A 55,987-nucleotide genomic window follows, 5' to 3' on the forward strand; every position below is an offset into this window, starting at 1 on the left:
GAGGAAAACCTCATTGTGTGGCTACGCCGCAACTCTGCAGGTCACAGAATTCCTGTATGGACGGAATGCCCTGGCTGACCTGCCTGTATCCGTTCAGGCCGTCAGGGCCGCGATTCGTTCGGACGCTTCTTTGACCTTCGCTTCGTTGCGGTAGGGGGCGAATGCTTTACGGACCTCCTGGAGGCGTTCCACGCCGCGCTGGGAGTGGATGCCTTCCTCGATGAGGTGGGCTGCTTTGTGGGTGGCGTCCAGTGCGCCGTCGAGGTCGCCGTTGCGCTGGTGGGCGAGGGCGAGGGTGCCGTAGCGGACCGCGCGGTCGCGGGGGGCTGCCTGGTTCACCGAGCGTTCCAGGGCCTCGGTGGCCTTTGCCGCCTGTCCCGTCGCCAGGAGGAAGCGACCTTCGGTGGAGCGGAGCTGGGCTTCGCCGAACCACTCAAGGTAGGGGGGTGTGTCGGAGTGGTCGCCGCGGTCGAGGGCGTCGAAGGCTCGGTTGAGGGCTGCTGCTGCCCGCTTCTTGTCGCCGGCCTTGGTGTAGACGGTGGTCTGGTGTGCGGCGAGGGAAGCCCGCATCGTGGCCGGGACACGGTCACGTACGGCGTCGGCGGCTTCCATCAGGCCGACGGCGGCACGTTGCTCGCGCTGGTTGGCGGCCTGGGTGGCCATGAAGCACAGGGTGTGGGCGCCGAGGGTGTCGTCGCCCGCCGTCTTGGCGGCCCGGAGGGCGGCGGTGTAGTGCTGCTGGGCGGCTGTGTGCAGGCTGGCGTCGTAGCTCATCCAGCCCAGCAGGCAGCACACTTCCGCGGCCAGGGTGTAGAGCCGCTGGGCGGTCTCCTCGCTGTACCGGCCGTTTTTGAGCATGCGGCTGATCAGGCTCAGGTCGGTGCGGGCGGAGTCCAGGTAGTCGCCACCTCCGGTCTCCTGTTCCATGGCGCGCAGTGACTCGACCCGGTCGCTCATCCGGTCCACCGTGGCGGGCGTGACCTTTTCTCCGGTCGCGGCCGCGGCGATGGCAGGGTCGGCCGCTGCCCACTGCGTACCAATGCCGACGAGTGCCGCACCGCCGATACCGAGAAAGCCTCTCCGGTCCATGGGTCCACTCCCCGCAAGTGAGGTCAGGGCTTCCAGCGTAGCTGTCTGGGTCCACGGTGCGGCAAAAGTCAGGGAGTCCCAGGCGGGGAGCCAGCGGGGCCAGGGGGCTGCTTTCCGGACCGACTCGGGGATCTGCAGCAGGTGGGCGATGACTTCCTGGGTGGGGTCGTCCGGCACGTGGTCGCCCCGTTCCCACTTGAAGACGGTCGAGCGTGTGGTCCCCAGGTTGTGGCCCAGGAGCCGGCCGTGGAGGCGGACCGTCTCGGCGAATCTCGCCTTACCCATCCCGAGCGCGGCTCGCGCGTAGGACAGTGGGTGCTGGAGCACTTCTTCCGGCTGACCGGTCATCAGGACCCCCGTCGCGGCCTGTGTACGTCATCGCCTGTGTGCATGCTCAACGTAGCGCGGCCGATACGCCCTGCGCATGAAGTCGGCGCGGCATTGAAACCCCCGTGAAACCTTCCAGAGCCGGCGGGCGCCGGTGGATGGTCGTAGCCCGGCCCGGTTCTTCGGGCGTCGAGGCGAGGGGGAAGCGGAGTGTGGTCTGCCGTGCCGAAACGAGTGGCCGAGTCCAGGCACTACGGCTTCCTGGTGACGCCCACTGACGAAGCCGTGTCGGCGGCGCGGCGTCGGGTTGTGGACACGGTCCGCAGGTGGGGACTGGACGTCCCCGAGGACCGGATGGATGACCTGCGGTTGCTGACCAGCGAGGTGATCACCAACGCCGTGGTGCACACCGGCTCCACCTGTGCTGTCCGTGTCCGCTGGACCGGCGTCCGAGTGCGAGTTGAGGTGACCGACGCCGCCCCGAACCCCCCGCGGGTGGAAAACGAAGTGCTGGACGCGGAGTCGGGACGGGGACTGCTGCTCGTCTCCGCACTGTCCGCAGCATGGGGAACCAGACCGGACCGCGCCGGAAAGGTGGTCTGGTTCGAGATAACCGCTGATGATGCCGGGCTCCGAACAGGGCCGTTGACCAACCGGGCCCGACCGACTGCGGCGGCCTGCCGCTTCAACGGTCCGCTCCTTCGGGCAACCGCGTAGCCAAGCGCAACTCCTCGCCTTACCCCCCATCAGCACCGGTGCGAGCGGACTCGCGTGCGCCAAGCAGGGATATCTCACCAGAAAGGCCTATCTGTGAAGGCTCTGTCATCTGTTGGTCGACGAGTCGGCGCCCACGTCCGGCCGCCCGGGGACCTCAACACCTGCCTGGGATGGCTGTGGGCACTGGGTTCCGGTGCCACGGCTCTGATGCTGGTCCAGGTCGCCGAGCACGACCTGGACCGGCACACGGCCGAGCTGCCCCGCGCCGCGCACACCACACCCGACGCATTCGCCTCGCAGAGCTGACCCGTCTCACCCGCCGATACCGATTCCGCTTCGCCGGTCTTCTTCCGGCCGAGGAGGAGCGGCCTCTGACGCCCCGCCCTTGCCAGTGCGTATGCCGTACCCCCTACGGCGGCCCGAGCCTGGCAGGGGCGGGGTTCCACAACCACTCCCATGATGCGAAGGAGCATCACATGTTCCAGCACCGCGCCTTACGAGGTCTCAGCAGTGCTGTTCCCGTCCGGGTGTCAATGGACCGCACCCTGCGTGTGAAGGTCATCGACTCGTGCGGCATGACGTGTACGTTCTGCCACAACGAGGGCACCCCGGTCAGCGTGGACAACCGCGCACACCGCCCCGGCAGCTTCGCCACCACCGGCCGCTCCGGGCGCGTCTCGATCTATCTCGCCACGAACGGCGCCCGCTTCGTCAGCGCCCCGGTCTTCCCCGACGACTCCTTCCGCACCGCCCTCACCCAGCTCCGCGACGTCCTGGACCTGAACGAGATCCACCTCACCGGTGGAGAGCCGACCCTCCACCCCCGGCTGCCGCAGCTCGTCGCCCTGGCACGGGATACGGGTTACGCGGTCAGCGTCACCTCGAACGGGGAGAACGGCGCGAAGGTCCTGCCCGGGTGTGCGCAGGCGGGACTCGACCACGTCAACTTCTCGATCTTCGGCACCACCCCGGAGGAACTCGCGCAGGTACAGAACGCACGCCTCCGGACACGGCCTCTTGCGGCACGCAAGATCGAGGCGCTGGAGGAGTCGATCCGCCTGACGATGGAACTGGGAGTGGGAGCGCGGGCGAACATCGTCGTCCCCGACCGCGGCCACGTCCACCGGGTTCACCGGCTGCTGGAGAAGTACTCTCCGCAGTTGTCCGTCCGGATCCTGACCTCCCTGGCCGACGGGGACGCCTCCTTGGACGCCATCGACCTCCTTCTGGACGAGCTCGGCGCCCAGCCGCAGGAGGTGAAGCTGATCGCCGGTACGTCCGGCTTCCGCATCTCCTACCGGCTCCCCGGCGGCCGTCCGCTCGTGGTCAAGCACATCCGGTCGCTACGGCTGCCCCGCACGTGCGCCGGCTGCCGGTTCAACAACAGCGTCGACTGTCAGGAGGGCTACTACGGGGTGCGGCTCTACCGCGATCCGAAGGGCACCTTTCACGTCGGTGTGTGCATTCAGCGCATGGACCTGTGCCTGCCCGTGGAAGAGTTCGTGGGCAGCGACGTGTGCGCCGAGGTCAGAAAGCTGCGCGAGCAGGACCTCCACGACCTGACCGCATAGGCCCCACCCACCGAGGAAGAACAGGAAGCGATGGCACAGCACGAGTATGAGGCGAAGTTCCTGGCGATCGACGTGGACGCCGTACGCGACCACCTCCGGTCGGCCGGAGCCGAGCGGGTCTTCGACAAGACCCTGTTCACCCGCCTGATCTTCGAGAACGACGCCGTCCAGGGCGAGCAGTGGCTGCGACTGCGGGACGAGGGCGGCAGGACCACGCTCACCCTGAAGCAGGTCACCGACGCCACCCACATCAACGGCACCACCGAGATCGAGGTCGAGGTCAGCGACCTGGAGAAGACCGCCGAACTCCTCACCGCCCTCGGCCTGCGCCAGGTGCGCTACCAGCAGAACTACCGCGAGGAGTGGCGGCTCGGCGACGTCACCTACGACCTCGACACCTGGCCGGACCTGCCCACCTTCCTGGAGGTCGAGAGCACCTCCGAGGACGCCGTCCGCAAGGCGGTCGCCGAACTCGGCCTGGACTACGGCCAGGCCCGCTTCGGCAGCATCGATCTGATCTACAAGAGCGAACTGGGCCGCGACATCCTCGCCGAACCCACCCTGCTGTTCACGCAGCCAGCCTCCTGAGGGACTGACGCCCGGTGCCCGTCTGCCGAACATCGGCAGACGGGCACCGGGCGTCAACGGCACCTTCTGCGCTGCCCAGCAAGGCCGGGGCCGGCCGCCCTCGCCCTGTTCCTTCAGGGAACGGACCGGGCGTTCCCCGAGGGAACACGTTCACTGTTCCCTCGGGGAACATGCCCGACCGCGGTGATCACGACGATTTTCACGTCACCGGCGCCTTCGCGGGGACTCTGGCTGGGAGCGACCGGGTACGGCTGCAGCGGCCCCTGGCTGCGCGGTGTCTGCGGGGGTGGGGCGGACGGACTCTTCCCTTGCCATGCCGGTGAGGTGGCGCAGGCGCCAGGTGAGGGTGTTGCTGAGGGAGTGGGCGGTGTGCAGTTCCCGGTGGGCGGTGGCTTCGGTCAGCAGGGCTCGTGGGTTGTGTCCGGCCTGGTGGGCGTCGTCGAGGGTGGCGGCCAGGGCGGGCCAGCCGGGCTCGGCCTGGACCCGTGTGGCCAGGTCCGGCAGCACCTCGTGCAGGAGGTCGACTTGCCGCTGCCGAGCCCGCGGGGACAGACGGTGGCCTCGCCGGCAGAGGACGGCCATGGGCTCACCTGCGGCGGCTTCGTAAGCGGCGCGCAGGTGTTCGGCGGCTTGCCGGGCGGCTGCGGCCTGCTGGCTGTGGTGCTTCCTCGCGTGCCAGTTCGCCGCGGCGATGGCGAGGAAGGAGGCCATGTCGATGAGCATGGCGGTGGTGGCGCCGTCTTCGCCTCGGCCCAGAGCGGGTCCGCTGTGGACGAGGTCGCGGGCGGCCTGGCGCAGGGCGCGGTCATGCCCCCGTACAGTCTTCACGTGGGAGCGGCTGGCTCGCTCGAACACGAAGGCTGCCTTGCGCAGCTCGGCGCGGGTATGGGCGGCGGAGGTCTTGGCCAGCGCGTCCAGCACCTCACCCGCCGCGGCGATCTGCGCCGCTGCCGCACCGTCGCCACCGTGATCGATGATCAGCAGCGCCTGCCAGGTGGCGGCGGTGGCCCGGCGCCGCGCGAACGCGGGACCTGTCACATCCGGCAGGGCCGGCTGCTCCGGCCGGAAGCCGTCCGCCGAAGCGGCCTCCGCGGGAAGCGTCCAGCGTTCGCGGATGCGGGGCAGGGACAGATCGGGTGCGAGCGTGGAGCCCGCGTAGAACACCGGCTCCTTCTCACCGTTGCGGTCATCGGGCAGCGCGACGGTGTAGCCGAGCAGGTCACCGGAGGGCGCGACGCGCTTGCGGATCAGCAGACCGGCGGCGGCCAGCCGGTCGAAGAACTCCTCCTCGCTGCCGGCGCCGGCCACCGCGCGCCGTACGGTCTCCCGCAGCTCCTCCCGCGCCGGGCGCTCCCTGCCCGCGCGTTCGGCCTTGTACCGCTCCGCGCTGGTGGCCCGCTTAGCAGCCGTGCCGTCCCCGGGCGCGACCTGGTGCAGGCCGAGTTCCTTTTCGATCAGGCGGCACTCGGCTTGGGCGCGTTTGCCGGAGCGGTGGTGGTCGGGGCGGCGGCCGTCCTCGCGGACGAGGGTGGCGATGATGTGGATGTGGTCGTCGGCGTGGCGGACGGCGGCCCAGCGGCAGCCGGCCCCGTCGCCGGGGTCGATGCCGGTGGCAGCGACCATGCGGCGGGCGATCGCAGCCCACTGCTCGTCGGACAGGATCGGGTCGTCGGGCGCGGCGCGCACCGAGCAGTGCCACACATGCTTGGCCGGGCGCCGGCCAGCGTCGAGCAGCGATAGGGGCTGGTCGAGGAGGTGCTGGAGGTCCCTCTTCGTCACCGAGGGGTCGCGGCCGGGGTCGGGGGCCATGCCGTCGAAGGAAGCGACCAGGTGCGGGTCGGTGTGCTCCTCGTGGGTGCCCTTGGCGTACAGGTAGTGCAGCAGCCCGAGGGTGTTGCTGCCCTGCCGGTGGACCCGGGGGATCAAGCCGCCTCGCCCTCCGACCCGCCGGCGACCCTGTCGGCTGCCCGCTGGACGGCCTGCGCGGCACGCTGCAGGTCGGCGAGGGCGGCGGCCACATCGGGCGCGGCGGCACCGGAGTTGAGGGCGCGGGCGATCTGGTTGACGTTGCTGCCCGCCCAGCCGAGCTGACGACGCACACCGAACAGGGCCGTCAGGATGTCCCGCTCGGTGGCGATGGCCGCGGCGGTGCGGGACTGGTCGCGGGCGGCGGCCAGCGCGGAGTGGGCCAGGAACCCGGCCACGCTCATGCCGACGTGGTCGGCGCCGGCCTGGATGACGGCGATTTCCTGGTCGTTGAGGCGGACGCTGTGCGCGGGGCGCTGCTTCATGTCCCGCGGACGCGACCTCCCCTTCCTTGCCCTGCCCTTGCGGCCGGCCTTGCTTGGCTGCGGTCCGCCCTCGGCCGCAGCCCTCCCGCCCGGCGCCCCTGGTGCCGGACGGGCCCACCGGCGAGCCCCTGAACCCGAACACCGACTACCACCGGTGGAAGGAGTTGCTGAAGGCCGCAGGCGTCCGGGATGCCCGCCTTCACGACGCCCGCCACACCGCGGCGACCGTCCTGCTCATCCTCGGCGTCTCCGACGCGGTCGTCGACGCCGTCATGGGCTGGGAGCCAGGCAAGTCCGCCCGGATGCGCCGCCGCTACCAGCACCTGACCAGCCGCGTCCTCAAGGACACCGCCGCCAAGGTCGGCAGCCTCCTCTGGGGCACGGACCAGATCGCGGGAGATGCTGCGCCGGGTGCCGGCCGGAGCCCGGTACCCGCCGAGCTGGCGGTGCACGTCGCTCGCCTCGGGGAGCGGCGTGTCCCCTTCCTCCACCGCGAGCACGCCGACGAGGTGGTGAAACGGTGGAGTGATGACTGGTCCGACCACGCCGCCGAGGTCGAGCAGTGGGACCGCTGGCGCTGGGAGCATCAGGGCCCCGGCGGCGCGAGCACCATCCGCGAGCGGGTGCCCGAGCGGGCCGTGGTCTTCCACGCCAGGGCCCTGTTCCTCCCCGGCGGAGAACGTGCGGCGACCGGATCCCCGGAGCAGTGGTCGCTACCGGCCTGGGAGTTCGAGACCGACCGCTACACCGACCGCGCCTCGGCCTGGCGCACGGTCCGGCGTCCCGGCGCGGGCCAGGAGGTCGAGGCCCAGGTGCGAGGCACGGACAAGGCAGCCGTCGAGGCGGCCTTCGCCGAGGCTTGCGCACAGGCTGTGGACCGCGCCCGGAACCCGGGAAAGTACGGCGACACCGACGAGTGGTAGCGCCCGGCGCCCTACTGGTGAGGGCATGAGCGCAGGGGGCGGGGTGGGGAGGCAGTCCCCGCCTCACCGGGGCGCCTCGCTGCATGAACCGCTTGTCCTCATGATCTGGGGGTCGGCGGCAGAGCCGCCGACCCCCAGATCATGCCAATGGAAGCTCAGGCCGCCGTAGCGGGGGAGGCCGTCTTCTTCTCGGTGCTGGTCGGGCTGAGCAGTTGTAGCACTTCGCTGTAGACGCCCTCCGGGTCGTCAGTCTCCAGGATCAGCACGGCCAACACGTCGAGGGCACAGCGGACCTTCCCGTCAGAGCCCTTCTTCGCCTGCTCGATCTTTTCGAGGTGGCGGGCGACCTCTGGTCGGGCGGAGGCGAACGCGGCGGGCAGCCTGGTAAGAGCGTCGGACAGGTCCCAGCCCTCCGGGATGAAGTACACCGCCTGCATCGGGTCCTGGCTGCGCACCTCTACAACGGGCTCGGCGACTCGCGGTCCACTGGTGATCTCCACGTTCAGGAGCAACTTCGAGGCAGCGCGGTACAAGGCTGTGAGGTCCGGGTCGTGGCCTTCGAGGATCACCTCGGAGATGGTGATGCCTTCGGAGGACAAACGGACACGGCCGAGCATGACCACCGTGTCGAGGGAGGCCCGCTCGGGGTCGTAGGTGGTGGTGAAACGGTCGCCGTCGCGACGCAGCATGATGGCATTCGCCTGCTGGGCGTCACCTCGGCGCAGGTGGAGCGACACGGGCAGGAGGCGCTCAGGGGTCAGGATCTTCATGCCGGAACCTCCGCCCTCTGCCAGGTCCGCCCAAGGGCGTCGCTGTGGTCGCCACCGTGGCCGTGCTGCCGGGTACAGGGCAGGCGATCGAGCCTGGTGTCGTCGGTGTCCGGTCGGCCGTCTGTACGGTCGCCGGTCAGCGGATCGCGACCGGGGCGTCGCTCCAGACACTCGGACCCGATAAGGCTGGCGAGGACCGTGCGTAGCGGGCTGGACTCGACGTGGCTGCGTCGGCCGGCGATCTCCGCCGTGTGCTTGGCGATGAGTTCCGGAAGCTCTCTGAGCACGACCTGCGGGGCGTCAGCCTGTCGGCAGGCGGTGACCAGGTCCCCGGCCACCTTCGCGATGACCTGTTTCCCGATCGGGGTGACCTGTCCGTTCTCAACGACGAGGGTGTCCGGCGGGAGCGCGTCGATGTCAATGTCGTTGGTGGGCATGATCGTTCTCCTCCCTATCGCTGTGAAGCCAGACAGGGCCTACCCATGGGCTGACCAGGTGCCTGTGCTCCATTCGAGGGGTATCCGGCCGAGCCCCGTTACGGGGTGGTCAGGTTCCGCGCTTCTGGTGGCAGACCCAGCAGTGCGAGCAGCCGGAGCAAGGCCCGTGATCGATGGGGCCGCCGGATTAGGGGAGGACGGAGGCCCGGAGCGCGGCACGGGGACGCGTCGCTCGGCAGGCGCGGCGGGCGCTGTCCGCCCACGTCCGTGCCGATCCGATCACCGCGAATGAGACCAGAACTGAGACCAGGGAACGACGAAGGCCCCGACCGTGACCGGTCGGGGCCTTGCGTCTGCCCTGGTGGGCGGCTGCGGAGGATACGAGATTCGAACTCGTGAGGGGTTGCCCCCAACACGCTTTCCAAGCGTGCGCCCTAGGCCTCTAGGCGAATCCTCCGCCGGAGACATTACATGACGCGGGGCAGTGGTTGCGAACCCGACCCCCGGGGCTGTCCCCGTCCCCCGTCCCGGGTCCGAGCACCCTCCGGTATCCGGTAGGCTTGGCGCAGCCCCTCACGTGGCGCCATCTCGCTGAACTCCCCCAGGGCCGGAAGGCAGCAAGGGTAGGTGAGCTCTGGCGGGTGCGTGGGGGGCGCCTGACTTTCCTCCCGCCGACAAGCGCGCCCCCCGCTCCCCACAGGGGCACGGTTGTCGGCGGCGGCCTATATCGTCGGAGGCGTGTCGTCCCTCGCGCTGTACCGCCGCTACCGCCCCGAGGCCTTCTCCGAGGTCATCGGGCAGGAGCATGTCACCGACCCCCTCCAGCAGGCCCTCCGCAACAACCGGGTCAACCACGCGTACCTCTTCAGCGGGCCGCGCGGCTGCGGCAAGACGACCAGCGCCCGTATCCTCGCCCGCTGCCTGAACTGCGAGGAGGGTCCGACGCCGAACCCGTGCGGTGAGTGCCGGTCCTGCCGGGACCTGGCGCGCAACGGGCCCGGCTCGATCGACGTCATCGAGATCGACGCCGCGTCGCACGGAGGTGTGGACGACGCCCGCGACCTGCGCGAGAAGGCGTTCTTCGGTCCCGCCTCCAGCCGGTACAAGATCTACATCATCGACGAGGCGCACATGGTCACCCCGCAGGGCTTCAACGCCCTGCTGAAGGTGGTCGAGGAGCCCCCGGAGCACCTGAAGTTCATCTTCGCGACGACCGAGCCCGAGAAGGTCATCGGCACGATCCGGTCGCGCACCCACCACTACCCCTTCCGCCTGGTGCCGCCGGGCACCCTGCGCGACTACCTCGCCGAGGTGTGCGAGCGCGAGGCCATCCCCGTCGAGGACGGGGTGCTGCCCCTGGTGGTGCGCGCCGGGGCCGGGTCCGTGCGTGACTCGATGTCGGTGATGGACCAGCTGCTGGCGGGCGCCGGCCCGGACGGCGTGACGTACGCCATGGCCACGGCGCTGCTGGGCTACACCGACGGCGTGCTGCTGGACTCCGTGGTGGACGCCTTCGCGGCGGGTGACGGCGCGGCGGCCTTCGAGGTGGTCGACCGGGTGATCGAGGACGGGCACGATCCACGGCGCTTCGTCGCCGACCTGCTGGAGCGGCTGCGCGATCTGGTGATCCTGTCCGCCGTGCCGGACGCCGGGGAGAAGGGCCTGATCGACGCCCCCGCCGACGTGGTGGAGAAGATGACGGCGCAGGCGTCGGTCTTCGGCCCGGCCGAGCTGAGCCGGGCGGCGGACATCGTCAACGAGGGCCTGACGGCCATGCGCGGCGCGACCTCGCCGCGGCTGCAGCTGGAGTTGATCTGCGCCCGGGTCCTGCTGCCCGCGGCGTACGGCGACGAGCGCTCCCTCCAGGCCCGCCTGGACCGTCTGGAGCGGGGCGCGAGTCCCGCGGGCGGCCTGGCGGCGGGTGCGGGTCCGGTGGGTGCGGGTTTGGCGGGGGGAGCCCCTGCGGGGGCGCCTCCGGCGCCCCCCGCGCCGGGCGGCGGTCCGGCGGCGGCCCGTACGGCCCTGGCCGGGCAGCAGGGCGCGCCCGCACCGCAGGCCCCGCCGCCCGAACAGCCCATGCCACCTGCCCGGCCCGCACAGCCCTCCGCGCCCGCGGGGCAGCCGGAGGGCGGGCCCGCACCGGACGCCGGCAGGCGGCCCGGCGCCTGGCCGGGGGCGGCACCGGGCGGTGGCGGTCAGGCGGAGCCGCAGGCCCGCCCCGGGGCGTGGCCCGGTCAGCAGCCGGCGCAGCAGCCCGACCGGCCGCAGGACGACGGCAGGCGCCCCGGCGCCTGGCCCACTCCGGCGTCCGCCCCCGCACAGGCCCAGGCCCCGGCAGCCCCCGCGCCGCAGCCGCAGGCTCCGGCCCCCCCGGCCCAGGCCCCCGCGCCGCCCCGGGGCGGTACCGACGCCGGGCAGGGAGCCGCGCAGGTGCGGCAGATGTGGCCCGACGTCCTGGAGGCCGTCAAGGGCCGCCGCCGGTTCACCTGGATCCTGCTCAGCCAGAACGCGCACGTCGCCGGGTTCGACGGGACGACGCTCCGGCTCGGCTTCTCCAACCAGGGGGCTCGCGACAGCTTCGCCAACGGAGGCAGTGAGGAGGTGCTGAGCGCCGCGCTGGCCGACAGGTTCGGTGTGCAGTGGCGGATCGAGTCCGTCGTCGATCCCTCCGGCGGCTCCGCGCCGCCGCAGGGGCAGGCCCCGTACTCCCCCGGGGGCGCGGGGGGCTTCCGTCCGGCCGCCGCCGCGGCGCCCTCCGCACCGGCCGCGCAGCCTCCGTCCTCCGCGCCGTCCGGGCAGCAGCCGGCGCCGGCCCGGCCGCAGCCCCAGCAGTCGCAGCCCTCCCGGCCGCAGGCGCCCCAGGCGCCCGCGCCGCGCGGCGACGCCGAGCCGCCGCCCCCGCCACCCGTGGCGCCGGAGGACGACATGCCGGCCGAGGACGACCCGGATCTGGACGAGACCGCCCTGTCCGGCCACGACCTGATCGTGCGCGAGCTGGGCGCGACGGTGCTGGAGGAGCTCTACCACGAGTGACGCCCCGTGCGTCCGTGCGCCCGTGCGCCCGCGTATCCGCCGGGGACGGAAACGACCCGGGCCCGACGAGGCCAAGAGGCAGGGGAAACGCGTACGCTCAGGGGTATACGGAGTACAAGGCGGGCGCGTACGCGGCGAGCACGTGTACGCACACGCGCACACGTCGTCGAGCGAGCCAGGAGCGAATCCCGTGATCCCCGGTGGTGGCCAGCCCAACATGCAGCAGTTGCTCCAGCAGGCCCAGAAGATGCAGCAGGACCTCGCCGCTGCCCAGCAGGAGCTGGCCGACACCGATGTCGAGGGATCGGCGGGAGGCGGCCTGGTGAAGGCCACGGTCTCCGGTTCCGGTGAGCTCAAGGGCCTGGTGATCGACCCCAAGGCGGTGGACCCGGAGGACACCGAGACCCTCGCCGACCTGGTCCTGGCGGCCGTCCGCGACGCGAACGCCGCCGCGCAGGAGCTCCAGCAGCAGAAGCTCGGCCCCCTCGCCCAGGGGCTGGGCGGCATGCCGGGCCTGCCTTTCTGAGGAAGGCCCGGCACGGACCGCGCGCCGGGTGCATGGTGCACCGAAAAGCGGAAATGAGCGTACGGTCGGCGCGGGGACCGTACGGGAGTGACAAGGGCAGAGCGGGAAGAGTGGAGTAGGCGGCCGTGTACGAAGGCGTGGTTCAGGACCTCATCGACGAGTTGGGCAGGCTGCCCGGCGTCGGTCCCAAGAGCGCGCAGCGGATCGCCTTCCACATCCTGCAGGCCGAACCGGCGGACGTCCGCCGCCTCGCCCACGCGCTGACCGAGGTGAAGGAGAAAGTCCGGTTCTGCGAGGTCTGCGGCAACGTCGCGGAGGCCGAGCGGTGCAGGGTCTGCCAGGACCCGCGCCGCGATCCGTCGGTCATCTGCGTCGTGGAGGAGCCCAAGGACGTCGTGGCCATCGAGCGGACGCGCGAGTTCCGGGGGCGCTACCACGTCCTCGGCGGCGCGATCAGCCCGATCGAGGGCGTGGGCCCGGACGATCTGCGGATCAGGGAACTGCTGGCCAGGCTCGCCGACGGCACCGTCACCGAGCTGATCCTGGCCACCGACCCGAACCTCGAAGGGGAGGCCACGGCCACCTACCTCGCGCGCATGGTGTCCTCCATGGGCCTGCGCGTGACCAGGCTGGCCAGCGGTCTCCCCGTCGGAGGAGACCTGGAGTACGCCGACGAGGTCACGCTGGGACGTGCCTTCGAGGGGAGAAGACTGCTCGATGTCTGAAGCCATGCCCGAGAACCACGGCCGGGACCGCAACCAGGACCTCGGCCGGGACCGCGACCAGGACCGCAGCCCGGACGACTTCGCGGTGCAGATCGCGGACCAGGTCGAGAGTTTCCTCGTGGCGGTCACCGAGGTGGCCAAGGGGGACGAGCCGGACAGCGCCGTCCCGTACCTGCTGCTGGAGGTGTCCCAGCTGCTGCTCGCGGGCGGGCGCCTCGGCGCCCACGAGGACATCGTCCCGGAGGAGCGGTACGAGCCGGACACCGGCCCGGAGCCGGACGTCGACGAGCTGCGCATGCGGCTCGCCCGGCTGCTGGACCCGGTGGACGTCTACTCGGAGGTCTTCGACCCGTACGCGCGCAGCGCCCCGGTCGCCTGCCGCATCTCCGACGACATCGCGGATGTGGTCACCGACCTGCGCCACGGCATGGCCCACTACCGGGCCGGGCGGATCAGCGAGGCGCTGTGGTGGTGGCAGTTCTCCTACCTGTCCAACTGGGGCCCCACCGCCTCCGCCTCCCTGCGCGCCCTCCAGTCGCTGGTGGCCCACGTCCGCCTCGACACCCCCCTCGACGAGCTGGAGGGCCTGGACACGGACACCGACGCCGACGACCTCCAGCTGGAGCGTGAGGCCGGCGCGGTGATGGCGGCGGAGATCGCCGCCCCGCTGGGCATCAAGCCAGGGCGCGACTGACACGGTGATCCGGGCCTGACGAACCTCGTACGGAGACCGGCCCCGGGCCGGGCGCGGGATGCGCCCGGCCCGGGGCCGGTCCCGTCGGCCGTCGGCCGGGGTGTCCCTCGGCGGTCACCGTGGCGGCCGTGGCGGCGGCCGTGGTGGTTCCGCGCGAGGGAGCACCCCGGGGCCGGAGGCGGGGCCGGGACGGGGAAGCCGGCCGGCAGCGGTCAGGACAGGCTCTTGTAGCCGCCCCAGCCGGTGCCGATCTCGGTGCGCTTGGTGAAGGTGCCGTCGCCCTTGCCGTGGTTGCGGTAGAGCACGCCGTCGGTGTCCCGCACGACGATGTCGGCGTGACCGTCGCCGGTGATGTCGCCGACGCCGGCCACCGTGTCGTAGGACAGTCCCCACTTCGCGGAGACCAGGACGCGGCTCTCCAGCAGGCCGGTGCCGGTGCCGTCGTAGCGGAAGAGGGCGCCGTCCTTGCGGTGGGCCAGCAGATCGCCGTGGCCGTCGCCGTTCAGGTCGCCGACGCCGACGATCTTGGTGTACGTCCACCCCGAGCGGATCTTCTTCCCCGCCGCCAGCGTCCCGCCGGCCTCGGCGGCGAACAGGTGGATGTCGCCGGTGGAGGTCCGGCGCGCCAGCAGGTCGGCGCGCCCGTCGCCGGTCAGGTCGCCGGGCGAGGTCAGCATGTCGTAGGCGTCCCAGCCGGTGCCCAGGCCGGTGTAGGGGGTGTCGAACCCGACCGCCTCCCCGCACTCGGGCCGGTAGCCGCGCAGCTCACCGTCCGGCATCCGCAGCAGCAGGTCGTTGCAGCGGTCGCCGTCGAGGTCGCCGAAGGAGACCGGGGTGATCCGGTTCGACCAGCCGTAGAAGCTGGTCTTGCCGGAGAAGCCGCCCGATCCGTCGCCGTGCTGGAAGGTCAGCCAGCCGCCCGTGCTGACGGTCACCAGGTCGCCCACCCCGTCCGGCTGCCTGGGCCCGGCGTGGTCGTGGCGCGCCTTGCCGGCGCCGCGCAGCACGGTCGTGCCGCCGTAGGTCAGGGCGGGGCCGTGGCCGTCGGCCGGGGTGACCGCCAGTGTCCAGTCGTACCGGCCGTCGGGCAGGAACACGTCCCGGGAAAAGCCTGGGTGGAGGCCGCGCCAGCCCACCTCCAGCCGACCGCCGGCCGCGCCGCCGGTGGAGGTGTCCACCGTCCGGCCGGTCACGGCGTCCCGCACGGTCAGCGTCCAGCGGTCGGCCGGCTTGGACAGCAGCACCGAGGTCAGTGGGCTGGGCGCGGCCTCGGCGGTGGCCGCCCACACCTCGGGGGACTTCTCCGGTGCGCCGACGGCGGTCAGCGCGCTGGTGGGCGCGCCGGAGGGCACCAGGTGGACGCGCCCCTGGTCGTCCACCCAGGCGGCGTGGCCGCCGAACTCGTCCACCGTCCAGCGCACCCGGCGCTGCGAGTGCCCGGTGTCGGGCAGGTGGCCGATGACCCGGCCGGCGGCCGCCCCACCGGTCATGGTGGTCAGCGTCAGGTCGCCGGAGGTGCGGTCGTGGGTGACCAGGTAGCCGTTGCCCAGCAGCGCCTCACCGTCCGGTACGGCCACCGTCGTCCCCGCCTCGCGGTCGTGGACCGCCGACGGCGCGTCACCGGAGCAGTCGACGTACAGCCACCGGCCCACGACCTGAAGCTCCTCCGGCGCGCAGTCGGCGCCGGTGTCCACCGTCGCGGCCGTCTTCTTCGCGACCAGGTCGTAGCCGGTGACGGTGCCCGGATCGGAGCCCGGGGTCCACAGCACATCGCCCCACACCGCCGCCGGGCCCGGGTCGCGGGCGAGCACGGGATTGTCGAAGTGTCCGATGCGGTACACGGCCTGCCGTCCGGGCGCGGTGTGGAGCAGGTAGTCGCCGGACGCGTCCGTGATCTCGCCGCCCGCCTCGGCGGGGAAGGAGAAGTCGTCGTACGTCCCCCGGCTGTCGATCCTGATCGTGTCCTGTCCGTCGGCCCCCCGGTCCAGCCAGGCGATCCGTCCGTCCGCGAGACCGTGGACCCGCGCGCAGCCGGGGTCCTCCGCCGGGCAGGGCTCGTACTGGACGGGGCTGTTGTTGAACAGGGTGCGCTCGCCGAATTCGGGGGTGCCGGTCGTGGCGACGTCCCGCAGCCAGGACTCCCTGCGGCCCCGGCTGTCGTCGGTGACGACCAGCCGTCCGTGGGCCAGTGAGATTCCCCGGATCGTCACGTCCGGGCGCGGCAGCGGTTTGAACACGGTGACGGCCGGCCTGCCGTCCTCGCCCTCGGTCACACGGTGGATGCCCCAGTCGTCCTCGCCGGTGCGGCCGACGACCACGGCGGAGTGGGAGGGGGCCTTGGTGATCTTCGGATAGGCCTTGGTGAACAGTGTGACCGCCTCGCCGCCGGTCGCCGGTACGGCTCTGACGGGCTCCGTCGCGTGGGACCTGCGGTAGACCAGCCAGTCCCCGACCGCGGCCAAGTGGTGCGCCGGGCTGACGGCGCCGCTCTCCAGCTCGACCTCGACCGGGGTCGCGGAGAGGTCGTCGCGCGGTACGGCCAGGAGGGTGTCGTCGAGGGTGCTGTACAGCACCAGGTGCTCGGTCGTCAGGACGGCGTGGCCGTAGCCGATCGCGGTCGGTACGGTCCAGCCCTCGGCCCTTCCGGTCGCACGGTCGACCAGGGCGGTCCGATACTGTCCGTCCACATAGATGAGGAAGGCCATGTGCGTCTCGTCGGCCGCTGTGGGCATGCCGATCTGGGAGCCCGGCGGCAGCCCGCCGACGACCACGGTCTCCACACTGCCGTCGGCTGCCGGGGTCAGCAGGCTCGCCTCCCTGGTCTGCGCCCCGTTCTCGTCGGTGACGGTGCGGTGGACGGCGACCGTGGAACCGAAGACGCCGTAATCCCCGTATCCCTCGGGGATCTCCAGGGTGCGCGACGTCCCCTGGGCGGCGTCCCACAGGGTGATCACTCTCCCTTCCCGCTGGGCGAGTACGTCACTGCCGGTCGACCCGGGCGAGGTGAGACCGTGCCGTTCGGAGACAGGGACGGTCTCGCCGTCGGAGTAGCGCGTCCACCGCAGACCGGAGCGGCCCTCCATGGTGTGGAAGAAGCCCTCGGCCCCGGCGCCGTCCGTGCCCCACCGGGTCTCCGCCCTGTAGGGGACCACGGAGACGTCGGTGGTGCGCTCGGTGGCCGGGACCACCGTCTCCTGCGGGGTGTCCGCCGCCGCCGGGGCAGGGGCGAGGGCGAGCAGACCGGTCGCCAGCGAGAGCGCGGTGGCAGTCGCCAGGGCGAGACGGACGTGCTGGTGCATGCGGGAACTCTCCTGCTGCCTGCGGGGACGTGGTGAGGCCCCGGCCGATGTGGGGTGCTTTCCGCCCAACAACCCTGTTCTGAGAGGAATTTGGCGCAGGGATTCCGGACGTGTGGCCATTGGGAGACCAGCGAAGGGGCCCGAGGGTTGTACGGGAGCGCCACCGGGCGGGCGGCGACGGCGATGCGCCGTCGCCGCCCGCCGTCGCATCGGCCTCCCGCCTGCCGGACGGGCGTCAGCGCATCCACGCCCGCCAGGGGCGGTGGATGACCTCGCGGTAGGTGTGGTGGGAGGGGTTGCGGCCCGCGTGGACGAGCGCCCAGCGCTGGGCGTCCTGGAAATCGACGCCCGCCCCCGACCGCCGCCCGCACACCGCGCACTCCATCGCGTACGTGACGGGCTCCGCGTCGGGCTCGCGGTCGGGCTCCAGCGTCCAGCTCGCGAAACGGATCACACCGCGCGTGCTCACGGCAGCCTCCTGGTGCGGTCGCGGTTGATCTCGGTGACCCGGGCGCGCAGTTCCTCGCACGTCCCGGCCGGCCGCAGCGCGTCGGCCGGGCAGTCCCACTCCAGCCCCCCGCCGGGCGGCCGGAGCTGCACCAGCCCGCCCACCGTCCCCATCACCTGCCCCACCCGGTCGCTGCGGCTGTCCACGGCGTACGAACCGACCACGGGGTTCACTCCTCCTCACCCTCCGTGACGGGCCGCGCGAGCGCGGCGGCCAGCCGCCGCGCCGTGGCGGGGGTGCAGCGGCCCAGTTCCACCAGCGGCGGATCGGTCGTCTCGCCCGCGTACGAGACGAGGTCCACGCGCAGCGAGGGGAGCGTGACACCCGCGCCGAGCAGCGCCTTCCGCAGCTCGTCCACCGCCTCCTCCGCGACGCCGAGCCGTTCACGATCGGGCTGTCGTCCTGTCACGACCACGCCTGGCCTCCTGTGCATGCCGAGAGTTTCCGAATGGATACCCACAGTGGCGGCCGAAAGCTAAGCTCGCCAGAGTTAGACCGATGCGGTGAACCTTGTTGGGGGAGTGACGCCATGGCCGGCGGTGGCAGCGGACCGGGCCGTCCCGGGCGGCCGAGGATCGGCTGGGAGTTCTTCGGATCCGAACTGAGACGCCGCCGCGAGGCGGCGGGCTTCACCCAACAGGAGCTGGGTGAGCGGGTGTTCTGCTCGGGCTCGTACATCGGGCAGTTCGAGTCGGCGGTCCGCAGGCCGCAGTCGGAGCTGGCCCGCCGCTTCGACGAGGAACTGGACATGGACGGCTGCTTCGCCCGGATGTGCGAGGAGCTGGTCAACAGCTCGCCGTTCGCCGACTACTTCGCGGAGGCGGCGGAGTTCCAGACCCTCGCCACCACGATCTGCACCTACTCACCGACGCTGGTGCCGGGACTGCTCCAGACCGAGGGGTACGCACGCGCGGTCTTCCGGGCGGCTCAGCCGTTCCGCCCGGCCGAGCGGAACGAGGAAGGCGTCAGAAACAGGATGGCGCGGGCGCGGCTCCTGGAGGAGCCAACAGCCCCCGAGTTGTGGGCGATTCTGGACGAGAGCATCCTTCGGCGCCCCATCGGCAGCGACGCCGACATGGCAGGGCAACTGCGGCACATCGCCGAACTGGCGGAGGGCGACCGGGTACTCGTGCAGGTGCTGCCGTTCAGCGCGCGGGCGCACGCGCTGCTGGAGGGGAACCTGACCGTGATGACGTTCGTGGACGCGCCGCCCGTGGCGTACGTTGAAGGCCCTTTCAGCGGGGAGTTGTTGGACGATCCGGCGGTGGTGGGCAAGTGTGAGGCCGCCTTCGACCACGCGAGGGCGTCCGCGCTGTCGCCCGACGTCTCCCTGGCCATGATCGAGTCGGCGGCGAAGGAGTACGAGTGTGGGTGTGAAGCGTGATCTGACCGGCGCGCACTGGCGCAAGTCGAGTTACAGCGGAGGCAACAACGGCGACTGCATCGAGGTCGCCGACAACCTCCCCGGACTGATACCCGTGCGCGACTCCAAGCGGCCGTCCGGGCCGGTGGTCGTGTTCGGCGTCGAGGGCTGGGGGCCGTTCGTGGCGGCCGTCAGGGGCGGCCGGCTCTGAGGCGGGCCGGTCCGGGACCAGCCCGGGACCGGGCCGGAAAAAATTCCTGGGAAAAGTCTGGCGAGCTGTCGATCCGGTCGTCCCCCGATCGACGCATGGGTGAGAGGCGGGGAGAGAGCCCGCCTCCACCACCCGGAACGAACCAACCGAGGAGCCACCATGCCCCGCTTCATCTCGCTGATCCAGGTCGACGAGCAGAGCATCGCCACCCAGGCCCCCGACCCCGACTTCGAGAAGCGCATGGGCGCGCTGTTCGAGGAGATCACCAAGGCCGGGGTCATGCTGGACACGGCCGGGCTCGCCCCGACCTCCCAGGCCACCCGGCTCCACTGGTCGGGCGGGAGGATCAGCCAGACCGACGGCCCGTTCACCGAGAGCAAGGAGGTCGTCGGCGGCTACGCGCTTCTCCAGGTCAAGGACCGGGCCGAGGCCCTGGAGTGGGCCAGGCGGTTCCTGGAGGTCCACCCGGAGCACTGGAGCGTCACCGCCGAGGTCCGCGAGATCCAGGAGGGTCCGTCCGACCCGTCCGAACTTCCTTGCCCCTGAGGCCGCGCGGCTGCTCTGATGGGTGGCCGTGACGGGAACGGACGCGGTCGGCACGGCTGGTACGGGCAGTACGACGGCCGAGACGGTCGAGACGGTGTTCAGGATCGAGTCCGCGCGGATCGTCGCCGCCGTGGCCCGCGTCGTGCGGGACGTCGGGCTGGCGGAGGAGATCGCGCAGGATGCCCTGGTGGCGGCGTTGGAGCAGTGGCCGGAGTCAGGCGTACCGGAGCGGCCGGGCGCCTGGCTCACGGCCGTCGCCAAGCGGCGCGCGATCGACCTCGTGCGCCGCGGGGAGACGTACGCGCGCAAGCTGGCCGAGGTCGGGCGGACGCTGGAGGACACCCCGCCGCCGCCCGAGCCCGCCGATCCGGAGGACATCGACGACGACCTGCTGAGGCTGGTCTTCACCGCCTGCCACCCCGTCCTCTCCGCGGAGGCCCGGACCGCCCTCACCCTGCGGCTGCTGGGCGGGCTGACGACGCAGGAGATCGCCCGCGCCTTCCTGACCTCCGAGGCGACGGTCGCCCAGCGGATCGTGCGGGCCAAGCGGAAGCTGGCGGCGGCCGGGGTGCCCTTCGAGGTGCCGTACGGCGAGGACCGGGCCGGGCGACTGTCGTCCGTGCTGGAGGTCGTCTACCTGGTCTTCAACGAGGGATACTCGGCGACGGCCGGCGACGACCTGTGCCGCCCGGCGCTGTGCGAGGACGCCCTGCGCCTGGCGCGCGTGCTGGAGGGGCTGATGCCGGGCGAGCCCGAGGTGCACGGGCTGGCGGCGCTGCTGGAACTCCAGGCGTCCCGCATCCCGGCGCGCACCGGCCACGGCGGCGAGCCGGTGCTGCTCGCCGACCAGAACCGCGCCAGGTGGAACCGCATGCTGATCCTGCGCGGCCTGGAGGCCCTGCGGCGCGCGGGGGAGGGCCCGTACGGCCCGTACTGCCTCCAGGCCGCGATCGCCGCCTGCCACGCGCGGGCGGTGCGGTACGAGGACACCGACTGGGCGGTGATCGCCGCGCTGTACGGGCGGCTGGCGGCGCTGACGCCCTCGCCCGTGGTGGAGCTGAACCGGGCGGTGGCCGTCTCCATGGCCGAGGGACCCGGGGCCGGGCTGGAGCTGGTGGACGCCCTCACCGACGAGCCCGCACTGCGCGGCTACCACCTGCTGCCCAGCGTCCGGGGCGATCTGCTGGAGCGCCTGGGGCGCGGGGAGGAGGCGCGCGCGGAGTTCGAACGCGCCGCGACCCTGACGCACAACGAGCGCGAGCGCGAACTGCTGCTGGGACGCGCCCGGCGCTCGTGATCCGAGACCCGTGACCCGAGCCCCGGGAACCGTCCGGTACGGGGTGCCGCGCCCGGTGGGATGCTCTTCGTGAACGCGCTCCGGGCGGGGCGCTCGGGGAGGGAAACGGTGTCGGTGTTCTTCTGGGCGGCCACAGCGGTGATGGCCGTGGCACTGGGTGCGGCGGGCGTACTGGCCCTGGTCACGGGACGCGTTTCGTTCCCCTGGCTGCGCCGGAGCGTGAGGCGGCCGGGCATGTGGGGCGCCGGGGCGCTGCTGATGGCGGTGTCGCTCGGGGTGGGCCGGTGGGTGCCCTCCGGAATCCACCTTCCGCTGATGCTGGGCGGACTGGCGCTGGTCCTGCTGGCACAGACGGGGAGAGCGCGCGGCGCGTCCCCGGAGTGAGGGCCGCTGCGGAGCCCGGGTCTCGGGTTCCGGGATTCGAGCGCTGCTTGTGAGGAATGGGCGGGTCGGTACAACCCGCCCACCCTCCCCTGCGGCGCGCGTACAACGCGCGTACAGCAACCGTGCCTGCGGGGATGACCTGAGGTGACCGGGTCGCGACGATGCGTCGTGCCGGTGTAGCGTGCCGATCTAAGAACTCGACCCCCGACCGGTGTTGGCGCACCGACGGGGGTCTGACCACCCAGATCGAAGAGGCGATCCTGTGGCTGCACAAGACCTTAGCGCCGGCGTGCCCGCGCACAAGCACCCCATGGCGTCACCGGGCTACGGAAAGCGAACCGCGCCGGGCCAACGACCGCGTACGGCGGCCGACTTCGCGCACCTGCCCCGGCGCGAGGCGTCCGTCGCCGCCTACCTCGACCGGCTGCCCGACGGCGCCGACATCTCCGTGAAGACCCTGGCCAGGGTGCTGCCGGACTACGGCCAGTGCGCGCTGGGCACGGTGCTGCGGCGGCTGTCGGAGGCCGGGCACCTGCGGCGCGGGCGCGAGCACGTCACCGGCGGCGGCAGCCCGCGCTGGGTGACGCGCACCTACTTCTCGCGGACGGCGCGCGGCGACGCCTGGTGGGCGGCGTTCCTGGCGGGGGAGCACCCGGGGGACGAGCCCGCACCCGCCGCCGAGCCCGCCACCGCACCCGCACCCGCACCCGAGCCCGTACGGCCGCCGTGCTCGCGGGCGTACGGCGTGCTGGCCGGGCTCGGCCGCGCCGAGCCGCGCATGACGCTCTCGGCCGCCGACTGCGCGGCCCTGGAGGAGCTGGCCGGGCAGTGGCTGGAGCGCGGGGCCGACGAGCGGCAGCTCACCGGCGCGCTGGCCGCCGGGCTGCCGCCGGAGGTCCACCACCCGGCCGCCCTCGCCCGCAGGCGCCTGATGGACAAGCTCCCGCCCGAGCCGGAGCCCGCACCCGGGCCGGTGTCCGCGCCCGGCCCCGCCTCCGGCCCGCCGGGACCGGCCGTGCTGCGGATGGCGGAGTGCACGGTCTGCGGCGTCCCGGGCCGCCCCGAGGCCCTTCCCGGCGGCCTGTGCCGCGACTGCCGCGGCCTGCCCCCGGCCGCCCCGGCCGGTCCCGAGCCCGACGAGATCAGAGCGCGCGTCGACCGCCTGCGCGCCGCCGCCCGCACATCCGAACGGAGCTGTACATGACTGCTCAGGTCGAGACGGCCGTCGCCGGGGCACCATGGAGTCGAGGAGGCGACGCCATGACCCCTAGGACCGCTGACCGGCCGCAGATGCTCGCCGAGGAGTTCGAGCAGATCGCCCGCACGGCGCCGGAGACCGTGCGGCTGGAGTTCATCAACGGAAAGCTAGAGGTCAAGCCGGTGCCGGATGGAGATCACGGGGCGATCGTCATGTGGCTTCTCAAACAGTGCATGCGGCAGCGCCCTGAGTTGGCCTTGTACCCGGAACAGGGAATCAAGGTTGAGAAGTACCGGGGCGGCCGTGCCCGCCCCGACGGTGCTCTCGTACCTGAGGACCATTTCGCGGGCCAGGGTGAATGGGCCCAGCCCGACGGCGTGTTGATGACCGTCGAGGTCACGTCGTACGACCCGGACACAGGTCGGCGTGACCGGGTGGAGAAGCGCGATGCCTACGCGGCGGCGGGCATCCCCGTCTACCTCCTCGTCGACCGCGACGACCACAGCGTCACCGTGCACTCCGAGCCCGAGGGCGGCACGTACCGGAGTCGGACGACGCGGCCGTATGGAGCCGTGGTGGAGATCCCCGACCCGGTCGGGATCACGCTGCGGACGGAGAGGCTCAAGGACTACGTCTGACGTGCCCGCCGGGGACCGCCCGGGGCCTACGGATGGAAGACCGCGCGTACGCAGCCGTCCCTCTTGTGCTTGAACATGTCGTAGCCCTTGGCCGCCCGGTCCAGGGACATGGTGTGGGTGGCCAGGTGGGCGGTGCTGATCTCGCCGGCGGCGATGCGCTCCAGCAGCATCGGGATGTAGCGCTGGCCGTGCATCTGCGCGCCGCGCAGGGTCAGCCCCTTGTTGACGACCATGCCGAGCGGGAACTTGTCGACCGCTCCGGCGAAGACGCCCAGCACGAAGACGGTGCCGCCCTTGCGGCAGGCGTGGATGGCCTGGCGCACGGCGGTGGGGCGGTCGGTCTGGAGACGGAGCTGGTGCTTGGCCTGGTCGTACAGGTAGCCCGGCCCGTTGCTGTGGGCCTCCATGCCGACGGCCTCGATGCACACGTCGGGGCCCCGGCCTCCGGTGCGCGTCCGCAGTTCGGCGGCGACGTCGGTGGAGGTGTAGTCGATGGTCTCGGCGCCGGTGTACGTCTCGGCCATCGCCAGCCGCTCGGTGTGGCGGTCGATGCAGATGACGCGTTCGGCGCCCTTGATGACGGAGGCCCGCGCCGCCATCTGGCCGACCGCGCCGCAGCCCCACACCGCCACCACGTCGCCGGGCCGCACCCCGCCGAGGTCGGCGCCCATCCAGCCGGTGGGCACGGCGTCGGAGGCGAACAGCGCGCTGAGGTCGTCGACGCCCTCGGGGACGGGGAAGGCGCCGTAGTCGGCGAAGGGGACGCGCACGTACTCGGCGTGGCTGCCGCGGATGCCGCCCATGGCGTGCGAGTAGCCGAAGATCCCGGCGGTCTCGTAGCCGAAGAGGGCCTGGCCGATGCCGGGGTTGGTGTTGGTGTTGTCGCACAGCGACCACATGTCGTTGCGGCAGTACCAGCAGCGGCCGCAGCCGATGAAGGAGCACACCACGACCCGGTCGCCGACCCTGTGCCGGCGCACCCCGGAGCCGGTCTCGACCACCTCGCCGACGAACTCGTGACCGATCACGTCGCCGGGCCGCATGGCGGGGATGTAGCCGCCGATGATGTGCAGGTCCGAGCCGCAGGTGGTGCTCAGCAGCAGCCGCACGAGGACGTCCTGGTCGTTGCGGATCTCCGGCTCGGGGACCTGCTCGACCGACAGCTTGTTGACGCCTTCCCAGCACAGAGCCCTCACAGCACTCCCTCCCCGCCCGCTCGCTTCGACGCCAGTCCGACGGCCCTGCCCCCGGCCGTGTCGCCGCGTCCGGTCGGCGGCGCGTCCGGCAGCATCACCTCGCCGGCCTCCAGCAGGGACTTGGCCTCGCGCAGCGCGCGCCGCACCTCCTGGCGGGGGTCCTTGCCCGCGAGCCGGGACGGCGGTGAGGCGGAGGCGGGCGGCGCGGGTTCGCGCAGCCGGGCGGCCAGCTCGGTGCCGCGGTCGCCGGGAGCGGGCCGCACAGTGATCTCCAGCGCGTCGCCGAACTCGTCCAGCGGGTGTGGCGGGCCGCCGTGGGGCATCACGTCGGTCGGTGCGCGGTCGATGGTCACGACCAGCCAGCGGCGGCCGTTCTCCCGTGCCCTGCGCCGTGCGGTCGCGGCCCCGTGCAGGGCCGCCGCGCCGGCCCCGGCGCCCGCGAGGACCAGCGCCGTGCGTGCCAGGTGGTTCATGGCCTTCCGCCTCCCGCTCCGTCTGCCGTCGTCGCCGTCCGTGCCGTCGTTGCAGGGCTGTCCGGGGTACCCCGGGACGGCGGCGGCCATGCGCGGGACGGGAGAGGGACGGGAGAGGGCGGCCGGGCGGGCCGGTGTTCACCTGTACGGGCGATGGAACGGGGAAGTCGCTGGGTAGGCTGACGAGGTCGGCGAGGATACGGCTCATGGGAGCAGTGATGAGTGTCGAGCCCGAGTACGCGTGGCCGCGACCGCCGGCGGGCGGGTACACCGCCGAGGACCTGGACCGGATTCCCGATCTGCCCCCGCACACGGAGCTGATCGACGGGAGCCTCGTCTTCGTGAGTCCGCAGACCAAGTTCCACATGCGCGCGATGCGCCTGCTGGAGCACCGCCTTCTCCAGGCCGCCCCAACCGAGCTGGAGGTCGTCCGGGAGATGACCGTCACCCTCGGGAAACGGGACCGTCCGGAACCGGACGTCCTGGTCGCACGCGCGGACGCCGACACCGGCCCGCGGCAGACCGGCTACCGTCCCGAGGACGTCGTGCTGGCCGTCGAGGTGGTGTCGGACGACTCCGAGGCGCGCGACCGTGAGACCAAGCCGCGCAAGTACGCCGCGGCCGGGATCCCGCACTTCTGGCGGGTGGAGGCGGGAAAGGACGGCTGGAGCCCCGTCGTGTACGTCTTCGAGCTGGAGCCCGCCACCCGCACCTACGCCGTGACCGGCATCCATCACGAGCGGCTGAAGACGGATGTCCCGTTTCCGGTCGATATCGACCTGACCGCGGTCGCGCGGCGGGTGTGAGGTGCGCAACGTTCCCGTGTGAAGAGGCCGTGAGCGGGCAGGGGTGCCCGCTGAGCCGGTGCGACGTGGCGCCGCGCCGCGCTGCTTGTGGGCGGTACATCTCACGATGTGGTAGAGGCGGGGTCGAAAAGGCCTGCTCGGTAAACTGAACCGACCGCTGGGCTCCTGTACGGGGGCCCCGGAAGACAGATTACGAGGAGCGCACGTGGGCCTTGTCGTGCAGAAGTACGGCGGCTCCTCCGTTGCCGATGCCGAAGGCATCAAGCGTGTTGCCAAGCGAATCGTCGAAGCCAAGAAGAACGGCCACCAGGTGGTCGTCGTGGTTTCGGCGATGGGCGACACGACGGACGAGCTGATCGATCTCGCTGGAGAGGTGTCCCCGGTCACATCGGGGCGCGAGTTCGACATGCTGCTGACCGCCGGGGAGCGGATCTCCATGGCCCTGCTGGCGATGGCGATCAAATCCCTCGGCCACGAGGCGCAGTCGTTCACCGGTAGCCAGGCGGGTGTCATCACCGACTCCGTCCACAACAAGGCCCGCATCATCGACGTCACGCCGGGCCGTATCAAGACCGCGCTGGATGAGGGCAACATCGCCATCGTCGCCGGTTTCCAGGGCGTGTCCCAGGACAAGAAGGACATCACCACCCTGGGCCGGGGCGGCTCGGACACCACCGCGGTGGCGCTCGCCGCCGCGCTGGACGCCGAGGTCTGCGAGATCTACACCGACGTCGACGGCGTCTTCACCGCCGACCCGCGGGTCGTGAAGAAGGCCCGCAAGATCGACTGGATCTCGTTCGAGGACATGCTGGAGCTGGCCAGCTCCGGCTCCAAGGTGCTGCTGCACCGGTGCGTGGAGTACGCACGCCGTTACAACATCCCGATCCACGTCCGCTCCTCCTTCTCCGGGCTGCGGGGCACGTGGGTCAGCAACCAGCCGCAAGGGGACCAGCCGATGGAGCAGGCGCTCATCTCCGGTGTCGCACACGACACCTCCGAGGCGAAGATCACGGTCGTCGGAGTGCCGGACAAGCCGGGCGAGGCCGCGAAGATCTTCCGGGCCATCGCGGACGGCGAGCTGAACATCGACATGGTGGTGCAGAACGTCTCCGCCGCGTCCACCGGTCTGACCGACATCTCCTTCACCCTGCCCAAGACCGACGGCCGCCGGGCCATCGAGGCGCTGGAGCGGGCGAAGGCCTCCATCGGCTTCGACTCCCTGCGCTACGACGACCAGGTCGCCAAGATCTCCCTGGTCGGCGCGGGCATGAAGACCAACCCGGGCGTCACCGCCACCTTCTTCGAGGCGCTGTCGGGCGCCGGGGTCAACATCGAGCTGATCTCGACCTCCGAGATCCGCATCTCGGTCGTCACCCGCAAGGACGACGTCAACGAGGCCGTCCGCGCGGTGCACACCGCGTTCGGTCTGGACAGCGAGAGCGACGAGGCGGTCGTCTACGGGGGCACCGGGCGATGACCCCCGCCGGGGGGCTCCCCCGAGCCCCGATCGGTCGCGCCGACCGGCCAACCCTGGCCGTGGTCGGCGCGACCGGGGCCGTCGGCACCGTGCTGCTGGGACTGCTGTCGGAGCGCGCGGACGTCTGGGGGGAGATCCGCCTGGTCGCCTCGGAGCGCTCGGCCGGCCGCAAGCTGGCGGTGCGCGGCGAGGAGGTCGAGGTCCTCGCGCTGGGCGAGGAGGTCTTCGACGGTGTGGACGTCGCGATGTTCGACGTGCCCGCCGATGTCGCGACCCGCTGGGCGCCGCCGGCGGCGGCCCGGGGCGCGGTGGTGGTGGACAACTCCGGCGTGTTCCGGGCGGATCCGGACGTACCGATGATCGTTCCCGAGGTCAACGCCCACGCGGTGCGGGCCAGGCCCCGCGGCATCGTCGCCAGCCCCGGCTGCGCCACCCTGACGATGATCGTGGCGCTGGGCGCCCTGCACGCCGAGTGGGGTCTGGAGGAGCTGATCGTCTCCACCTACCAGGCCGTCTCCGAGTCCGGGCGGCGGGGTGTGGAGACCCTGCGCGAGCAGCTCGCGGCCGTGGCCGGCACCGAGCTGGGCGTCCACCCCGGCGACGTACGGCGCGCGGTGGGCGACACCGGTCCCTACACGGCGCCGGTCGCGCTGAACGTGGTGCCCTTCTCCGGGGCGCCGGACGGGGACGGCTGGACGAGCGAGGAGCTGGCGGTCCGTGAGGAGACCCGCAGGGTCCTGGGCCTGCCGGGGCTGCGCGCCACCGCCACCTGTGTGCGCGTACCCGTCGTCACCACCCACTCGGCGTCGGTGCACGCGCGCTTCGAGAACGAGGTCTCGGTGGGCGAGGCGCACGAGATCCTGGCGAACGCGCCTGGCGTGGTGGTCTGCGACGATCCGGCGACGGGCGAGTTCCCCACCCCCGCCGACGCGGTCGGCACCGATCCCGCCTGGGTGGGGCGGGTGCGGCGCTCGCCGGACGACCCGCGGGCGCTGGAGCTGTTCCTGTGCTGCGACAACCTCCGCAAGGGCGCCGCGCTCAACATGGCGCAGATCGGTGAGCTGGTCGCGGCCGAGCGGGCTGGAGAATGACCGGAAACCGCCCTCGGTCCGCAGCCGGCCCGCCGCGGGCCTGACACGGTCCCGGCGCGGTATCGCCCCGGCGCCGCGCCACCGAGGGCTCCTGAGGGGCGGCGGAACACCCCGCCCCGGCGGTCCGGACGCGGCGGAGGGCGGGCCGTGAACCTTGGCGCCGGTGGCCGGATCCGGACAGGGCGGCCAGTTGTGAAGGACTTGTAATGAAGTCATACCTGGTAACCGCTTGATCCAGACCAGCCTTCTGGAAGAGGATTTTCCTCCGCATGCCCGGAACCGCGATCCGGGCGCGGGCGTCTCCCGTTCCACTGCCGGAAGCCGAAGGCGCCTGTTCGGCGGCGGAGAGGAAGAGGTGGTACGCATGCGGTCGTCCGGTTCGCCGGAAAGAACGACGCTCCGCGCGTACAACCCTGACGGGGGGAAGCGTGTCCAACAGGCGTGGCAGAGGCACTCGGAATCGCAACGGCGCCCGTACGGGCCCCCGCGGGCGGCAGCACGTCCGGCAGGGGCATGCCCGTGATCGCTCCCTGGTCGGCTTCCCGTCCCGCACGGCTCCCCTCGCAGGCGAGGGACGCTGACGGCACGATGGCAGCGGGCACCACAGTGGCGGGCGCCACCGTCGACCACCTCACCGAGACCTACCAGGCCCATTACCGCTCCCTGCTCGGGCTCGCCGCCCTGCTGCTCGACGACACCGCGTCCTGCGAGGACGTGGTGCAGGAGGCGTTCATCCGCGTGCACTCGGCGCGCAGACGGGTGCGGGAGCCGGAGAAGACCCTGGCCTATCTGCGCCAGACCGTCGTCAACCTCTCCCGCTCCACGCTGCGCCGCCGCATCCTGGGGCTGAAGCTGCTCTCCAAGCCGATGCCGGACATGGCCAGCGCGGAGGAGGGCGCGTACGCGCGCATCGAGCAGGACGAGTTGAAGAAGGCGCTGCGCAAGCTCCAGCGCCGCCAGCGGGAGGTGCTGGTCCTGCGGTACTTCGCGGACATGACCGAGGCGCAGGTCGCCGAGACGCTCGGCATCTCGCTCGGTTCGGTGAAGGCGTACGGCTCCCGGGGCATCGCCGCCCTGCGGGTCGCGATGGAGGCGCCCGCATGAGCGGCGACGGACGGCACGAGGAACAGCGCGACCCGCACGGGGAAACCGGAGCCGGAGACGGCGGGGGCGGCGGGCGGGAGGGGCGGGGGCCGAACGTGAGCGGCCCGGCGGATGAGGACCCGGCGGGCCCGGCGGACACCCCGGCGGATCCGGACACCCCGGCGGCCGGCCCGGACGGTCCGGCGGATCCGGACGGTCTGGACGAGCGGTCGCTGCGGCTGATGCTGCACGGCGCCGTCGGGGACGTCACGCCGTCCCCGGACGCCCTCGAACGCCTCCACCACGCCGTACCCGCCCGCCGTGCCCGCCGCAGGCAGCTGACGGTCGGGGCGGCCGCCGCCGCCCTCGTCATCGGTGTGGCCACCCCCGCCCTGGTACAGAGCGGCGTCATCACCCGGGTCCTGGACGGCGACACCACCAACGCCGCCAGCGCCCAGGAACCGCGGGAAGGAGCCGGTACGGGCGGCCAGAGCGGTGACGCCGCGAACCAGGGGGCCGACCAGTACTCCGCGGGCGGCGGACGGCAGGACGCGGCCGGTTCGCGCGAGGGCTCCGACAGGGGCGGCTCCGCGTCGTCCCCCGAGACCGACGACACCCTCGGCCCCACCTCTCCGAGCTGTCTGCGCTCCCAGATCGGTGACGGCGGCTCCACGGTGAGCCCCGCCGACGCGGACGGCCATGTGTACGGCGCCTTCAAGGTCACCAACATCTCGGACGCCTCCTGCCTGGTGGAGGGATCCGACACCGTCACCGCCACCCCGATGGGCGCCGCCGACCCGACCGGCTTCGGCGTCGTCGCCCACACCTCCGGCGGCAGGGCCGCCAAACTGCCCGACCCGCGGCTCGAACCCGGCTCGTTCGTCCTGGAACCGGGCAAGTCGTACGCGGTGCGGTTCGCCTGGGTGCCCGGCGAGGGCGGTGCCACCGGCTGCCCGGCGAGCCCCGGCCCCGGTCCGACGGGTCCCGGCGACTCCTCCGGAGGCACGGACTCCGGCGGCACCGGTGGCGGCGATGCGGGCGGCGGCACCGGCGGGAGCGGCGGCACGGACTCCTCCGGTGGCACCGACACCGGCGGCGGCACGGCACCCCCCGACGGCGGCCAGGGCGACGAGGGCGGCGACACCGTCGAGGAACCCACCGAGAGCAGCGGCAGCGGCATCAGCCCCCAGCTCGCGTACGACACCGGCGGCTCCGGCCCGGGCGCCGCGGCGGCCTCGGTCGTCCTGCGCTACGTGCCCGCGGCGGGCGAACCGCGCATCGGCAAGATCGAGATCGCCGGGGCCTGCGCCGGGACGGTGTACCGCACCGGGCCCGTCCCGGTGGGCTGAACGCACGGCGGGCGGCGCGAGCGGCACGCGGGGCGGGGGCGGGTGGGCCGCTCCCGCCCCGTCCCCGTACCGTTGAGGGCGTGTACCGGTTCCTGCTGACCCCGCGCTGGTGGGTGATCAACCTCTTCGTGCTGCTGTCGATCCCCGTCTGCCTGTTCATGGGGAGCTGGCAGCTGAGCCGCTTCGAGGACCGCGTGGACTCCCACCAGGCCCGTCAGGAGCGCTCGGCGCAGGGGACCGCCGAGGCCGGCGCCAGGCCGCTGGACGATCTGCTGCCCCTCACCCAGGAGACCGCCGGGCAGGCCGCCCGCACCACCGGCCGCTATGACACGGACCACGAGTTCCTGGTGCCCGGCCGCCGTCTCGGCGACCGCGAGGGCTTCTACGTGCTGACCCCGCTGCGCACCGGCGACGGCCGGGCCCTGCCCGTCGTACGCGGCTGGCTGCCGGGCGAGGCCGACCCCGCGCGGGTGCCCGCGCCACCGGCCGGCGAGGTGAGCGTCACCGGAGTGCTCCAGGCACCGGAGAGCCAGAGCTCACCGGGCACCGTCGGCGGCGCCCTGCCGCGGGGCCAGGTCGGCATCATCAGCGCGGCCACACTGGTCAACCTGGTGCCGTACGAGGTGTACGACGTGTGGATCACCGTCCAGCGCGCGCAGGAGCCGATGGAGGCGGTGCCGCCGGTCGCGGCGGCGGGCACCGGACTGGACCTGAAGGCGTTCCAGAACCTGGGCTACACCGCGCAGTGGTTCGTCTTCGCGGGCTTCGTGGTCTTCATGTGGTACCGGCTGTTCCGCCGCGAGGCGGAGACGGTACGCGATCTCGCACTCGGCATCGAGGCGCCCACCGAGCCCGCCGGTCAGCCCGAGCCCGCCGCCGCGGCGGGCGCCGGCGCTCCCTCCGGAGAGAAATCCGCTCCCTGACACGGATTCCGCCCTCCCTCCGCGTCTGAGTCATGACGACGAGGAACGGCGTGCGCCCCCTGCGGACGCGTACGCCCACGACGTGGAGGAAACACGAGCAAGCAGCGGTTCGTCGCGGCCGGAGTCGCCGCCGTCGCAGTGGCGTGCCCGGGCGGCACCGCCTTCGCCCTCCAGAGCCAGGGCCAGAGCCACGGGCCGCACCGGGCTCGGCGCACGCGCCACCGTCACCGTGTACGGCCCCGACGGCACCGCCCTGGAGCGCAGCGGCGCCGGCGGCGGGGGCCTCGGGGAAGCCGGCGCCGGCACGGGCCCCGCCCGCTGACCCCCGTCCCCGGCCGCGCCACGGGGGCGGCCGGGCACGGCGCCGGCTCAGCAGCCGTCGTACCGCCAGTCGCCCTTCTCGCGGACCCACTGCTGCTTGCGGTGGTCGAACCTCGGCTCGTCGCCCACGCCGTACGTCACGTACGCGGTGTCCTCGCCCCAGAACTCGTCGGCGGAGAACCGCTCCATGGTGTACCGCCTGCCCTCGGTGTTCGCCTCCGCCGCCCGCTCCAGGGTCCCGGCGACCACCTCCTCGGACACCTTCTCGCGGCAGCGGGCCGAGTACATCGCGTACACGGCCCCGGCGTCCGGCTCGTAGTAGGCCTCGACGTAGCGGCTCACCGCCTCCTTCAGCGCGGCGACGGCCCCGGGATCCGGGGGAGGGGGCGCGGACGGTGCGGAGGAGGGCGGCGGCGGACCCTCGCCGCCGCCCGGCCCGCCGTCGCCACCGCCGACGCACGCGGTGGTCAGGAGCAGGGCGGTGGTGACGACCGGTAAGAAGGCGGCCGTACCGCGTACGCGCATGGATGATCCCCCCCCCGGAAGGTCGTGGTCACACCCCATCATGCCCCCGCGGCGGAACGGCCCAAGCACCTCTCCACAGACTCGGCACACGCGCTGCGTGATGCATGGTTACTATGACGCAGGCAATCGCACGAGAAGGCAACTTCCCATCCTTCAGCGGGCTTTCGGCCGCCGTTTGTCTTGCGAACCGCATCACTCGCCCCCACACAGCCACAGGGATTGCGCGATGTCAGATCCTGCCGCCCCCGGCCAGCACCGAGTGCCCCAGGGACGCCTGCCCCTCGTCCTGCTCGCCGTCTGCCTGACGGCGCTCGTGGCGGGCGGCGCGGCGGGCGCCGCCGCCGCCCCCGACAGCACGCGCCCCTGGGTGCTGGGCGTGATCGCGGTGGCCGCGGTAGTGGCCGTCGGGGCCTTCCTCGCCGTCTTCCTGACGGTGCAGCGGATGACCGCCGCGTCCGCGAACGCGGCGGCCGAGATCGCGGCCCTGCGCCACCGGGCCGAGCAGCGGCAGGCGTACACCGCGCACCTGGCCGACTCCCTGCTGCCGGCGGTCGCCGAGCGGCTGCGGGCCGGTGCGCGGCCCGAGGACGCGTCGGCCGGTATGCCCCTCCCGGAGGACCTCCCGCTCCAGCGGCTCCTCCACTCCTTCGCGCACGAGGTCTCCTCCGCCACCGGGCAGCGGCTGTCCGCGCAGGCAGAGCGGGACGAGGCGCTCCGGTGGGCACAGGCGCTGGCGGGCGGGGTGGACAACCTCCTCGCCGAGGTCCTGCCCGGGGCCTTCGAGCGGCTGCGCGGCGGCGCCTCGGCGGGTACGGTCCTGGCGAAGGTGCCGCGCCCCGACGACGACCGGCTGGCCGCCCTGACGGAGTTCGTGATCCGGGAGTACGCGACCAGCGAGCGGCGGTCCGCCGCCGCCCGGACGGCCGGCACCAAGGCCCTCAGCCGGGTGCAGGCGGCCGCCGTGGGCATGCTGGCGGACCTGCGCGAGATGCAGGAGCGCCACGGCGAGGAGGTCTTCGGTGACCTGCTTAGGCTGGACCACAGCACCTCGCAGGTCGGGCTGCTCACCGACCGCCTGGCCCTGCTGATGGGCGGCCGCGCCAGCCGGGCCTGGAACAAGCCGATCGTCATGGAGAGCATCCTGCGCGGCGCGGTGGGACGCATCGCCGCCTACCAGCGGGTCCGCATGCACTGCGCCAGCTCCACCGCGATCGCCGGGTTCGCCGCCGAGGGCGTGATGCACCTGCTCGCCGAGCTCATCGACAACGCGGCGAACTTCTCCCCGCCCATCGACGAGGTCAACGTCTACGTCGAGGAGCGCACCGCCGGCCTCGTGGTGACCATCGAGGACAGCGGACTGCGCATGTCCGACGCCGCGATGCGCCGCGCGGAGAAGGCCGTCTCCGGCGATTCGACCGACCTCGCCCACCTCCAGGGCACCCGGCTCGGCCTGGCCGTGGTCGGGCTGCTGGCCCACAAGTACGGCATCTCCGTGAGCTACCGGCCCTCCTCCCGGGGAGGCACCGGTGTGGTGGTCCTGCTGCCTCCGCACCTGCTGGCCCAGCAGCGAGCCGAGGCACCGCCCGCGGCCGTGGTGCCGGCCGCCGGGACCCCGCGGCAGACCCAGGCGCCCGTCACCGGGCCCGCCCTCCCCGCCACCTCCGCCACCGGCACGGCGATCCCGGCCGGCACCAGCGCACCCGCGTCCGCCTCCGCACCGCCGGACACCGCCGGGGCCCCGGCGCCCGCGGCGGGGGAGACCACCCACGGACTGCCGGTGCGCCCACGGGGCCGCACCCTGGCCCGGGCCGACCGCGCCCGCGAGCGGGCGGCCGACGCCTCCGCCGGTCTTACGGAGCGGAATCGCCCCGCCCGTGACGCCGGGGCGAGCTTCGGGGCGTTCCACCGCTCCAGGCGTCCCGAGAACCCCTCCGAGTAGGCGCGCCCCTCCGACACACCCGGGGCTCCCGTTCGACCAGTGGGAGCCCCACCCCCAGCGAAGACCGCGAGATTGGAGGCACGGGCCGGTGGCCGGACTCCCGGCCCGAGAAGCCCGATGCAGATCATGGAGACCACCGACAACAGCCTCACCTGGCTTCTCGAGAGCCTGCTCAACCGCACTCCCGGGACCCGACACGCCCTGGTGCTCTCCCGCGACGGGCTCAAACTGTGCTGGAGCAGCAGTCTCACCCTGGACCGGGCCGACCAGCTCGCGGCCATCTCCTCGGGCATTCAGGCCCTGGCACAGGGAGCCTCCGTGGAGTTCGGCGACGGGAGCGGAGGGGTGCGGCACTCGATGACGGAGTTCCACGGGGGCCTGCTGTTCATCGTCGAGGCGGGGGAGGGCGCCCATCTGGCCGTCGTCGCCGACGACAACGCGGACCCCGGCGTGGTCGGCCACCAGATGGACGAGCTGGTCGAGCAGATCGGCGAGCACCTGCGCGCCGAGCCCCGCAAGCCGGCCGAGGGCGGCGTCCCGTCATGATCCGCAAACCCGTCGACATCGGCGACCCCCACCGGCTCTACACCGTCACCGGCGGACGCAGCCGGGGCGAGGAGGCCGGGCTGGACCTGGTCACGCTCATCGTCAGCGAGTGCCGGCCGACGGAGGGCATGCAGTCGGAGCACGTACGCATCCTGGAGCTGTGCGAGCACCCCACCGCGGTGGTCGAGGTCGCGGCCGATCTGCGCCTGCCCATCACCGTGGTGAAGATCCTCCTCGGCGATCTGCTCGCCTCCGGACGCATCACCGCACGGAACCCGCGTCCGTCCGCAGCGCACGGCGACGCGCCCGAATCCGCCCTGTTGAAGGAGGTGCTCATTGGACTCCGCAACCTCTGAGGCCCCGGCGCGCACGCCGCTCGCGGACGCCGCCGAGACCGGACTGAAGATCGTCATAGTGGGCGGCTTCGGTGTCGGGAAGACGACGCTGGTCAGATCCGTCAGCGAGATCCGTCCCCTGAACACCGAGGAGGTCATGACCCAGGCCGGTGCCGGGGTGGACGACGTCGCCGGTCTGCGGAACAAGAACACCACCACGGTGGCGTTCGACTTCGGCCGGATCAGCCTCAACGAGCAGACCGTGCTGTACCTGTTCGGGGCGCCCGGGCAGGAGCGCTTCTGGTTCCTGTGGGACCGGCTGTTCTCCGGGACGCTCGGCGCGGTGGTGCTGGTGGACACCCGGCGGATGGCCGACTCCTGGTACGCGATCGACCGGCTGGAGCACCACGGGACCCCGTTCGTGGTGGCCGTCAACCGGTTCGACGACGACGGCTCGCGCTTCTCCCTGGAGGAGATCCGCCAGGCGCTGGACCTGCCGGAGGGCGTGCCGCTGGTCGACTGCGACGCCCGGCTGCGCGACTCCGGCAAGAACGTGCTGATCACCCTCGTCGACCACCTCTACCAGCAGGCACTGGCACGGGAGATGACCGCATGACCGACCAGTTCGCCCAGGCCGGCCAGGCCGGCCCGCCCGACCAGGGCACCGCCGCCCCGCCGGCCGGCTGCCCCGCGGCCCACCCCGACGCCGTCCCGCTCAGCGGCCTGGAGTACCAGCAGAGCCCCTTCCAGCTCTACCGGGCGCTGCGCCGCGACCACGGCACGGTCGCCCCCGTGCTGCTGGACGGCGGCATCCCCGCCTGGCTGGTGCTCGGATACGCCGAGGTCTCCTACGTCACCAGCCACGACGAGCTGTTCGCCCGGGACTCGCGGCGCTGGAACCAGTGGCCGGCCATCCCCGCCGACTGGCCGCTGATGCCGTTCGTCGGCTACCAGCCGTCGGTGCTGTTCACGGAAGGGGCCGAGCACCAGCGCCGGGCGGGCGTCATCAGCGCGGCCCTGGAGGAGGTCGACCAGCTGGAGTTCTCCCAGGACTGCCAGGAGATCGCCGGACAGCTCCTCGCCGAGTTCGCGGGCAGCGGGCAGGCGGAGCTGATGTCCGCGTACGCCCACGCCCTGCCGATGCGCGCCGCGGTCCGCATGTGCGGCATGCCGCTGGAGGGGGCCGACACCGACAAGCTGGTCGAGGACCTGCGGATGTCCCTGGACGCCTCGGAGGGCGACGACCCGGTCGCCGCCTACGTGCGCGTCCAGGAGCGCATCCAGCGGCTGGTCGCGGAGAAGCGCGAGGATCCCGGCCCGGACGTCACCTCCCGCATGATCGCCGACCCGGCCGGGCTGAGCGACGAGGAGATCGTGCAGGACCTGATCTCCGTCATCGCCGCCGCCCAGCAGCCCACCGGCAACTGGATCGGCAACACCCTGCGGCTGCTGCTCACCGACGACCGCTTCGCCGTCAACGTCTCCGGCGGCCGGGTGAGCGTGGGCCAGGCGCTCAACGAGGTGCTGTGGCTGGACACCCCCACGCAGAACTTCGTCGGCCGCTGGGCGGTCCGCGACATCCAGCTCGGCGGGCGGCAGATCAGGGCCGGCGACTGCCTGGTGCTGGGGCTGGCCGCGGCCAACACCGACCCTCAGATCTGGCCCGAGGGGCACATCGGGGCGCAGGTCAACTCCGCCCACCTGAGCTTCAGCAACGGCGAGCACCGCTGCCCCTACCCCGCCCCCCAGCTGGCCGACGTCATCGCCCGCACCGCGGTGGAGACGCTGCTGGAGCGGCTGCCGGACATCGTCCTGGCGGTGGAACCGGAGGAGCTGAACTGGCGGCCGTCCGTCTGGATGCGGGGCCTGACCTCGCTGCCGGTCGCCTTCACGCCCGTGGTGTAGCACCCGCGCCGGGCCGTACGGGTCGGCCTCCGTACGGGGCCGGCCTGTACGGGGTCGGCTCCGCACGGGGCCGGCCGTGCCGTCGCCGGAACGGAGAGTTCCGGCGACGGCACGGCCGTATCCGTACCCGTTCCCGTCCCGGCCGGTCAGGCGGCGGGGGTGAACACCACCGGCACCTCCTTGGGGCCGCGGGTGAACACACCCTGCTCGGTGACATCGGCGCCGTCGGCCAGCCGCATGTCCGGCATGGCGTCCAGCAGCTGGTCGACACCGATCTCGACCTCGGCCTTGGCCAGCAGCGCCCCGACGCAGAAGTGCCGGCCCAGCGCGAAGGCCAGGTGGTCGGCGGCGGCGGAGAACGCGGTGGTGGACGTCAGGTCGTCGCGGAAGATGTCGAAGGAGTCGGGCTCCTTGTAGTGGCCCGGGTCGCGGTTGGCGGCGCCGATCAGGCAGGTGACGGTCGCACCGGCCGGGATCGTGCCCCCGCTGACCTCCACGTCCTGCGCGGTCTGCCGCATGATCATGTGGACGGGCGGGGTGTAGCGCAGGGTCTCGGCGAACGCCCGGTCGATCAGGGAGCGGTCCTCCCGTACGGCGGCGAGCTGCTCGGGGTGGGCCAGCAGGTTGGCGAAGATGGCGGCGATCGCCTTGTCGGTGGTCTCCCCTCCGGCGGCCAGCAGCAGACTGCAGAACGCCTTGATGTCCTCGTCGCTCATCCGCACGCCGTCCACCTCGGCGGCGCACAGCGTGGACAGCAGGTCGTCGCCCAGGTTCTCGCGGCGCTCCCGGATGACGGGGATCATGTACTCGGCGAACTCCACCCGGGTGCGCTCGCCGTCCGCGGTCACCTCCGGGTCGCCGGAGAGGTTGCCCAGGAAGGCGATCACCGAGGTGTACCAGCGGTGGAACCTGGAGTGGTCGGCCTTGTCCAGGCCCAGCATGTCGGCGATGACGTTGACGGGGAAGCGGGTGGCGTAGGCGTCCACCAGATCCACCCTGCCGGTGTGCCGGAAGGCGTCTATGAGCTCGCGCGAGTTGCGCTCGATGACCGGCAGGAACTTGTCCCGCAGGTCGCTGCCGCGGAAGGCGGGCGCCACCAGGGCCCGGCGCACCGCGTGCTCGCGGCCGCTGAGCTGGAGGATCGTCTTCCCGTGCACCGGCTCGATCTGCCACTCGTAGTTGTCGGTGGTGAACGACGTTCCGTCCTTGAAGGCCCGCTCCACGTCCTCGTAGCGGGAGACGATGTAGCTGCGGGTGGCTTCGTGCCAGATCAGCGGCGCGCTGTCGCGCATCACGCGGTAGGCGCTGTAGGGGTCGGCTGCGAACTCGGGCGAGAGTATGTCGGGGAACTGCTGTGTGCTGGCCAAGGCGAGCTCCATCGAAGACGTGACGGGCAGACAGGCTCAGGGTATTGATCATCCGTCGACCGGAACAGCCTTGCCAAAGCACATGCACATCACATATGCAGCGTCAGAATCCTTGTCGGACAGACGTTTTCAAGCCATCCGCCGCCATGCGCGACCGTTGCTCCCCCGAACACTCGCCGCCCGGCGGGACCGGACGCGGGGGCGGTCCGGCGTATCGAGGAGGCAGCGGCTCCTCCCGGCGGACCGCCCGTCCGGCGGCGGCTGTCAGCTCGTCTCCGCCTCCGCCTCCTTCTCCGCTTCTGCTTCCGCCTCCGTCCCGGTCCCCGTGCCCGTCTCCGTGCCGCTCTCCGTCGGCGCGGCCTTGCGGGCCGGCTCGCGTTCGTCGGTGAGCGCGGGAGGCAGAGGCGAGGAACCACCCTGCGGAGTGCAGACCTCCTTGCCCCCCACCACCCCGCAGGCACGCGCGGCAGCCGGGAAGGCCGCCTCGACCATGGGTGAGTAGGTGTCGTTCTCGTAGGTCACCGAGCGCTGGTTGTGCACGCCCTTGGGACCCTCCACCCTGGCGGTGTCACCGACCTCCGCGTCCGTGATCCGAGCCCAGGCGGCCCGGCATCGCGGGCTGTAGCGCAGTTCGATGTAGGTGCGGCCGGACCAGGTCGCCGCCGCGGTCCACGCGCCTATGTGGCAACCCAGTCGCTGAGAATCCTTGTCCCGGCATTCGTATTCCGTACACCCGGGTCCGCTCCCCAGGACCTGCCGGTCCCGGCTTTCCGTTCCGTTCCCGCCGAAGAACCAGGCCCCGATCATTATTCCGGTGACCAGTGCCACGAGAGCGAGAACCGCGGAAAACAGATTCGTTCTCGTCCGATGCCCGCGGTCCGGTGCGGTCGCTTCGTCCCGTGCCGTGGGGTGTGGTTTCTCCGAATTCCGGGAGGAGCCGGCTCCGGCGTCCACCGGGACGGGTCTCTCCCCGGCAGGCTCTCCTCCGGGCGCCGGACTGCCGCGGGGCGGGGTCTCCCCGGGTCTTCCGTGTGCCGCCGGTCCCCGGTGCCCTTCCCGGGTCCTCAGCCGCAGGAGAGGGTGCGGAGCGACTCCGACGACCGCCGCGAACTCGGTGATCGCCGTCCTCGGCGGCAGGGACTTGCCGTTGAGGTACCGCTCCCAGGAGGACCGGCTGTAGGACGTCCGCTCGGCCAGAGCGCTGATGGTCAGACCACTGTGCGTACGCAGGAAGCGTAACCGCTCCGCCAGGGAGCCGTGTTCCTCGTGGTGTGGCTCGTCCTTTTCGTGAATGTCTGTCATGGAATGGGAATTCCCCTTGTCTGGAGGTGAGGCGAGACGGGGATCCCCATTCTTTCCCAGGTCCGGCCACCGCTCCAACGGGTGCCGAGGCCACGGGCATGACGTGTCCCGGGACGTCCCGTTCCCGCCCGGGATAACGGAAGACGCTTCCGAGGCCCGGGGCGGGGCCCATAGCTTCGTTCCGTGCCGCCGGCCGACCGGTCCGGGGCAATTCCCAGATCACAGGAGAGGAATCACGCATGCGGTTCAGCACCCGAATTGCCGCAGTCGCTTCCACCGTCGCCCTCGCCGGGGGCGGAATGCTGGCCACGGCCGGCACCGCGCAGGCGGCGAAGTCTGACTGCCCCAAGACGTACCTGTGCTCGTGGGCCACCACGAACTTCTCGGGCCTCCCCGGAAAGGTGGCCTACGACAACTCCAACCTGCGCCAGTACTACAAGTTCGCCAACTCCCGTTCCATGTACAACAACGGAACGAGCTGCAGCGTGCGCGTCTGGGCTGGGACCAACTACACGGGCTCCTCCGTGGTCTTCAAGATCGGCTACCAGCTGCACGACACCTCGAACAGCGTTCTCAGGAACGGCGCGGGCTCGAACCGCTGGTGCTGACCCGGTCGCATCCGCCGACCTGACGGTGCCCGGCCCGGACGCGCAACGGGGGCGGCCGGGCCGGGCACCGCCGCACCGAGTACCCCGAGGAGACCCGTATGAGGACCCGGACCGGCGGAGCCGTGCTTCTGCTCGTCCTGACGGGCGCCACGACCGCGGCCTGCGGCGACGGTGCCTCCCCTACGCCCGCGCCCCCTTCGCAGACGGACGTCGTGATCCCCTTCGGGCACCGCGTACCGGCCCTGACGAACGGTGAGCAGAGCCGGCTGGACCGCATGGAACGCCGGCTGGTGGACGACTGCCTGGCCGACAGGGGCATCGACGTCGAGCCGCTGCGCCTCCCGTCGCCGCCCGCCGCCGCCGACGAGACGCCCGCCTGGAACCCGTACGGGCTGCTCACCGAGGACTTCGCGGTCAAGGAGGGGTACGGCATCACCGGACCGGTGCTCCGGGGCGAACCCTCCTTCGGGGCGGAGCCCGCCCGGGACGCCGGCGAGGACGAGGAGGCGTTCGAGAAGGCGCTGACCGGCACGGAGGAGCACCGGAAGACGGTCCGCCTCCCCACGGGCGAATCCTTCACGGTGAACACCGACGGATGCCAGTTCCGGGCCGGCGAGAAGCTGTATGGCAAGGACTGGGACCGGCTGATGTACACGTACCAGTTCCTCGCGAACCGGGTCGTCGAGGACGTCGAACGGACCGATGAGGTCAAGCGCGCCAGGAAGCGGTGGGCCGCGTGCATGACCGACGCCGGGCATCCCGTCTCCGACGGCTCCGCCGCGGAACTGGTCGGGAAGCGGACGGACGCCGCGAAGGCCCGGGCCGGGGAGGGCGACGGCCGGGCGCTGCGGTCGGCGGCCGGGTACGAGCTCGCCGTGGCGCGGGACGACGCCCGCTGCCAGCGGGAGAGCGAGCTGTGGGAGGCGGTCTCCGCCGCCCAGCGCACGGTCGAGCGGCCCATGGCCGACAAGCACCGAAAGCAGCTGGCCGGCTACGCCGGAGCCCTGGAGCGGGCCAAACAGCGGCTGTGACGAGCCCTGCCCCCGGTACGGACGAGGGACGCGGCCGGGACCGGCCGCCTCCCGGCCCGCCCGGTGGGACCGCGGTCTCCGGTCGCCCGGCCATCCGGCGCGCCCGGCGCGGCAAAGCCCGCTGTCTGGTCAACTCTTCTCGCAGAGAATGCGTGTTCGGTCAATTCCGGCTGAGAAGAACGAAAACAGGCCACATTCCGTTCAGGCTGTTCACCGGCGCCCGGCCCGGCGGCAGCATGGTCGGGCTTGAACGGCGTGCGGCGCCATGGAACGAGAACGCCGGGGAGGGCTGGTGAACCACGTGTGGCCGCCGACCGCATTTCTCGGCCGGTTGCTGAACACGACGCGGGAAGAAATCCTGCGCCAGGGCACTCCGATGACCTATCCGCCGAATCGCGTCCTGCTCCAGCAGGGCGACGAGAGCCGGCACGTCCTGCTGATCACAAGCGGTGTCGTGAAAGTCGTCGCCAGCTCGGAAAGTGGCTACGACATGCTGCTCGCCGTGCGCGTGGCGGGTGACCTGGTCGGAGAGATGGCGGCCTTCGAGGAGCGCCCCAGGTCCGGCACGGTGGTCGCGTGCGGCGACGTGACCGCCCGGATCATCCAGGTGAGGGCGCTGGAGGCGTTCCTCTCCCGGCATCCCGACGCCATGCGGGCCGTCCTCCACATGCTGTGCGCCCGGCTGCGCTGGGCCAATCGGCGCCGGATCGACTTCCAGGCCTACGACGCGCTGACCCGCCTGGCCCGGGTCCTGGCCGAGTTGTGCCAGGCATACGCCCAGCCTGCGCCGGGCGGCGACGGCAGGCGGTGCGACCTCGGGGTGACGCTGACACAGAAGGAACTCGCCTCACTGGCCGGCCTGAAGCTCAACACGGCGGAGAAGAAGCTCGCCGCGCTGACGGCCCAGGGACTGGTGGAACGCAGCTACCGGAACATAACCATCTGTGACGTTCCGAAGCTGCTCGAATTCGCCAAAGTCCTTGCCGACAACCCGTACTGATACGGAATCACCCCACGCCTCCTCTCCTAACCTCTCGGACAGCACTTCGTGGGCAGTTTCTGCCCACCGCCTGCCCAGAGAGGAAATGACCGGGTGGATACGTGGCCTGACTTCCATCCCTGCGCCTGCATAGCCGTGGACGCGCAGGCCTACGGAAGCAACAACGACCGTAGGCAGTCCGAAATCCAGCACGATCTGCCGCGGCTTCTCGACCGTGCCGCCAGGGGCGCCGGTCTCGACCGCGCGCAGTGGAGGATCCAGCACAAGGGCGACGAGCAACTGGCCGTACGGCCCGTCGACGGCAGGGAACCCCGCCTGGTCGACGACTACGTCCGCCATCTCGCCGCCGGGCTGCGCGAGTACAACGCCCAGCGGGTCCCCCGGGCCCGCATGCGGCTGCGGGCCGTCATCCACCAGGGACCGGTGGAACTGGCCGACAACGGCTTCGCCGGCACAGCCGTGGTGGCCACGGCGCGCCTGCTGAGCGCGCGCCCGCTCTACGACGCCCTGGCCGCACACCCCGAGGCCGATCTGGTGCTGCTGCTGTCCGACGATGTCTTCCGGTCCACGGTGGCGGGCGGCCACACGGTACTGACACCGGAGGACTTCACCCGCGTCACCGTCCGGGTGAAGGAGTACGAGGCCGCGGCCTGGCTGCACGTGCCCGTGCTCGGCACACCGGCCACCGCGTCACACGGGCCCGGGTCCGCGGAGGCGTCCGGGTCCGGGGAGGCGGCACGGAGGGAACCCGCGGCGGTCCGGTCCGGACCGGCCGGCGCGGGCGGGACCGGCGACGAGTACCGCGCCGACAACATCAGCGTCACCAACATCGCCGGCGCCGTGGACGCACGGGGCGCCGTCTTCGGCTTCGGGAGCGCCGGTGGCTGACGGACCGGAACCGGACGGCGGGCTGACCGTACCGCCCGTGCCCGCCCCCGACCAGAACACCGAACCGCCCGAACCGCCCGAACTGCCCGTACCGGACGGCGCCGGGGGCGTGCCGGAGGCCGAAGCGGCCGCGTCCGGCCCGGACGCCGGCCCGGACGCGGCCGCCGAACGGCGCCGGGAGCCGGACGAACACGATGAGGACGAACGGGGATACGCCGATCTGCGCCACGTCCACCAGCTCGTCAGCAACAACTTCTACGGCACCGTCGATGCCGCGGGCGCGGCCTTCGGCTTCGGCGCCGCACCGTCCCCCGGTCTCGCCCCCGGCGTCATCGAGCCCGGGGAGGTGGACCGCGCCCTGCGGTTCTACGTCCCGCCGCAGCCCTGTTTCGAGGACGCGCTCGACAGACTGCGCGAGGACGCGCTCGTCGTGCTGACCGGCCAGGACGACTGCGGCCGGGGCGCGGGCTCCCTGGCCCTGCTCAGGGAGGTCCTGGGCCGGGGGACCAGGCTGCGCAGCCTGTCGCCCGCCAACGCGCTCGCCGGTCTGGCCACGGCGCGGGACCTCAGGCCGGGGCAGGGGTACGTCATCCTCGACTACGTCGGCGAGCTGAACGCCGCGGCCGTGCAGGCGTACGAGATCGGGCGGCTGAGCGGGGAACTGCGCCGCAAGGGTTCGTACCTGGTGATCACGGCGGGCGGCGCGACCAGCCGGCGGCTGGCGCTGCAGGACCACTGCGTGGCATGGCGGGCCCCGGACCCCGTGGAACTGTTCGAGCGGTGCCGACGACTGCTGCCCGGCACCGCCCTTGCGCCGGACACCGAACAGGAGCTGCGGGAACGGGTCGGCGAGCAGCGGCGGCCGGCGGATGTCGTCGCCGCGGCCGTGGCCCTGTCCCGGGACGGCGCGGAGGGCGCGCTGGACACTCTGCGAGACCGGTGCCGGGAACTGGTCGAGGAGCTGTTCCGCAAGCAGCCGCCCGCGGAGGACCTGATCCCGCTCGCGGCCCTGGCCTTCCTGGAGGGCATCCCCGAGCGGACGTTCGAGAAGGAGTGCGCCGCGCTCACCACCCATGTCCGCACCTGGGAGCAGAGCGGCGGGACGCCGGCCGCGGAGCCGGACGACGAGGCCGGCACGGTGTCGCGCGGCGCGGTGACCCAGCAGTCCCGGGCCCGCTGGAGGGACCGGGCGGCGGGGCTGGTGAGGGCCGAGCACCGGCCCGGCTCGGGACGGAACACCGGACGCAGCGAGCGGTGCCTGGTCTTCACCGAACCCCGTGCCCGCGAGTTCGTCATCGCGGAGCTGCACGACCTGTACGGCTACGAACTCTGGTACCCGCTGCGCCGGTGGCTGGCCGAGCTGGCCCTGCTGGGCGACCTGGAGACCCGTACGGAGGTGGCCCGCGGTGTCGCGTTCCTGGCTCGGCACGCGCTCGTCGAGGTCGACGAGAACCTGCTGAGGGTCTGGTCCGACGGGCCCGCCAACCAGCGGGTGACCGCCGCGCTGACGCTGCAGTTCATGTGCGACGTCGAGCATCTCGCGCCGCAGGCCCTGAGCACCGCGCTGAGCTGGACGGCCAACAACGGATCGGGCCGGGCCGTGACGGCGGCCATGGCGCTGACGGGACGCCTGGGCTCCCTCTACCTCATGGAGGCACTCGGCCGGCTGTGGTTCCTGACGCAGCGCGGGGAGCGGATCGCTTTCTCGGCCCGTCGCTCGCTGGTCCTGCTGCTGCAGACCGCCGAACAGGAACCGGAGCGCGCGCTACTCATCCTCCGGTACGTGCGGACCATGATCGCAGAGGCGACGCCGGGGTCCAGGGAGTTGTCGGTCGCGCTGCGGAACGCCGTTCAGCTCCTCGCTGCCGACCGGCTGGACAGCGCCGAGCCCCTCACCGCGGCACTTGTGCGCACCGTCCCGGGCAGCCCCCGCCACCTGGGGTTCCTGTGGGCGGACATCCTGCACAGCGGCAACCGGATCCTGGCGGTCGGCGAGCTGTGCCGGACGCTGGTGCAGCTGCGGGACGACCCGTCTGTCACCGACGCCGTACGCGGGCTCGGCGAGGCCATGCGGAACGCCATGAGCGAGCGCCGGTGGGCCGCGCTCCGCCGCCACCTGTCCATCGCCCTGAGGCACCCCGACTTCGCGATACCCGGCGCCCGCCAACTGGCGCAGGTGCTCATCGGGTCACTGCGCGGTGGAGCGGCGGCGGACTCCCGGCACTCCACCGCGTCCCTCCAACCCACTCCCCCGCCCACTCCCGCTCTCACTTCCGTCCGAGGAGGCCGAAGCAAGTGAACTACCCGGTCATCGCCGAGCACATCCTGGCCACGGTCCAGGGCGCCTGGTGGTCTCGGCGCCGTCGCCGCGACGACGTGCCGCAGCTGCCGCCCGGCGCGGTCCACGTCTTCAGGGTCGGCGGAAACTACCGCACGTTCCCCGAGGGCATGGTGTTCGATCCGTCCCACCCCGACGTACTCGACGCCTCCTCGGTCAGCCTGATCGACACCCGGGCGCGCCTGGTCGAGGTGGAGCGCACACTCCCGTCGGTGAGCGAGGCGGACAACTTCACGGTGCGGGCGTCCTTCACCTGCCAGGTGACCGATCCGACCGTCGTCGCCCGGCAGGGCGTCATCGATGTCACCGTTGCGCTGCGTGCCTATCTGATGGGCGACGCCGACCTGCCGAGGGTGAGCGCCGGGCACCGCGTGGAGGAGGTCAACGCGGTACGGACCGAGGTCGGTCACCGCATGACCGCATACAGCGCGATCGTGCCGCCGCGGGTCGCGGGCATGAGCGTGGAGTTCGTCAGCGCCGAGGTGCACGCGTCGGACGACCTGCGGGACTGGGAGCAGAAGCTGCGCGACGAGCGGAGGTCCTGGGAACTCCAGCGCGGGCAACGCGACTTCGAGACCCAGGACGCACTGCGGATCGCGGAACTGCTCTCCCAGGGGTCCGATCACGTGGACGCCTTCGGCATCGCCCGTAAGGAGATCGACGTCACCGAGGCGGCGGCCCGCATCCACCGGACAGCCGAGGAGGAGTCGGACCGCCGCCACGAGGCCGAGACCTCGGACCGGGCCCACGCGCAGGCGCGCGAGACCGCGGAGACGCAGGTGCGCCGCGACATGCTGCTGACGCTGCTGCGCCAGATGGGCGGCAGCGAGTACGTCGACTACCACCAGGTCCTGGAACAGGTCCTGAGGGAGACGGGCGGCAACGCCGCGCCCGGCATCGGGGCCGCAGCCGGTGCCACCCGCATGGTCGAACCAGGGTCGGCGTACCCCGGCCGCACGGCTGCGGACCGGAACGGCTCGCGCGACCCGCAGACCGGTTTCGTCAAGGACGAGGACGGTCTCGTTGACTGACCTCCTGACGAGCCATGTGACGGCCCCCGGCACGCCGGACGGCCAGGGTTCGGGCGAGGACGCCGCCGCGAGCACAGCTGACGACCGGGCCGGCGCCCGCACCACCGGCACCGGAGCCCCCGCCCGCACCGCCCGACACTCACGGACCCCCCGCGGTTTCGACGCCGCACGACGGCTGCGCGTCCTGACCGGTGTCGACGAGGAACTGCTGGACAGGGTCAGCTACGAGCGGAGCAAGTACACCGCCCTCGGCGGAGTGGTGCTCGGCACCTCGGCCATCGCGGCTTTCTCCATGTGGAACTTCGCGACCGAGGCGCTGGGCAGGGTCTCCCTCATAGCCATCGTCCCGACGGTCATCTGGATGCTGTTCGTGCTCAACCTCGACCGCTGGCTGGTCACTCCCCAGCCGAACGCGCGGCGACGGGTCGGGCCACTCCTCACACGTCTGCTGATCGCCCTGATGCTCGGCGCGGTGATCGCCGAGCCTCTGGTGCTGCGCATCTTCCAGACGGCCATCGAAGAACACGTCGCCGACGAACGCACGGACGCCATCGACCGGTTGCGCACGAACCTGATCCGCTGCAACCCCGTGCCGTCCACGACGCGGACCGTCATCCCGAAGGGCTGCGAGGGGACCTACGTCCTCTCCTTCGGCAAGACGCCCGGGGAGCGGGCCGAGGAACTGGCGACTCTTCGCTCCGACGCCGAAGCCCTGCAGGAGCGGGTGGACCGGGACACCGGCAGGCTGGAGGACATCGACTCAGAAGTCCGGGACGAGTGCCGCCGGCTGGTCCGCATAGCCGCCACCGGCCTGTACCAGCGGACATCCGAGTGCCTGCGCCTGCGCGAGAAGGCACAGGACTACCGCACGACCCACCGCACCGACGAGAACGAGAAGCGACTGGCCCGCATGAACAGCCGCATCTCGAAGATGGAGGCCAAGCAGACCAAGTCACGCGGCGACTTCCTCAAGGCCCGGGCCGACGGCGTGGAGCGGCGGCTGGAAGAGGAGCGCGCCAAGCAGAAGGAGATCGGCGTCCTGGAGCGGATGCGGGCGCTCGACCGGCTCGCGACCGGGAACCCGGTGCTGTTCGTGGGCATCTGGCTGGTCCGCCTGCTGTTCGTCCTCCTTGACGTACTCCCTGTGCTGGTGAAGTACCTGAGCGGCGAGTCCGCGTACGACCGGATGCTCACCAGCGCCAGCAACAGCGCGGTCAAGATCCACGACGAGGAGGTCCGGTTCGCCGAGCGCCGGGCCGTGGCGAACCTCGAGATGGCCCAGGACACCATCGAGCAGGAGGTTCGGCGCCACCGGGCCGAGTCGGAGGCCGCGTTCCGCGAACACACGGCAGCGATGAACATCCGGACCCGGCAGGCGGTGAGCGCGTTGGAGGAGGAGATCCGCCGCTCGTCGGCGGTCTGACGCGCCCGCCTCCGATGGGGGCACAGCACCACGGCCGCCCCGCACGCCGGGGCGGCCGTCCGACACCGACGGAACGGAAGGGCAGAGCATGACCACACCCGGAGGCGATGCCGACGCGGCCCCGGACGCCGCCAGGGCTCCGGACACCGCGGCCACTGCCGACCGCGGCGCGGAACTCGCCAGGATCCTGCTGGCCGAGGCCCGTGAGGAACTCGTGAAGGCCGACAACAAGGCCGGCCTCATGCTGGCGTCCCTCGGGGCGTCCCTGACCGCCCTGCTCGGGGCGATCGGCAGCGGTGTCATCGTCCCACGGGGGTACGCCGTCGTCCCGCAGCTCCTCCTCTGGGTGGGCTGCGCCGCCTGCGTACCGGCGATCGTCCTGCTCGGCCTGGCCGTGACCCCGCGGCTCGGAAAGTCCCACCATTTCCGCACCCACTACTTCGGTGACGTCAGGCTCGCGATGTCGGTCACACACCTGGAGCGCACGGTCCGCCGCACCGACCCGGTGTCCCGGGACCTGAGCCAACTGGCGGCCCTGTCCCAGATCGTCTGGACCAAATACCGCTGCATACGCCACGCGCTGGCCTGGAGCACGGCCTTCTACACGCTCACACTGCTGGGCATAGTGACGGGAGCGTCGACATAGCAGCGCACCGGCCGGGCAAAGACGGGTCGCCCGACCGCAAAGAGCTCGGGCGGGATTCGCCCAGCTCCAAGCGGCTCCCGAGAGCGCCCCATGAAACAGGTCAGGGGCCCGACCCGCTCTCGCGGATCAGGCCCCTGACCTGGTGTTTCGGCTGTCGGGGTGGCGGGATTTGAACCCACGACCTCTTCGTCCCGAACGAAGCGCGCTGCCAAGCTGCGCCACACCCCGTGTGCAACGAGGACTACTTTAGCCCACGCCCGCGCTCAGGAGAAATCCGGTTTCCGGGGTGCGGCGGAGGCGGGACGGGGGGTGTGGCGGGCGCGGTCAGGGGCGCTCGATCAGGGTGAGGAGAGTGGCCTCCGGGGGGCAGGCGAACCGGAAGGGGGTGTAGCGGTTGGCACCGCAGCCCGCCGAGACGTGGAGGTAGGAACGGTGGCCGTCCGCCTCGTGGTGGGACAGGCCGCGGGCCCGGTCGGTGTCCAGGTCGCAGTTGGTGACCAGGGCGCCGTAGAAGGGGACCCGGAGCTGGCCGCCGTGGGTGTGGCCGGCCAGGATCAGCGGATAGCGGTCGGCGGCGAAGGCGTCCAGGACGCGCAGGTACGGGGCGTGGACGACGGCGAGGGGGAGGTCCGCGTCGTGCTCGGGACCGCCGGCCACCTCGTCGTAGCGGTCGCGCTTGATGTGCGGGTCGTCCAGTCCGGTGAGGGCGATCTCCTCGCCGCCGTCGAGCTTGATCCGGCCGCGTGTGTTGGACAGGCCGACCCAGCCCGCCGCGTCGAATGCGTCGCGCATCCCCTCCCACGGGTTGTGGACGGCGCCGACGACCGGGGGGTTGCCGTTGAGGCCGTGGCGGCCGCTGGCCTTCTCCAACAGGTAGCGGGCGGGGTTGCGCAGCCGGGGGCCGTAGTAGTCGTTGGAGCCGAAGACGTACGCGCCGGGGAACTCCATAAGCGGGCCAAGAGCGTCCAGGACCTCGGGGACGGCCTCAGGGTCGGAGAGGTTGTCACCGGTGTTGACCACGAAGTCGGGCCGCAGCCCGGCCAGCGACTGGAGCCAGTGCTGCTTCTTGCGCTGGCCGCCGACCATGTGGATGTCGGAGACCTGGAGCACGCGCAGCGGCCGCATCCCGCGGGGCAGTACGGGCACCGTGACGCGCCTGAGGCGGAACGAACGGGCTTCGACGCCCGCCGAGTAGGCGAGGCAGGCCGCGCCTACCGCCGTGATGCCGAGGGGGATTCTGAGGGAGAGCGGGTATCGCGCAGGCATGGGCCCATGGTCGCAGACATACGGGTGGGGTGCGGACGCACGGGCGACGGGAACGGCCCAGGCCGGGGCCGCGTGGGGAGGAGGGACGGGGGGCCGGGGGCGGCGCGGCACAATGTGGTGGGCGTCGGGCTCCACCTCCTGGCACACTTCCGACATGACCACGCTCAAGACCCGGCTCCAGGACGACCTCACCGCGGCGATCAGGGCACGCGACGAGCTGCGCTCCTCCACCCTCCGCCTCACGCTGACCGCGATCCAGAAGGAGGAGGTGGCGGGCGAGAGCGCCCGTGAACTGTCCGACGCCGAGGTCGAGAAGATCATCACCCGTGAGGCCAAGAAGCGGCGCGAGGCGGCGGACGCGTTCGCCAAGGGCGGGCGCGCCGAGCAGGCCGAGCGGGAGCGCGCGGAGGGCGAGGTGCTCGCCGAGTACCTGCCCAAGCAGCTCACCGACGGGGAACTGGACGCGCTGGTGGCCGATGCCGTGGCGGAGGCCGGGGCGGCCGGGGCCGAGGGGCCGAGGGCCATGGGCGCAGTGATGAAGATCGTGAACCCGAAGGTGGCGGGGCGTGCGGAGGGCGGCCGGGTGGCTGCCGCCGTCAAGAAGCGACTGGCGGGCTGACCGCTTACCTGCGGGCCTACGGCTCGCAAGTCCGCAGGTAGGCGGAGGAACGGCGGAGGGGCCCCGGTGCGGGGCCCCTCCGGTGTGTTCATGTGTGTTTCTGTGAGCGCCGCGTGCTGCCGTACCGGCTACCGCGGGCTCCAGCCGCCGTCCTGGCCGGAGGTCTGCCAACCTCCGTTGCTGTTGGTGCCGTTCGTGCCGTTGCCGCCGCCGGCGTCCCAGCCCCCGGTGGTGGAGGTGGCGCCGATGCTGTCGCCGCCTGTTTCGCCACCGGTCACACCGCCCACGGTGGTGCCCACCGTGGCACCGTCGGTGGTGCCGCCCATGGTGCTGGCGCCTCCGCCCCCGCCGGGGCCCCCGTTGCCGCCTCCGCCGATGATGCCGGGCGGGAGGGAGATGTCGGGGAACGGGTTGCCGGGACGCCGGTCACCGGGCTTGTCGTCGTCTCCGCCGCGGTCCCGGTCCTTCTTGTCGTCGGTGTCGGCCCGCGGCACCCGGACGTCGTTGAAGGATTCGACGGGCTCGCCCTTCAGAGCCCCGCGCATCGCGGTCTTCCAGATGGGACCGGGCAGACAGCCACCGCAGACCTTGCCGTAGTAACGGCCGCCGATGGTGAGGTCGTACATCTCCATCGGGGTGCCGACATCGTCGCCGACCCATACGGCGGTGGAGAGGTTCGGGGTGTAACCGACGAACCAGGCGTCCTTGCGGCCGTCCGTCGTACCGGTCTTGCCCGCGTTGTCGCGGTCGGTCAGGCCGGCCCTGGTGCCGGTGCCGTCCTCCACCACGCCCTTGAGCATCTTGTTGACGGAGTCCGCGATGTGCTCGGACATCGCCCGTTCGCACTTGGTCCTGGGGACCGGGAGCTTCTTGCCGTCGGCGTCGGTGATCTTCTCGATCGCCACCGGCGAGCAGTAGGTGCCGCGGTTGGCGAACGTGGCGTACGCGGCGGCCATGGTCAGCGGGCTGCTGTTCTGGCCGCCCAGGATCATGGCGGGCCGCTGCTCGAGGGACTCGCCGTCGCCGCGCTTGACCCCCATCTTCTCGGCCATCTTCACGATGTCGCAGAGACCGACCTTCTGACCCAGGTCGACGAAGTAGGTGTTGATCGACTTGCTGAGAGCGCCTGTCATGTCCCAGGTGCCCTTCTCGGACTCCAGTTCGTTCTGGACGGACCACTCTTTGCTGCCGTAGGGCTTGTTGCCGCAGACCGTGAACTCCCCCTCCTTGAAGGAGGTCTTCCAGTCGCTCTTGTAGGTGCTCGCGGGGCTGATGCCCTCGGCCATCGCGGCGGCGGCGACGATCGGCTTGAACGTCGAGCCGACCTGGAAGCCACTGGTGCTGCCGCCCATGTCGTTGTCGACCGAGAGGTTGAGCAGGGTCTGGTTCTTGTTCTGGTCCAGGCCGTACGGGCGGCTCTGGGCCATCGACAGGATCCTGCCGGTGCCGGGCTCGACCTGGACCACGGCGGTGGCCACCGGGTCGTCCTCGTAGACCATGCTGGTGGCGGCGTCGGCGGAGGCCTTCTGCGCCTTGGGCGAGAGCGTGGTGCGGACGGTGAGGCCACCGCGCTTCCACAGGTCCTTGCGCTCCTCCTCGGTCTTGCCGAAGACGGGGTCGCTCAGAATGACCTTGCGCACGTAGTCGCAGAAGAAGCCCGCCCTGTCGACGGAGGTGATGCAGCCGCTCCTGGGCTTGCTGACCTTGAGGCCCAGGTCCTTCTTCTTGGCCGCCGCGACGTCCGCCTTGCCGGCCGCCCCCGTCTCGGCCATGCGGTTGAGCACGATGTTGCGGCGCTTGACCGCCCGGTCGGGGTAGTTGACGGGGTCGTAGTAGGTGGGGGACTGGACGAGCCCGGCCAGCAGCGCCGCCTCGTGGAGCTCCAGGTCGGCGGCGTTCTTGGAGAAGTAGCGCCGGGCCGCGGCCTCGATGCCGTACGCCTGCTGGCCGAAGAACGTGATGTTGAGGTAGTTCTCGAGGATCTGCTCCTTGCTGAGCTCCTCCTCGATCCTGATCGCGTACTTCAGTTCCTGGATCTTGCGGCCGATGGTCTGCTGGGTGGCCTCGGCGACCTTCTCCTGGTCGTCGCCGGCCTGCTCCACGAAGACGTTCTTGACGTACTGCTGGGTGAGGGTGGACCCGCCCTCGGCGACCCCGCCCTGCTGCGCGTTCCTGTTCAGGGCGCGCATCACGCTCTTGAGGTCGATCGCGCCGTGCTCGTAGAAGCGGGAGTCCTCGATCGCGACGATCGCCTTCCGCATGGTGGGGCTGATCTTCTTCAGCGGCACCACCGTGCGGTCGCGGTAGTAGTCGGTCGCGATCAGGTTGCCCTCGGAGTCGAGGATCCGGTTCTTCTGGCTGAGCGGGGGGCGCTTGAAGTCCATGGGGATCTCGTCGAAGCTCTCGACGGTGCCCTTGGCGGCCAGTCCGAGGCCGCCGGCCACAGGCAGCGCGATGCCCGCCAGCACCGCTCCCGAGAGCACGCTGACGCCGAGGAACTTGGCGGCCTGTTGGGTCCCGGACAGCCCGCCACCCGAGCGCTTGTTTGGCATGAGGGCAGCCTACGTTCTCAATCGCCGGACAGGTGTGCGTGTGTTCGCCTACGCTGTATCACGTCTGACACGGTCGTTCGGTTCCTTGTCAACTCACGGTTCACTCCATCGGGTGTTGAGATGTGACCGAATTGCAATCCGGTGTCAGGGAACGTCCGGTCTCGATCTCTTGCAATATGCGCATGATGTCTGTTTTCTGACGATGAGTCGAGATCATTCTTCAGTCACTCCGTTGGGTGATCTGCCACGCACGCATAGTCCGTTCGGGCCATTCAAGATTGGGCCCGTCGGGGGTGTTGCGCCCTGGCCACCTTCCGTAACGTCCTGCCCTGGCAGCGGTGAATATGCCGTCTGCCGCCGTGGGGGAGCCTCGATTCGGGAGAGGACGGCGCCGGCATGGGCTGGGTTACCGACTGGAGCGCGCAGGCGGCCTGCCGCACTGCGGATCCGGATGAACTGTTCGTACAAGGGGCGGCGCAGAACCGCGCCAAGGCGGTCTGCACCGGATGTCCGGTGCGCACCGAGTGCCTGGCCGACGCCCTGGACAACCGTGTGGAGTTCGGCGTCTGGGGCGGGATGACCGAGCGGGAACGGAGAGCGCTGCTGCGCCGCCGCCCGACGGTCACCTCCTGGCGGCGGCTGCTGGAGACCGCGCGCACCGAGTACGAGCGCAGCGCGGGCCTGCTGCCCGTGGAGGTCGAGATGCGCGAGCACGACACGCGGCGGTACAGCGGCGACTACGCCGCCGCGGGCTGAAACCGTTCTCCGGGTTCCGGCAGGGCCCGCGGAGGCGCCCACGGCGCCGGCGCGCGGACCACTGGACCGGCAGGGCCGGCGGTGAGGCTCAGGCGGGCTCGACGCCGGGCTGCTCCGCCAGGCGCCCGCCGATCGTCCGCAACCCCTCCAGGTCGTGCACATCGCCCGGCAGCGCGGCTACCTCGGCCACCGGCACCTCCGGGTGCAGCGCGGCGAAGCGGTCGCGCGTGCGCCGCTCGCGCGCCAGGACGTGCATCCGCTCCGCGTGCAGCCTCAGCATGCCCGCGGCCAGCCGCTCGGCCGTCGCGGGAGCCGAGGGGGATTCCTCGGGGAGGCCGCCGGAGCCGTCGCCGGAGCCGTCGCCGGAGTCCGGGGCGGACCGCTCATCGTCCTCCTCGCCGTTGGGGGGACCGACGATGCCGTCCTCCTCGAGGTTCTCCGCGGCCGCCAGCGCCCGCTCCGCGCTGAGGTGGGCCGCCTCGCTGCCGTGCATCCGGTTCAGCACGAGTCCCGCCAGCGGCATCCGGTCCGCGGCCAGCCGCTCGACGAAGTACGCCGCCTCGCGCAGCGCGTCGCGCTCCGGGGCCGCCACCACCAGGAACGCCGTGCCCGGCGCCTGGAGCAGCCGGTACGTGGCGTCGGCGCGGGTGCGGAAGCCGCCGAACATCGTGTCCATCGCCGCCACGAACGTCTGCATGTCGCGCAGCAGACCCGTGCCCAGCAGCTTGTTGAGCAGCCCGGTGAACACCGACAGCCCGGACACGCCCAGGTTCACGAACTTCAGCCCCGCCCGGCCGCCGGCCTTCGCCGGAGCCGTCAGCAGCCTGATGAACCGCCCGTCCAGGAACGATCCCAGGCGCTTGGGCGCGTCCAGGAAGTCCAGCGCGGAACGGCTCGGCGGGGTGTCCACGATGATCAGGTCCCACTCGTCGCCCGCGCGGAGCTGGCCGAGCTTCTCCATGGCCATGTACTCCTGCGTCCCCGCGAAACCGGCCGACAGCGACTGGTAGAAGGGATTCTCCAGGATCGCGCGGGCCCGCTCGGGGTCGGTGTGGGCCTCGACGATCTCGTCGAAGGTCCGCTTCATGTCGAGCATCATCGCGTGCAGCTCGCCGCCCGGCGCGCCGTCGACGCCCTCGACCCGGCGCGGGGTGTTGTCCAGCTCGGTCAGGCCCATCGACTGGGCCAGCCGGCGGGCCGGGTCGATGGTGAGGACGACGACCTTCCGGCCGCGTTCGGCCGCGCGTACGCCCAGGGCCGCGGCCGTCGTCGTCTTGCCCACGCCGCCGGCGCCGCAGCAGACCACGATCCGGGTGCCGGGGTCGTCGATCAGCGCGTCGACGTCCAGCACCGGAAGCGTGCCCAGCCCGGGCGCCTGTCCGTACGTCTGCGTCTGTGCCGCACCCGCTTCGGCCGTCCGTGCCGTCACCGGGCCACCCCCTGTTCACGCAGCTGTTCGCGAAGCTCGCCGGCGAGCAGGTAGACGCCGGGCAGGTCGGCGCCCTCGGCCAGCAGCTCCAGTTCGTACGCGGGCAGCTCCAGCCCGGCTATCTCCGACCGCAACTCGCCCTCCAGCGCCAGCCGCTCGGCGTGCTCGTGGGCCTGGCGCAGCAGCGGGCCGATCAGCTGCTCGGCCTTGCCGCCGCGCCGCGCGCCGCCCAGACCCGCCCGGGACAGTGCCTTGGCGATCTCGGTGCGGGACTCCTCGGCGGCCCGCACCGCGGCCCTGTCCAGTACCGCCGGCCGCGTCATGTTGACGAACACGCCGCCGACCGGCAGCCCGGTGGCGCGCAGCTCGGCGACCCCGTCCACGGTCTCCTGGACGGGCATCTCCTCCAGCAGGGTCACCAGGTGCACGGCGGTCTCGGAGGACTTGAGCACCCGCATCACGGCCTGGGCCTGGTTGTGGATCGGGCCGACCCGGGCCAGCCCGGCCACCTGGTCGTTGACGCCGAGGAAGCGGGTTATCCGGCCGGTGGGCGGCGCGTCCATGACCACCGCGTCGTAGACGAAGCCGCCGCCGCGGGTGCGGCGGCGCACCGCCTCGCAGACCTTG

The 55,987-nt window shown here is 72.0% G+C and carries 54 protein-coding genes, 2 tRNA genes, 1 other RNA gene and 1 pseudogene (1 of these 58 cut by a window edge); 38 read left to right on the plus strand and 20 right to left on the minus strand.

Annotated elements, in window-relative coordinates:
* Positions 1–93: 93 nt before the first annotated feature.
* Positions 94–1,437 carry a helix-turn-helix domain-containing protein gene (locus IQ279_RS22835; protein ID WP_206351007.1) on the minus strand — a complete coding sequence of 448 codons (1,344 nt, stop codon included), beginning with the start codon at positions 1,435–1,437 and terminating at the stop codon, positions 94–96.
* A 201-nt stretch (positions 1,438–1,638) separates the two neighbouring features.
* Between IQ279_RS22835 and IQ279_RS22840 the strand changes: the two genes are divergently transcribed.
* The 4 genes from IQ279_RS22840 (at position 1,639) to IQ279_RS22855 (ending at position 4,292) form a co-directional block, all read left to right on the plus strand.
* Positions 1,639–2,133 (plus strand): ATP-binding protein, encoded by a 495-nt coding sequence (locus tag IQ279_RS22840; RefSeq protein ID WP_206351008.1) that lies wholly within the window; start codon positions 1,639–1,641, stop codon positions 2,131–2,133.
* Between the two features lie 93 nt (positions 2,134–2,226).
* Complete coding sequence (locus IQ279_RS22845; RefSeq protein ID WP_206351010.1) at positions 2,227–2,439, plus strand: hypothetical protein; 213 nt, start codon at positions 2,227–2,229, stop codon at positions 2,437–2,439.
* 170 nt (positions 2,440–2,609) lie between these two features.
* Positions 2,610–3,704, plus strand: coding sequence for a radical SAM protein (locus IQ279_RS22850; protein WP_206351012.1), 1,095 nt, complete (start codon positions 2,610–2,612; stop codon positions 3,702–3,704).
* Positions 3,705–3,734: 30 nt separating this feature from the next.
* The gene (locus IQ279_RS22855) at positions 3,735–4,292 is read left to right on the plus strand and encodes a class IV adenylate cyclase (protein ID WP_206351014.1); all 558 of its coding nucleotides are present in this window, start codon (positions 3,735–3,737) and stop codon (positions 4,290–4,292) included.
* A 204-nt stretch (positions 4,293–4,496) separates the two neighbouring features.
* Here IQ279_RS22855 and IQ279_RS22860 read toward each other — a convergent pair whose 3' ends face one another.
* Together IQ279_RS22860 and IQ279_RS22865 are read right to left on the minus strand one after the other, a co-directional pair.
* On the minus strand, positions 4,497–6,218 hold the full coding sequence (locus IQ279_RS22860) for a relaxase/mobilization nuclease domain-containing protein (RefSeq protein WP_206351016.1): 1,722 nt from the start codon (positions 6,216–6,218) through the stop codon (positions 4,497–4,499).
* Positions 6,215–6,583: a plasmid mobilization protein gene (locus IQ279_RS22865; RefSeq protein WP_241028575.1), complete on the minus strand. Its 369-nt coding sequence runs from the start codon at positions 6,581–6,583 to the stop codon at positions 6,215–6,217. The genes IQ279_RS22860 and IQ279_RS22865 overlap by 4 nt, the downstream gene beginning before the upstream one ends.
* Positions 6,584–6,696: 113 nt before the next feature.
* Between IQ279_RS22865 and IQ279_RS22870 the strand changes: the two are divergent.
* Positions 6,697–7,506, plus strand: a pseudogene (locus IQ279_RS22870) (tyrosine-type recombinase/integrase); the annotation flags it as partial.
* A gap of 155 nt (positions 7,507–7,661) precedes the next feature.
* Here IQ279_RS22870 and IQ279_RS22875 read toward each other — a convergent pair.
* From IQ279_RS22875 to IQ279_RS22885, 3 genes are all read right to left on the minus strand, one after another.
* Positions 7,662–8,276 carry a hypothetical protein gene (locus IQ279_RS22875; RefSeq protein WP_206351018.1) on the minus strand — a complete coding sequence of 205 codons (615 nt, stop codon included), beginning with the start codon at positions 8,274–8,276 and terminating at the stop codon, positions 7,662–7,664.
* Positions 8,273–8,713 carry a hypothetical protein gene (locus tag IQ279_RS22880; protein ID WP_206351020.1) on the minus strand — a complete coding sequence of 147 codons (441 nt, stop codon included), beginning with the start codon at positions 8,711–8,713 and terminating at the stop codon, positions 8,273–8,275. The genes IQ279_RS22875 and IQ279_RS22880 overlap by 4 nt, the downstream gene beginning before the upstream one ends.
* 372 nt (positions 8,714–9,085) lie before the next feature.
* Positions 9,086–9,170 (minus strand) — tRNA-Ser (locus tag IQ279_RS22885).
* Between the two features lie 108 nt (positions 9,171–9,278).
* On the opposite strand from IQ279_RS22885, the gene ffs reads away from it, so the two are divergent.
* The 5 genes from ffs (at position 9,279) to IQ279_RS22910 (ending at position 13,691) form a co-directional block, all read left to right on the plus strand.
* Positions 9,279–9,373: signal recognition particle sRNA small type (gene ffs, locus IQ279_RS22890), an RNA gene on the plus strand.
* Between the two features lie 78 nt (positions 9,374–9,451).
* Positions 9,452–11,746, plus strand: coding sequence for a DNA polymerase III subunit gamma and tau (locus IQ279_RS22895; RefSeq protein WP_206351021.1), 2,295 nt, complete (start codon positions 9,452–9,454; stop codon positions 11,744–11,746).
* Between the two features lie 190 nt (positions 11,747–11,936).
* Entirely contained in the window at positions 11,937–12,272 is a 336-nt protein-coding gene (locus IQ279_RS22900; protein ID WP_093851813.1) for a YbaB/EbfC family nucleoid-associated protein, read from the plus strand.
* Positions 12,273–12,397: 125 nt separating this feature from the next.
* Positions 12,398–12,997: a recombination mediator RecR gene (recR, locus tag IQ279_RS22905; protein WP_093657343.1), complete on the plus strand. Its 600-nt coding sequence runs from the start codon at positions 12,398–12,400 to the stop codon at positions 12,995–12,997.
* Positions 12,998–13,001: 4 nt separating this feature from the next.
* A complete protein-coding gene (locus IQ279_RS22910; RefSeq protein WP_206351101.1) occupies positions 13,002–13,691 on the plus strand; it encodes a DUF5063 domain-containing protein in 690 nt (229 codons plus the stop codon).
* A 212-nt stretch (positions 13,692–13,903) separates the two neighbouring features.
* Here the strand turns inward: IQ279_RS22910 and IQ279_RS22915 are convergent, their stop codons facing one another.
* The 4 genes from IQ279_RS22915 to IQ279_RS22930 form a co-directional block, all read right to left on the minus strand.
* A complete protein-coding gene (locus IQ279_RS22915; protein ID WP_206351023.1) occupies positions 13,904–16,990 on the minus strand; it encodes an FG-GAP repeat domain-containing protein in 3,087 nt (1,028 codons plus the stop codon).
* 235 nt (positions 16,991–17,225) lie between these two features.
* The gene (locus tag IQ279_RS22920) at positions 17,226–17,459 is read right to left on the minus strand and encodes a DUF7848 domain-containing protein (protein WP_206351025.1); all 234 of its coding nucleotides are present in this window, start codon (positions 17,457–17,459) and stop codon (positions 17,226–17,228) included.
* Positions 17,456–17,662: a hypothetical protein gene (locus IQ279_RS22925; RefSeq protein ID WP_241028599.1), complete on the minus strand. Its 207-nt coding sequence runs from the start codon at positions 17,660–17,662 to the stop codon at positions 17,456–17,458. The genes IQ279_RS22920 and IQ279_RS22925 overlap by 4 nt, the downstream gene beginning before the upstream one ends.
* Before the next feature lie 5 nt (positions 17,663–17,667).
* On the minus strand, positions 17,668–17,907 hold the full coding sequence (locus tag IQ279_RS22930; RefSeq protein WP_307792494.1) for a hypothetical protein: 240 nt from the start codon (positions 17,905–17,907) through the stop codon (positions 17,668–17,670).
* Between the two features lie 120 nt (positions 17,908–18,027).
* Between IQ279_RS22930 and IQ279_RS22935 the strand changes: the two genes are divergently transcribed.
* The 7 genes from IQ279_RS22935 to IQ279_RS22965 all read left to right on the plus strand — a co-directional run bounded on the left by IQ279_RS22935 (position 18,028) and on the right by IQ279_RS22965 (position 23,135).
* The gene (locus tag IQ279_RS22935) at positions 18,028–18,882 is read left to right on the plus strand and encodes a helix-turn-helix domain-containing protein (RefSeq protein WP_206351030.1); all 855 of its coding nucleotides are present in this window, start codon (positions 18,028–18,030) and stop codon (positions 18,880–18,882) included.
* Complete coding sequence (locus IQ279_RS22940; protein ID WP_206351031.1) at positions 18,866–19,072, plus strand: DUF397 domain-containing protein; 207 nt, start codon at positions 18,866–18,868, stop codon at positions 19,070–19,072. Before IQ279_RS22935 ends, IQ279_RS22940 begins: the two co-directional genes overlap by 17 nt.
* A gap of 159 nt (positions 19,073–19,231) precedes the next feature.
* On the plus strand, positions 19,232–19,618 hold the full coding sequence (locus IQ279_RS22945; protein WP_206351032.1) for a YciI family protein: 387 nt from the start codon (positions 19,232–19,234) through the stop codon (positions 19,616–19,618).
* A gap of 28 nt (positions 19,619–19,646) precedes the next feature.
* Complete coding sequence (locus tag IQ279_RS28555) at positions 19,647–20,915, plus strand: RNA polymerase sigma factor (protein ID WP_206351033.1); 1,269 nt, start codon at positions 19,647–19,649, stop codon at positions 20,913–20,915.
* Between the two features lie 108 nt (positions 20,916–21,023).
* Positions 21,024–21,299, plus strand: a complete 276-nt coding sequence (locus IQ279_RS22955) for a hypothetical protein (protein WP_206351034.1) — start codon at positions 21,024–21,026, stop codon at positions 21,297–21,299.
* Positions 21,300–21,609: 310 nt separating this feature from the next.
* Positions 21,610–22,503: a hypothetical protein gene (locus IQ279_RS22960; RefSeq protein WP_206351036.1), complete on the plus strand. Its 894-nt coding sequence runs from the start codon at positions 21,610–21,612 to the stop codon at positions 22,501–22,503.
* 56 nt (positions 22,504–22,559) lie between these two features.
* Positions 22,560–23,135 carry a Uma2 family endonuclease gene (locus tag IQ279_RS22965; protein ID WP_206351102.1) on the plus strand — a complete coding sequence of 192 codons (576 nt, stop codon included), beginning with the start codon at positions 22,560–22,562 and terminating at the stop codon, positions 23,133–23,135.
* Positions 23,136–23,161: 26 nt separating this feature from the next.
* Here the strand turns inward: IQ279_RS22965 and IQ279_RS22970 are convergent, their stop codons facing one another.
* Together IQ279_RS22970 and IQ279_RS22975 are read right to left on the minus strand one after the other, a co-directional pair.
* On the minus strand, positions 23,162–24,331 hold the full coding sequence (locus IQ279_RS22970) for a zinc-dependent alcohol dehydrogenase (RefSeq protein WP_206351038.1): 1,170 nt from the start codon (positions 24,329–24,331) through the stop codon (positions 23,162–23,164).
* The gene (locus IQ279_RS22975; protein ID WP_206351040.1) at positions 24,328–24,804 is read right to left on the minus strand and encodes a hypothetical protein; all 477 of its coding nucleotides are present in this window, start codon (positions 24,802–24,804) and stop codon (positions 24,328–24,330) included. The genes IQ279_RS22970 and IQ279_RS22975 overlap by 4 nt, the downstream gene beginning before the upstream one ends.
* A gap of 206 nt (positions 24,805–25,010) precedes the next feature.
* Here IQ279_RS22975 and IQ279_RS22980 point away from each other — a divergent pair, with 206 nt between their 5' ends.
* From IQ279_RS22980 to IQ279_RS23005, 6 genes are all read left to right on the plus strand, one after another.
* Positions 25,011–25,610, plus strand: coding sequence for a Uma2 family endonuclease (locus IQ279_RS22980; RefSeq protein ID WP_206351042.1), 600 nt, complete (start codon positions 25,011–25,013; stop codon positions 25,608–25,610).
* 205 nt (positions 25,611–25,815) lie between these two features.
* Complete coding sequence (locus tag IQ279_RS22985; RefSeq protein WP_206351044.1) at positions 25,816–27,087, plus strand: aspartate kinase; 1,272 nt, start codon at positions 25,816–25,818, stop codon at positions 27,085–27,087.
* On the plus strand, positions 27,084–28,178 hold the full coding sequence (locus IQ279_RS22990) for an aspartate-semialdehyde dehydrogenase (protein ID WP_206351046.1): 1,095 nt from the start codon (positions 27,084–27,086) through the stop codon (positions 28,176–28,178). Before IQ279_RS22985 ends, IQ279_RS22990 begins: the two co-directional genes overlap by 4 nt.
* 513 nt (positions 28,179–28,691) lie before the next feature.
* The gene (locus tag IQ279_RS22995; RefSeq protein WP_206351049.1) at positions 28,692–29,282 is read left to right on the plus strand and encodes a SigE family RNA polymerase sigma factor; all 591 of its coding nucleotides are present in this window, start codon (positions 28,692–28,694) and stop codon (positions 29,280–29,282) included.
* Positions 29,279–30,610, plus strand: coding sequence for a hypothetical protein (locus IQ279_RS23000; RefSeq protein WP_206351051.1), 1,332 nt, complete (start codon positions 29,279–29,281; stop codon positions 30,608–30,610). Before IQ279_RS22995 ends, IQ279_RS23000 begins: the two co-directional genes overlap by 4 nt.
* An 80-nt stretch (positions 30,611–30,690) precedes the next feature.
* A complete protein-coding gene (locus IQ279_RS23005; protein ID WP_206351053.1) occupies positions 30,691–31,533 on the plus strand; it encodes an SURF1 family protein in 843 nt (280 codons plus the stop codon).
* A gap of 369 nt (positions 31,534–31,902) precedes the next feature.
* Here the strand turns inward: IQ279_RS23005 and IQ279_RS23010 are convergent, their stop codons facing one another.
* Entirely contained in the window at positions 31,903–32,379 is a 477-nt protein-coding gene (locus IQ279_RS23010; RefSeq protein WP_206351055.1) for a hypothetical protein, read from the minus strand.
* Between the two features lie 226 nt (positions 32,380–32,605).
* On the opposite strand from IQ279_RS23010, the gene IQ279_RS23015 reads away from it, so the two are divergent.
* The 5 genes from IQ279_RS23015 to IQ279_RS23035 all read left to right on the plus strand — a co-directional run bounded on the left by IQ279_RS23015 (position 32,606) and on the right by IQ279_RS23035 (position 37,104).
* Complete coding sequence (locus IQ279_RS23015; RefSeq protein WP_206351057.1) at positions 32,606–34,318, plus strand: sensor histidine kinase; 1,713 nt, start codon at positions 32,606–32,608, stop codon at positions 34,316–34,318.
* Positions 34,319–34,444: 126 nt separating this feature from the next.
* Positions 34,445–34,864 (plus strand): roadblock/LC7 domain-containing protein, encoded by a 420-nt coding sequence (locus IQ279_RS23020; RefSeq protein ID WP_206351103.1) that lies wholly within the window; start codon positions 34,445–34,447, stop codon positions 34,862–34,864.
* Positions 34,861–35,220: a DUF742 domain-containing protein gene (locus IQ279_RS23025; protein WP_206351059.1), complete on the plus strand. Its 360-nt coding sequence runs from the start codon at positions 34,861–34,863 to the stop codon at positions 35,218–35,220. Before IQ279_RS23020 ends, IQ279_RS23025 begins: the two co-directional genes overlap by 4 nt.
* Entirely contained in the window at positions 35,201–35,815 is a 615-nt protein-coding gene (locus IQ279_RS23030) for a GTP-binding protein (protein ID WP_206351061.1), read from the plus strand. The genes IQ279_RS23025 and IQ279_RS23030 overlap by 20 nt, the downstream gene beginning before the upstream one ends.
* Positions 35,812–37,104, plus strand: a complete 1,293-nt coding sequence (locus IQ279_RS23035) for a cytochrome P450 (protein ID WP_206351063.1) — start codon at positions 35,812–35,814, stop codon at positions 37,102–37,104. The genes IQ279_RS23030 and IQ279_RS23035 overlap by 4 nt, the downstream gene beginning before the upstream one ends.
* 146 nt (positions 37,105–37,250) lie before the next feature.
* On the opposite strand, the gene IQ279_RS23040 is transcribed toward IQ279_RS23035, so the two are convergent.
* On the minus strand, positions 37,251–38,471 hold the full coding sequence (locus IQ279_RS23040) for a cytochrome P450 (protein WP_206351064.1): 1,221 nt from the start codon (positions 38,469–38,471) through the stop codon (positions 37,251–37,253).
* Positions 38,472–38,735: 264 nt separating this feature from the next.
* Positions 38,736–39,773: a helix-turn-helix domain-containing protein gene (locus IQ279_RS23045; protein ID WP_206351065.1), complete on the minus strand. Its 1,038-nt coding sequence runs from the start codon at positions 39,771–39,773 to the stop codon at positions 38,736–38,738.
* Between the two features lie 239 nt (positions 39,774–40,012).
* On the opposite strand from IQ279_RS23045, the gene IQ279_RS23050 reads away from it, so the two are divergent.
* From IQ279_RS23050 to IQ279_RS23085, 8 genes are all read left to right on the plus strand, one after another.
* Positions 40,013–40,381, plus strand: coding sequence for a peptidase inhibitor family I36 protein (locus IQ279_RS23050; protein WP_093851645.1), 369 nt, complete (start codon positions 40,013–40,015; stop codon positions 40,379–40,381).
* Between the two features lie 98 nt (positions 40,382–40,479).
* Positions 40,480–41,412 (plus strand): hypothetical protein, encoded by a 933-nt coding sequence (locus IQ279_RS23055; protein WP_206351066.1) that lies wholly within the window; start codon positions 40,480–40,482, stop codon positions 41,410–41,412.
* A gap of 292 nt (positions 41,413–41,704) precedes the next feature.
* Complete coding sequence (locus IQ279_RS23060; protein WP_307792495.1) at positions 41,705–42,412, plus strand: Crp/Fnr family transcriptional regulator; 708 nt, start codon at positions 41,705–41,707, stop codon at positions 42,410–42,412.
* A gap of 93 nt (positions 42,413–42,505) precedes the next feature.
* Positions 42,506–43,300: a hypothetical protein gene (locus tag IQ279_RS23065; protein WP_206351068.1), complete on the plus strand. Its 795-nt coding sequence runs from the start codon at positions 42,506–42,508 to the stop codon at positions 43,298–43,300.
* Positions 43,293–45,599, plus strand: a complete 2,307-nt coding sequence (locus IQ279_RS23070; protein WP_206351070.1) for a hypothetical protein — start codon at positions 43,293–43,295, stop codon at positions 45,597–45,599. Before IQ279_RS23065 ends, IQ279_RS23070 begins: the two co-directional genes overlap by 8 nt.
* Positions 45,596–46,669, plus strand: coding sequence for an SPFH domain-containing protein (locus IQ279_RS23075; protein WP_206351072.1), 1,074 nt, complete (start codon positions 45,596–45,598; stop codon positions 46,667–46,669). Before IQ279_RS23070 ends, IQ279_RS23075 begins: the two co-directional genes overlap by 4 nt.
* Positions 46,662–48,092 (plus strand): DUF4407 domain-containing protein, encoded by a 1,431-nt coding sequence (locus IQ279_RS23080; protein WP_206351074.1) that lies wholly within the window; start codon positions 46,662–46,664, stop codon positions 48,090–48,092. The genes IQ279_RS23075 and IQ279_RS23080 overlap by 8 nt, the downstream gene beginning before the upstream one ends.
* An 88-nt stretch (positions 48,093–48,180) precedes the next feature.
* Complete coding sequence (locus tag IQ279_RS23085; protein WP_206351076.1) at positions 48,181–48,738, plus strand: Pycsar system effector family protein; 558 nt, start codon at positions 48,181–48,183, stop codon at positions 48,736–48,738.
* A 154-nt stretch (positions 48,739–48,892) separates the two neighbouring features.
* Here the strand turns inward: IQ279_RS23085 and IQ279_RS23090 are convergent.
* Positions 48,893–48,966 (minus strand) — tRNA-Pro (locus IQ279_RS23090).
* A gap of 96 nt (positions 48,967–49,062) precedes the next feature.
* A complete protein-coding gene (locus IQ279_RS23095; RefSeq protein WP_206351077.1) occupies positions 49,063–50,004 on the minus strand; it encodes a metallophosphoesterase in 942 nt (313 codons plus the stop codon).
* Between the two features lie 154 nt (positions 50,005–50,158).
* Between IQ279_RS23095 and IQ279_RS23100 the strand changes: the two genes are divergently transcribed.
* Positions 50,159–50,623, plus strand: a complete 465-nt coding sequence (locus tag IQ279_RS23100) for a GatB/YqeY domain-containing protein (protein ID WP_206351079.1) — start codon at positions 50,159–50,161, stop codon at positions 50,621–50,623.
* Between the two features lie 128 nt (positions 50,624–50,751).
* Here the strand turns inward: IQ279_RS23100 and IQ279_RS23105 are convergent, their stop codons facing one another.
* Entirely contained in the window at positions 50,752–53,175 is a 2,424-nt protein-coding gene (locus tag IQ279_RS23105) for a transglycosylase domain-containing protein (RefSeq protein WP_206351081.1), read from the minus strand.
* Between the two features lie 396 nt (positions 53,176–53,571).
* Between IQ279_RS23105 and IQ279_RS23110 the strand changes: the two genes are divergently transcribed.
* Positions 53,572–53,931, plus strand: coding sequence for a WhiB family transcriptional regulator (locus IQ279_RS23110; protein ID WP_206351083.1), 360 nt, complete (start codon positions 53,572–53,574; stop codon positions 53,929–53,931).
* 88 nt (positions 53,932–54,019) lie between these two features.
* Here IQ279_RS23110 and bagB read toward each other — a convergent pair whose 3' ends face one another.
* Entirely contained in the window at positions 54,020–55,360 is a 1,341-nt protein-coding gene (bagB, locus tag IQ279_RS23115; RefSeq protein WP_206351085.1) for an ATPase BagB, read from the minus strand.
* Positions 55,357–55,987, minus strand: partial view of an ATPase BagA gene (gene bagA / locus IQ279_RS23120; RefSeq protein ID WP_206351087.1) — the 3' portion only. Its footprint extends 359 nt past the window's final position; 631 of the gene's 990 nt are visible here — the last part of the coding sequence; its start codon lies off the right edge, out of view — the gene reads right to left on this strand; its stop codon occupies positions 55,357–55,359. Before bagA ends, bagB begins: the two co-directional genes overlap by 4 nt.

The sequence above is a fragment of the Streptomyces verrucosisporus genome, from assembly GCF_017114865.1.
In the GTDB taxonomy this organism is placed as follows: domain Bacteria; phylum Actinomycetota; class Actinomycetes; order Streptomycetales; family Streptomycetaceae; genus Streptomyces; species Streptomyces fenghuangensis.

Excerpts from the sequence above, each read along its gene's own strand:
- IQ279_RS22835 (WP_206351007.1), bottom strand. The coding sequence starts at position 1,437 with ATGACCGGTCAGCCGGAAGAAGTGCTCCAGCACCCACTGTCCTACGCG.
- IQ279_RS22850 (WP_206351012.1), top strand. The coding sequence starts at position 2,610 with ATGTTCCAGCACCGCGCCTTACGAGGTCTCAGCAGTGCTGTTCCCGTC.
- IQ279_RS22855 (WP_206351014.1), top strand. The coding sequence starts at position 3,735 with ATGGCACAGCACGAGTATGAGGCGAAGTTCCTGGCGATCGACGTGGAC.
- IQ279_RS22865 (WP_241028575.1), bottom strand. The coding sequence starts at position 6,583 with ATGAAGCAGCGCCCCGCGCACAGCGTCCGCCTCAACGACCAGGAAATC.
- IQ279_RS22875 (WP_206351018.1), bottom strand. The coding sequence starts at position 8,276 with ATGAAGATCCTGACCCCTGAGCGCCTCCTGCCCGTGTCGCTCCACCTG.
- IQ279_RS22880 (WP_206351020.1), bottom strand. The coding sequence starts at position 8,713 with ATGCCCACCAACGACATTGACATCGACGCGCTCCCGCCGGACACCCTC.
- IQ279_RS22910 (WP_206351101.1), top strand. The coding sequence starts at position 13,002 with ATGCCCGAGAACCACGGCCGGGACCGCAACCAGGACCTCGGCCGGGAC.
- IQ279_RS22915 (WP_206351023.1), bottom strand. The coding sequence starts at position 16,990 with ATGCACCAGCACGTCCGTCTCGCCCTGGCGACTGCCACCGCGCTCTCG.
- IQ279_RS22935 (WP_206351030.1), top strand. The coding sequence starts at position 18,028 with ATGGCCGGCGGTGGCAGCGGACCGGGCCGTCCCGGGCGGCCGAGGATC.
- IQ279_RS22945 (WP_206351032.1), top strand. The coding sequence starts at position 19,232 with ATGCCCCGCTTCATCTCGCTGATCCAGGTCGACGAGCAGAGCATCGCC.
- IQ279_RS22960 (WP_206351036.1), top strand. The coding sequence starts at position 21,610 with ATGGCGTCACCGGGCTACGGAAAGCGAACCGCGCCGGGCCAACGACCG.
- IQ279_RS22965 (WP_206351102.1), top strand. The coding sequence starts at position 22,560 with ATGACCCCTAGGACCGCTGACCGGCCGCAGATGCTCGCCGAGGAGTTC.
- IQ279_RS22975 (WP_206351040.1), bottom strand. The coding sequence starts at position 24,804 with ATGAACCACCTGGCACGCACGGCGCTGGTCCTCGCGGGCGCCGGGGCC.
- IQ279_RS22980 (WP_206351042.1), top strand. The coding sequence starts at position 25,011 with ATGGGAGCAGTGATGAGTGTCGAGCCCGAGTACGCGTGGCCGCGACCG.
- IQ279_RS22990 (WP_206351046.1), top strand. The coding sequence starts at position 27,084 with ATGACCCCCGCCGGGGGGCTCCCCCGAGCCCCGATCGGTCGCGCCGAC.
- IQ279_RS22995 (WP_206351049.1), top strand. The coding sequence starts at position 28,692 with ATGCCCGTGATCGCTCCCTGGTCGGCTTCCCGTCCCGCACGGCTCCCC.
- IQ279_RS23000 (WP_206351051.1), top strand. The coding sequence starts at position 29,279 with ATGAGCGGCGACGGACGGCACGAGGAACAGCGCGACCCGCACGGGGAA.
- IQ279_RS23010 (WP_206351055.1), bottom strand. The coding sequence starts at position 32,379 with ATGCGCGTACGCGGTACGGCCGCCTTCTTACCGGTCGTCACCACCGCC.
- IQ279_RS23015 (WP_206351057.1), top strand. The coding sequence starts at position 32,606 with ATGTCAGATCCTGCCGCCCCCGGCCAGCACCGAGTGCCCCAGGGACGC.
- IQ279_RS23020 (WP_206351103.1), top strand. The coding sequence starts at position 34,445 with ATGGAGACCACCGACAACAGCCTCACCTGGCTTCTCGAGAGCCTGCTC.
- IQ279_RS23025 (WP_206351059.1), top strand. The coding sequence starts at position 34,861 with ATGATCCGCAAACCCGTCGACATCGGCGACCCCCACCGGCTCTACACC.
- IQ279_RS23035 (WP_206351063.1), top strand. The coding sequence starts at position 35,812 with ATGACCGACCAGTTCGCCCAGGCCGGCCAGGCCGGCCCGCCCGACCAG.
- IQ279_RS23045 (WP_206351065.1), bottom strand. The coding sequence starts at position 39,773 with ATGACAGACATTCACGAAAAGGACGAGCCACACCACGAGGAACACGGC.
- IQ279_RS23050 (WP_093851645.1), top strand. The coding sequence starts at position 40,013 with ATGCGGTTCAGCACCCGAATTGCCGCAGTCGCTTCCACCGTCGCCCTC.
- IQ279_RS23055 (WP_206351066.1), top strand. The coding sequence starts at position 40,480 with ATGAGGACCCGGACCGGCGGAGCCGTGCTTCTGCTCGTCCTGACGGGC.
- IQ279_RS23085 (WP_206351076.1), top strand. The coding sequence starts at position 48,181 with ATGACCACACCCGGAGGCGATGCCGACGCGGCCCCGGACGCCGCCAGG.
- IQ279_RS23095 (WP_206351077.1), bottom strand. The coding sequence starts at position 50,004 with ATGCCTGCGCGATACCCGCTCTCCCTCAGAATCCCCCTCGGCATCACG.
- IQ279_RS23100 (WP_206351079.1), top strand. The coding sequence starts at position 50,159 with ATGACCACGCTCAAGACCCGGCTCCAGGACGACCTCACCGCGGCGATC.
- IQ279_RS23105 (WP_206351081.1), bottom strand. The coding sequence starts at position 53,175 with ATGCCAAACAAGCGCTCGGGTGGCGGGCTGTCCGGGACCCAACAGGCC.
- IQ279_RS23110 (WP_206351083.1), top strand. The coding sequence starts at position 53,572 with ATGGGCTGGGTTACCGACTGGAGCGCGCAGGCGGCCTGCCGCACTGCG.